Here is a 57,671-nt window from a genome sequence, read left to right on the forward strand (position 1 = left end):
GAACACTTAATTTGCCACTTTCAAAAACAGAAACAATCTCTCGTTTAAAATCTTCTGAATAATGCCGTACTTTTCGAACATTCTTTAAATTTGCTTTCATATAAATTGACTTTTGTGGTCAACCTATATCAGGGACGTACAAAAATCTAAAATCAAGAATCGTTAATCTTCAGTCTAAAATCTCTTAACTTAATGACATTTCACGCCCCAATTATGCTTTTTCTTTTTCGAAACGGTCTATGACTTCTTGGTAATAGGCCAAGGTGGTTTTGGCGATGGAGGCCCAACTGAATTGGTTGAGTACGCGTTGGCGACCGGCTTTTCCCATTTGGTTGGCCAAGGCTTCGTTGTCGAGCAAGAGATTGACTTTGGTAGCAAAATGCTGTTGGAAGTCCTGAGGATTGGCGGGGTTAAAATCGGTTCGGGAAACAGGGGCGAGGGGTATCAAAAATCCGGTTTGTCCTTCGACGATGATTTCGGGTATGCCTCCTACGGCGCTTCCTACCACGGGTGTTTCGCAGGACATTGCCTCGAGATTGATGATACCAAAGGGTTCGTAGAGCGAGGGGCAGGCGAAAACGCGGGCGTGGCTGTAGAGCACTTTTACTTTTTCTCTTGGGAGCATTTCGGAGATGAGGATGACGCCTTCTCGGGTGGCTTTTAACTCGGCGATGAGTTGTTTGGTTTCGGCGGCGATTTCGGGTGTGTCGGGGGCGCCTGCACACAATACGATTTGGCAATTGGCATTGAAATGTTGTGCCGCAGCGATGAGTTGCGAGATACCTTTTTGGCGTGTGATGCGTCCCACAAAGAGCACAAACGGTATGTTAGGGTCGATGCCTAATTCGGTCAACAAGGCATCATCAAAAGTGGGTTGGTAGAAATCAGGGTCGATGCCGTTGTGAATCACCGTGACTTTTTCGGGCGCTACGCCATAGGCTTCGATGACATCGGTTTTCATTTGTTCGCTTACGGCAATCACACCATCGGCAGAGGCGTAGGCGTGTTGCTCTAACCAGCGCGATAGGAAATAACCGTTGCCGAGTTGCTCGACCTTCCAAGGGCGGTGGGTTTCGAGACTGTGCGTGGTCAAAATCAGCGGTACTTGCAGCAGTTCGCGTGTAAATACGCCCGCCAAATGGGTGTACCAAGTGTGGCAGTGTACAATGTCGGCCTCAGGAGTGGCTTGTGCCATCTCGACATTTTTGCTCAGGTTATGAAACATTTTGAGGTGTGCATTGCTTGGGTCTTCCATTTTGGTCAAGCTGGAGGTGATGCCTTGCACGTGCATATTTTGGGAGGTTTCGGATTGTGCCCCAAAACAGCGGACTTCTACTTGGGCGAGTTTGGCCAGTTCTTGGCTTAAAAAATCGATATGTACTCCCGCACCACCATAAATGTGCGGAGGAAATTCATTACTGTAAAGGGCTATTTTCATAAGACATTTTTAGAGAAGTAAAAAAAGCTTTGTTTTTTGTCTTTATAAAACTATAAAATTTAAGTGAGAAAGTAGCCGTGAATTTGATGATAATTTGAAACGAATCGACTTAATTTGTAGTATTTATGATCCGTTGGGAGAAAATGTTTTTTTTATGACAATTTGATAGCTGAGTGCGGGTTAAAACTATAGTACTTAAATCAGCCCTAAAATTTGATTGGAAGAATTTTGATAAAAAAAATTAACCACATAGAATCATAGATTAAAATAAATCAAAATAGAAAAAACAGAAATAGCACTATTTTTCACATAGCTCATCTATGTGAATAGTAAAACGTCTATTTCTGTCTATTTAAAATCTACAAATTCTATGTTTCTATGTGGTAAAAAATAATTTTGCTTAGTGTTTTTTGTAATAATTCAATAGGGATGGGCTTTAGCCCATTCTTTGCAATGAGTTTAGTAGTAGGCTTTAGCCAAAATAGTACCCTAGTTTCGGCTAAAGCCTTTATATCTTTTATGATTATGTCATCCCGCTAAAGCGGGATGCAATTAATTTTGTGCAATTCATTAACAAGCTTGTTGTGTTTTTTTTGGATGCTCTTTTTAGGAATAAAAAAAGCCGCTTCTTTTCAGAAACGGCTTGCATCGTAAAGAGTGCTTTATTTTTTATCCTCAATCACTATGGCAGGAATCTGCTTTTGTTGGATAAAGGCATTGAATTCGGGTTGTTTTGTTTTTTTTACAAAAGTCACAAAAAAGCGTTTTTCTATTTTGCTTCAAATTGTATACATTTATAAAAAATATTGAATCATGCGTTTTGTACTTCTATTTTCTTTTTTTCTGCTTTTTTCATCTATTTATTTCAAAGTATATAGCCAAACTTCCGAACGGCAATTAGCTACTAAAAATAAATTAATGTTATCAATTTCAGACACTACCTTTGTGAATTTGAAAGACTATAGCGAGGATTTTGTATACGACATGAAGTATGCAACTACCGATAATTTTTTGAAGTCAAAGGTGTATGATTGTGCTGCATGTTTTTTGAGATGGAAAACGGTAAAAGCCTTGATTAAGGCTAATGATACCTTTATGCAAAAAGGATTTAAAATAAAACTTTTTGATTGTTACCGACCTTTAGACATACAGAAAAAGATGTGGAAAATAGTATCTAATCCAGAATATGTTGCCGATCCTGCGAAAGGTTCGATCCATAATAGAGGAGGGGCTGTAGACCTAACGCTTGTAACTTTGGAGGGTAAAGAATTAAACATGGGAACAGCATTTGATTTCTTTGGAAAAGAAGCAAGTCACGGGTATCTATTTCCTGATAAAAAAGTAATGGATAACCGTAAAATGCTAAAAAAAATTATGCTTCAAAATGGATTCAAAGCATTTGATTCAGAGTGGTGGCATTATAACTTAGCCTCAGGGCTGACCGACAAAGTCTCCAATACAAAGTGGGAATGTGATTAATTTTCTATGCAAGGAAGATTTTTGATGAAATAATTTTCAGGTTGATACACTTTGTTGTCTAATTCAGAAGTAAATTCCTTTTTTATGACGTAATCTTCTAAATCGGTCAAATATTTTATTCGCATCAGTGATAGAGGAGAGTTTTTTAACTTTTCAAAACTATCTTTCAAAAAATAAAATTCGCCTGTAGTGACTCTGTTATCAAATCCTTTGTCATCTCGCAACAATGTTCCGCAATTTTCTTGATCTTTATGTACCAAAGAAATAATACTTCCATCATTTAATTGAAGAAACAATTTTGAGTTTTTATCAAAGCAGTTGGCTTTTATAAAGCCTTTACTTTTTTGTATCAATTGAATGTTTAAAGTAGGTACACCATCTGTTAGCGCTAGAGAAAAGAAAATATAGCTAGCAGTACCAGCGAAGTTTTTTTCGCTTATCATGTATTCTTTTGTGACTTTATAACTACCTATAGAATCTACCACATTGGTGCTGTAGTCGCATGGTTTTTGGGCTAATAAAGAAAAACTTGAAAGGATAAGAATGGTAAATACGAGTTGCTTCATGTTGGATTAAATTTTGCTGCAAATTAAAACTATTTTGTCGTTATTCATATCAGTGGTGAAAAAACAATATGTATTTCCTCCTTCTTTTATTTTCCATTTTTTTCTAATGTTTTCTACAGTATCCGGAAAATTTCTAGTAGTAATATTTGTTTTTTGATTGACTAAGTGTTTTTTTATCTCTAATTTATTGTAGTTCAGTTGTTTGTTGATTTTGAATCGCCTGCCTGGAAAGTCAATCAATTCAGTATTGGTATATAAATGCGAATGGGTATGTAATTTATTCAGTTTAAAAACGGAACTAATTGCATCAAAACCACCAGATTTCATAATTGCACTATTGGGCTCGTAAAGGTAATCCTTTGGTAAACCATAACTCGGTGGATTATCATTTTCGGGTAAATCAAATGTTTCTTCTTTATCTTTAAGGAGGTTTACCGTTTTTATGGAAACACTACCGGAATAGTCTTTATGAAGTTCCCATAAAAGTTCTTTTACTTCATTGTTTAGGGCAATAATGTGAATGGTTTTGACATTTTTTAATTCTGATAAGCCTGCGGTTAAATCAAGCAAAGGCGCTGTTTTTATTAGAATTGATTTGGATTTAGAAAAATACAAACCTATATTTTCTGGCACATTGGGAAGGCAATCTTTTAGCATAAAAACTTTGCCTTTGCTTTCGTTTCTTCTGGAAGGATCGATATACATCCAATCCCAAGTTTGGTCAATAGAATTAATTATATCTTGGCTGTCTCCCGTTTTGCATTCAATGTTTAGAGCTCTTAATTGTTTAAAATTATGAGCGGTAATTGCGGAAAGTTCAGGATTAATTTCGCAATGCACCACTTTTTTGAATTGTTTAGCAAAGTAAAAATCGTCTACTCCAAATCCCCCCGTTAAATCTATCAGACTTGTTCCGGAAATTAACTTAGATTTATACAAAGCAGTAGTCTCAGAAGAGGTTTGCTCAATGGAAATTTTTGGCGGATATAGAATATTTTTTGTAGAAAACCAACTAGGTAGTTTTTCCTTGGCTTTGGCTTTACTCTCTATTTGCTCTAAAATTTTCATCCATTCAAGGGTTGGAAATGGATTTTTTTGTAAAGCAAGTTTTGTTATGTTTTGGGATAATTGAGCGTTAATGAAATGCTGAACGTCAATATGTAATAGGTCAAAATTCAAGGTTAAATGTCTTTGGTTAACAACTGAATGATTTTGTTTTCGGGAAAAAATTCTTTTCCAATTACCTTTAAAATCGTATATAATGGTACGGCAATCACCATCCCTAAAATTCCAAATAGAAAACCAGCGGTTAGAATAACTAAAAAGATTTCTAAAGGATGTGAACTGACACTTTTTGAAAAAATAATGGGTTGTGATAAATTATTGTCAATAAGTTGTACTATCCAAAAGCCAATTAGAACATAAATAGTTGTGGGCAGAATTTCGGATTGAAAATCGCTGCCAAGATGGCTAATCATAGAAAGAATTGCGGCTAAAACGGAAGCTATTAAGGGTCCGATATATGGAATGATATTTAGTACAGCACACAAAAATGCAATGATAATAGCATTTGGAATCCCAAAAATTAAGAGTACCACTAGGTAAAGTAAGAAAACGATAAACAGTTGAAGGAGCAACCCAATAAAATATCGTGAAAGAAGATGATTGATTTTTTCAATGGAGTTTAAAATTGGCTCTTCATGTGTATCAGGAATTAATTTTTCGGCACCAACAATGAATAAAACACGGTCTTTCAGAAAAAAAAAGGTTATAAAAAGTACAGAACCTAATCCCATGCCAAAACTACTAATGGTTCCCAAAATAGAATTTAAAAAATTGGGAATGAGACCAAAATTTATGTTTGAGGTTAGGGTATTGAAGTTAAGGAATTTTTTGGAATTGATATGATGACTCTCTAGAAACGCATTCAATTGATTGATTAGAGCAATTGCATTTTTTTCAATTTCTTTGGTGTTTAATAAAGATAAATTTTCACTTTGTGCAATGATTAATGGCACAAAAAGGGTAATGATGCCAAAAATTAAAATCACAAACAAAGTCAGTGTTGTAATAGTGGCAATAGTGTGTGGGAATTTTAATTTTTTCTTGAAAAAATCTACTATAGGATTGCCAATTAAAGTTAAAATTAAGGCAACAACGAGATAGATTAAAACGGATTGTATTTGATAAAAAAAATAGGCTCCAGCTGAAATGGCTAAAATTGTTGCTACAGCTCTAATAATTCCATTCGAAATCATTTTTGATGTTATCATAAGTTAATTCTTTATGGGATAAATATAAAAAAAACTCGCTAGGTCTAGCGAGTTTTAAGAGTAATTATTTTTTTTGAGGTTTAGATTCCAAAACCAGCTCTAGCGCCACCACTTACAAATAGTGCTGCCATTCTTGCTTTTTGTCCGTTGGTAAACATATACATTCCTCTATCATCGGTATAATCCATGTAATTCATGGTCATTTCTACTGGAGTACCCGTACATGTGCTTAAATGTGGATAGGTGGGTACACCGTAATTAGCGGAATCATGAGTAGGAGTGTCTGCTACTAAATCACTTCCGCAATTAGCATCACCCCAAATGTGTCTTAAGTTCATCCAGTGTCCTACTTCGTGGCTAGCCGTTCTTCCCAAATTGTAAGGATAGCTTGTTCCAGAATTACTGGTTACTCCAATATATTTAGAATCGATAACAACCCCGTCTGTAGCTGCTGCTCCGCCTGGGAATTGGGCATATCCTAATATACCTCCACCGATGGTGCAAGCCCATAAGTTTAACGTATTGGAGGGGGAAGTTGGTGCTATACCACCTTGATTAGTTTTTTTCATAGCATCTCTAGTTCCCCAAGAGGTTTTTGTAGTAGACTTACGATTGATTTTAACTAATTCAAAAGTAATACCCACATTGGCAGCTACACCTGCAAATAAAGCGGGTGTACTAGAAAAATCAGTGTTAGTTGCTGTAAAATCCTTGTTCAAAACAGCAATTTGTGACTGGATTAAGGCGTCAGAAATGTTTTCTGCTGCGGTGCGGTATAGAACGTTTACAACCACGGGAATGACTACTTTTCCATTTACTAATTTACCTGTTAATCTAGCTTTTTGAGTAAATTCTTCGATTTGGTTCATTCGAATTGCTAACGATGGATCAGCAGCCAATTGTGCTTGGAAAACTTCGTTTGTAGCACAGCCTCTTTTGGCTACGGCTTGACCATCTAAGTTCGTGTTTAAGGTTTCTTCATTTTGACATGAAAAAAGCATTAATAAAAGCCCTGCACTCAATAAAATTTTTTTCATAATTTGGTTTTGTTAAATTGTTATAAAAAAGGTAATTTGGTTAATTGTTTAACAATTTTATAACATTTTTTTTGAACTACCAATTTTTTTAATAAAAATTTTACGACTATTTTGTTGGAAAAGAGGATTTTAGTATTGTTTTATTTTTCTTGTTAACTCGTAGAGTGCAATTCCAGTGGCTTGAACGACATTCATGCTACTGTTTTTTCCAAACATTTCAATATGAGTGATTTGGTGTGATTTTTTTAAAAAGTATTCTGAAACGCCCTCAATTTCATTTCCAATGAGCAGAGCAATTTTTTTGTTTTTTGGAATTACGACTTCGACTAACGGTTTGCTATCTGATGTTATTTCTAATGCAATGATTTCAAAATCATTTTCGATCAAATAAGATGCAACTTCTTCTTTAGTTTCAAATAATTCATAAGCTACATGGCGATGCGTATTTCGTGAAGTTTTGTTGATTTTTCTCGGATTCATTTGATTTCCTATACCTAGAAAGAAAATTTTCTCAACACCAAACGCTTCACTTATTCTAAAGAGCGAACCTATGTTGGGTTGAAAAAGTATGGAATCACAAACTAATACGATCGGAAATTGTTGGTGTTGAAAAGGGACCGATTCATGATGTAATTGCATTAAAAACAGTTTTTAATTAGTAAAAATATAATTGATGATGTTTGCGCCCATTTTGAGTGCTTTTTGACGAACTTCAATGGGGTCGTTATTGACTTCAGCATCTTCCCAGCCGTCTCCTAAGTCACATTCGTAAGTGTATAGTAAGGCCAAACGATTGGCAATAAAAATCCCATATGCTTGCGGTCTTTTGCCATCATGCTCATGTATTTTGGGTAATCCGGAAGAAAAAAGAAAGGGTTTTTGAAAAATAGCATGATTTGCAGGAATTTCTACTAAATCATTGTTGGGAAAAAGTTTTTTGATCTCTTTTCGGATGTATTGATCCATCCCGTAATTGTCATCAATGTGAAGAAAACCGCCAGCTTCAAGATATTTTTTTAAGTTTTCAGCCTCCGAATCATTAAAAACCACGTTTCCATGTCCAGTCATATGAACAAATGGATAGGAAAATAAGTCGGGACTGCTGGGTTCAACCGTACTTGGTTTTGCTTTTATTTTGGTGTTTATAGTTGAATTACAAAAACGGATCAAATTAGGTAAAGAAGTGGGATTGGCATACCAATCGCCTCCACCATTGTATTTTAATAATGCAATTTCTTGTGCATTGCTTCCAAAGGAAACCAAAAAAATAAGTACTAAAAGAGGTTTTGCCATTATTGAAACTATTTGAAGAGTATATACGGAGTATTGTTATTCATTAAAAAAAACTACACTATGACAGGCTACAACCGCTGCCGTTTCTGTTCTTAATCGTGTATTGCCAAGTGTTACTGGAACATAATCATTAGCTAAGGCCAATTGAATTTCTTTTTCAGTAAAATCTCCTTCTGGACCAATTAGAATGGTGGTTTTGGTATGCTTTTCAAGAACCGATTTCAATGATTTTTTATCAGTTTCTTCACAATGTGCAAGGAACAAATTGCCTTCTTGTTTTTGTTTCAAGAAATCCTTTAAAGCAATCGGATCATTGAGTTTGGGCAAGTAGCATTGATTACATTGTTTCATTGCTGTCAAAATTATCTTTTCAAATCGTTCTTTATTGATTACTTTTCTTTCGGAACGATCGCAAATGATAGGGGTAATTTCTTGTACACCAATTTCGGTAGCTTTTTCTAAAAACCATTCGTAACGGTCATTCATTTTGGTAGGAGCAACCACCAAGTGTAATGGATGAAGCGATGTTGACATCTTTTCAAAGGACAAAATACTAACACTACATTTGCTGTCAGAAGCCAAAGTAATCGCTGTTTTGAACAAATAGCCAAGCCCATTAGTTACAAAGAGAATGTCGCCGTCTTTTTTTCGAAGGACTTTAATGATATGTTTGCTTTCTTCTTTGTCAAATACAAAAGAAGTACTGCTTTCGTTTATAGCGGAATTATAAAATAATTGCATGATTAAAATGGGATTCTTGCTTTTGAAACTACAGATGAAGCTTCAAAATGTTGAGATAAATATTTTTGATACCCTACAATTCCAATCATGGCGGCATTATCTGTAGTGTATTCGAATTTAGGGATAAATGTTTTCCAGCCGTATTTTTGCTCAGCTTCTTTTAACGTACTTCTAATTCCTGAATTTGCCGAAACACCACCACCAATTGCCACTTGTTTAATTCCTGTTTCCTTGACCGCTTGTTTTAGCTTATCCATTAAAATTGCAATAATAGTGTGCTGAATAGAGGCACAAATGTCATTTTTATTTTCTTCGATAAAATGAGGGTTTTCTTTTTGATTTTTTTGGATAAAATACAAAATGGCAGTTTTTAATCCAGAGAAACTAAAATCCAATCCGGGTACTTTGGGTTTGGTAAATGAAAATGCTTTTGGGTTACCTAATTGCGCTAATTGATCCACCAAAGGGCCACCAGGATAAGGTAATCCAAGTATTTTGGCACTTTTATCAAAAGCCTCTCCAACAGCATCATCTGTAGTCTCACCAATAATAGTCATATCAAAAAAGCCATCTACACGAACAATTTGCGTGTGACCGCCACTTATTGTCAAAGCTAAAAAGGGGAATTCAGGTTTTTCAAAACCTTCTTCATCAATAAAATGAGCCAAAATATGAGCATGCATATGGTTTACCGCTATCAAAGGAATAGAAAGCGCAGCGGCCATAGATTTAGCAAAGGAACTGCCTACAAGCAACGATCCCATTAAACCAGGGCCTTGCGTAAAGGCAATGGCAGAAAGTTGTTCTTTCGTAATATTGGCTTTCTTTAATGCGGCATCGATAACGGGAACAATGTTTTGTTGATGCGCTCTCGAGGCTAATTCTGGAACAACGCCACCGTATTGGTTATGAATAAGCTGATTAGCGATAACATTTGATAAAACTTGGTTGTTATTTAGAACCGCAGCGGCGGTATCGTCACAAGAGCTTTCAATAGCAAGAATAAAAACGTCTTGATTTTGCATAAAAAGGGACAATTTTTAAATATTATTTGATAAATGGCTGCGAAATTCTTTATTTTTACAGCCTGGTCAAAATTAGCTATTTTTTATGAAATGGCGGTTGGAGTCATCAGATTTATAGTATTATTAAGTAATACGCTTCTTTAAATATTTCTGACGGCACGATGTTTGTCTATTGAATACTTAAAATTTCTACTATCAAAAAAATAAAAAAAATACTATTTCGATCCATTTTAGCACTTCTACTACTTTTATTAGTGGTAGGTATTGCTCTTTCATTGCCTGCCGTTCAAACTCGAATTGCAAAAAAATTGATGGATGATATCAATACTACTTACGGAACTTCAATGGTGGTAGATGAAGTGGCAATTTCTATTTTTGGAGGCGTAAAATTGAAAAAAGTTCTGATTTTAGACCATCACAAAGACACGTTGATTTATGCTAATAGGATAAAAACTAACCTTATTGGACTAAAGAAAGTAATTGACGGCGATTTAATTTTCAATGATATTAGGTTGGACGGGTTACTTTTTAATTTGAAAACCTATAAAAAAGAAAAACTCACCAATTTAGATGTTTTTATTGAGGCTTTTGAGACAGGAAAGCCTTCTACTAAGCCTTTTTTGATGACTGCTAGAGAGGCTTTTATTTCCAATGGACGTTTTATTTTGACCGATGAAAATAGAGCAGTTCCTAAGGATGTTGACTTTACGAAATTGAATGCTCAAATTAGTAATTTTAAAATCCTTGGTCCAGAAGTGCAAACCAATATCAATTTTTTGTCATTCAAAGATCATCGAGGGGTATTCGTGAAAAGATTAAGTTCGGCTTTTAGTTATAATAAAAAACGCATTCGATTAGAAGATTTAGATTTAGCGACAAAAGAGTCTAGCTTAAAAGCTGATGTGCAATTAAATTACAAGATCGAGGATTTTGCCGACTTCAACAACAAAGTAAAATTTGATGTCAAACTAAAATCGTCTTCTATTGCCTCAAATGATATTCGCTATTTTTATAACGAGCTTGGTCGCAATCTGTTTTTTAATGCCCGTTCCAGAATTGAAGGAACACTGAATGATTTGCGACTAACCGATCTTTCGCTGAGGGATAGGAAAGGTTCAAAGATTGTTGGAACTTTAAACTTCAAAAATTTATTTCCATCAAAATCACAACAATTTTACATGAAAGGTAAGTTCAAATCACTTGCCACAAGTTATGATAATTTGGTCACCATTTTGCCCAATGTTTTAGGGAAAAGATTGCCTGAAATCTTGAAAAGACTCGGAAACGTAGACTTAGTAGGAAGCACAGCATTAACTACTGAAAACATTGAAGCCGATTTTGTAATGAAAACCGCTATTGGAACTTTAACTTCTGATTTGGTTATTGTAAACATGAATAAATCCGATATCGCTAAGTATGTTGGTAATGTTAAAATGACTGATTTTGATTTAGGTGTTCTTTTGGATAGAAAAGATGTTGGTCTAACTAGTTTAAATTTGAAAGTAGATGGAATTGGTTTTACTGAAAAAAGTTTAAATACTGTAGTTAAAGGCGAAGTTTCAAAAGCTATGTATAATAAGTATAGCTACAGTAATGTGACTTTAGATGGTCATTTTAAAATGCCATTCTATAAAGGTAAAGCCTCCATTAAAGACCCGAATTTAGTTTTGAATTTCGATGGTTTAGTAGATTTAAGCGGAAAACAAAATAAATACGATTTTCATATTGTCATTGACAAAGCGAATTTGCATCAATTGCATTTCGACAAAGAATTAGTTTCCAATTTCAAAGGGGATATTGTGGTTGAAGCCACCGGTAATTCGATGGATAATGTCTTTGGAAACATTTACGTAAAAAACACCACTTTTCAGAATGCTAAAAAGACCTATGCTTTTGATGACGTGCATATTTCTTCTGTATTTGATGCGAATAATGTTAGAACATTGACCATAAATTCTACAGATGTAGGTCAAGGACAAGTAATTGGTAAATTTAAATTTAATCAATTAGAAGCTTTAGTTCAAAATTCGCTCGGAAGTCTTTATGGGAACTACAAACTAATACTCGTAGCTAAAGGGCAATTTCTAAAATTTGATTTTACCATTTATAATAAAATAATTGAAGTTTTATATCCGGAAGTAGTTTTGGCAACAGATGCTCGAGTTAAGGGCGTGATAAATTCGGACAGCAAGGAATTTAAATTGAATGTAAATTCGGAGAAGATTATAGCTGCAGGAACCACTTTGGATAATGTAAGACTTGCCATCGATAATAAAAATCCATTGTTCAATACTTTTATAGAATTGGATAGCATAAAAACAGGAATATATAAAATCAGAGATTTTAGCTTGATCAATGTAACCATGAAAGATTCCTTAAAAGTGAGAACCGAGTTCAAAGGTGGAGAAAATGGGGAAGATCTTTATAATCTGAATTTGTATCATACTATTGATAAAAACAAAAACAATGTAATTGGTTTTAGTAAATCCGACATAAAATTTAAAAACTATGTCTGGAATTTGAACGAAGTGGACACGAAGAGCAACCAAATTATTTTTGATAAAAACCTAAAAAATTTCGCAATAAATGATATTGTTTTGACTCATGAAGATCAAGAAATTGACCTGAGAGGATTGATTAAAGGGAATAATTATAAGGAATTGCATCTTAATTTTAAAGGGGTTGATTTAAAGAAAATCACACCTTACAATAATCAATTTGCTTTTAATGGAAATATTAGTGGAGAGGTCAACTTCGATCAAGATGGATTAGTTTATAAACCAACAGCCTCTATAGTGGTGGACCGTTTAAAAATAAATGATGTTTTTTTTGGAAACCTTAATTTTGATATTCAAGGAGATCAAAGTTTTAAAAAATTTACTATTCAGTCCAATTTAGAGAATGATGGTTTTGAATCGTTCAGTACAAACGGACATTTTGAAATTGTAAATAAAGAAACGATTCTTGATTTAGATATTAAATTAGATAAATTTAATTTGGCTTTCTTGAGTCCAGTTGGTGGAGAAGTTATTAAAAATATTAGAGGATTAGCTTCAGGAAATACCAAAGTACAAGGAACCCTTGCAAAACCCGATATAAATGGTCGTTTGTATTTAGAAGGAGCAGGCATGATTATTCCTTATTTGAAGGTTGATTATGAATTGGCAGATAGAACAATAGTTGATTTAACTAATGAAAAGTTTTTGTTCAGAAACAATTCTATTTTTGATACTAAATACAAAACCAAGGGGATTTTGAATGGGGTGGTAGAACATAATCAATTTTCGGATTGGAAATTAGATTTGGCCATCAATTCTAAACGATTTTTGGCTTTAGACACAAAAGATTCTGAAGATGCTGCTTATTTTGGAACTGCTTTTATTGATGGGACTGCATCAATAAAAGGGCCTGTTGATGGTTTATTTGTAAAAGTGGTTGCCAAATCAGAAAAAGGAACCTCGGTTAAAATACCTATTAACAATACTGAAAGTGTTAGCGAAAATGGATTGATTCATTTTGTTACAGCAAAAGAGAAAAGCAATAGCAAAAACGGAATTACTGAGCGTATAAAGGATTATAATGGTCTTGAATTAGAATTTGATTTTGATATTAATCCCAATGCTGAGGTAGAAGTAATTCTGGATAGAAACACGGGACATGGTATGAAAGGGAAAGGCTATGGGTCTTTGCTGTTCAAAATAAATACCTTAGGAAAGTTCAATATGTGGGGCGATTTTCAAGCTTATGAGGGGACTTATAATTTTAAATATGGTGGTTTAATCGATAAAAAATTTGCCGTTAAAAAAGGAGGTTCAATTATTTGGGAGGGTAATCCAATGAAAGCACAACTAAATCTTGAGGCGGTCTATAAAACATCGGCCAATCCGTCTGTTTTACTAGAAAACTCTTCTTTTAATACTAAGGTGCCAGTGGAGGTAGTGGTTGGAATTAGAGGGGATTTAGCTCGTCCAGAACCTGATTTTACTATTGTATTTCCAACAGTTAGTTCTGTTTTAGAATCAGAAATACAATATAAATTAAACGATAAAGATACAAGACAAACACAGGCGCTTTATCTATTGTCCTCCGGAAGTTTTTTGAGCCCACAAGGGATAAATCAATCGGATTTTTCAACGAGTCTTGTCGAAACAGCATCCAGTCTTTTAGGTGATATTATTCAATCGGATAATGATAAGTTTAAAATTGGGATGAATGTAATTACAGCTGATAGAAGAGCAGGTCGAGAAACTGATGGGCGCTTTGTGGCAACTGTTTCTTCCCAATTAAATGAAAGAATCACCATAAATGGTAAAGTGGGTGTACCTTTTGGAGGGGTTAATGAATCGGCAATTGTAGGCGACGTCGAAATCTTATATAGGGTAAATGAAGCCGGTAATTTTAATTTGAGATTATTCAACAAAGAGAACGATATCAATTATATTGGGCAAGGAGTTGGTTATACTCAAGGTGTGGGTATTTCCTATGATGTAGATTTTGATACTTTTAAAGAATTTGTTCAACAAATATTCAAAAAGCATAAATTGGTTATTCCTACCAAAACGACGCATATTGATGACGATTCCTCATTGTCACCGGATTATATTAACTTCAATAAATCGAAAAAGCCAGTTCCTGAAAAACCTAAGAAAAATCAAGAAGGTCTTATTCCTGAAGAAGAAGATTGATATATCTTAATAGGGTTACTTAATTTGTGATGCTTTTTTTACGAAGGAAACGGTACTATCAACTACCTCTTTATCTCCCAGGATTTTGCGATGCCCAAGATTATGGGTCAAAAATAATGTTCCTTTTTGGCAGTGCTCATGTATATGAATGCCTGCTGAAACAGGAACTTCGGTATCATTGTAGTCATGAATGACCAAGATTGGAATAGTAATTTCGGCCGCAGCTTTATAAGCAGAAAAATCATCCATAGTAATGTTGTGTTTTTTTTCAAAATACGCTCTGAGATGATTACCAATCTTTGGATCAACTTTTAATTTCAATACAAAATCATCAACAATATCTTGAACCACATCGCCGCTTCCAATAACGGTTGCATTTTTTACGTTTAAGCCTCTTTTAATAGCATTAAGGGTGGACATTCCGCCTAGAGAATGACCAATTATGGCTTCAAAGGGACCAAACTGTTTGTCTATTTCTAAAATAGATTCGATAAAATCCGTCATTACGCTGGTTGAACCAGGTGATTTTCCATGGGCAGGCGCATCAAAACTAATGGTCGAATAGCCATTTTTTAGTAATTCTTCAGCAATCTTAAATAATTGTGTCCCTCTGCCAGACCATCCATGTACTAAAAGTATTTTTAGATTGGATTCTCCAAAATGATAGGTCATTATTTTTTTGTCAATTGCTTTGATATCAAGGATTTGTTTAGCACATTTTGAGTCCATATCATATTCCCTTTTCGGGGTCTTGTGTTTGATAGGAGTCACGAAAAGTTTTGCAGCAAAACGAGTAACTAATTTTGTCGAAATAAAAGCGAATAGTTTAGCAGTTAGTATGATTATTTTTGGAATTCGCAAATTTTTTGCTGCATTAGTCTTTCTTTTAGGCATTTTACTAATTTTTTTTTAAAAGTTGTAGTGACGTTCTTTTTTACTAAATTTAAGAAACATAAAAGTACTATAAAATCTGATTTTTAAACCAATATTTTGAGTATTGTGAGAATTTTTAGTGATTATTTTAAGTTTTATGTGAGAGTATAAGTTGTAATAAAAAAAAGTAGGGTTTAATATTATTAACTAAAAAAAAAATGAAGCAACAAAAAAAGAATATTATTGCAATTATTTTAGGTGGAGGGCAAGGTTCTAGACTGTATCCACTGACTGAGTTTCGATCTAAACCAGCAGTACCTATCGGAGGTAAATATCGATTAGTAGATATCCCTATTTCAAATTGTATGAATTCGGATATTTTTAGAATGTTTGTTTTAACGCAATTCAATTCTAAATCCTTGAATGCTCATATCAAAAACACTTATAATTTTAGCATTTTTAGTCATGCTTTTGTAGACATTTTAGCTGCAGAACAAACACCTGATAACCCTACATGGTTTCAAGGAACTTCGGATGCTGTTCGACAATGTATGCCTCACTTTTTGAATCATGATTTTGAGTATGCTTTGATTTTGTCAGGTGATCAATTGTATCAAATGGATTTTAATGAAATGTTGGAAGCGCATATTGCCAATGATGCCGATATTTCTATAGCTACACTCCCCGTAAACGCTAAAGACGCACCAGAATTTGGAATTTTAAAAACAAATGATGCTAGTTTTATTGAGGCGTTTATCGAGAAACCAGCCGCCGAGCTTTTGCCTGATTGGGAATCGGATGTGAGTGATGAAATGAAACAACAAGGCAAGCATTATTTGGCTTCAATGGGGATTTATATTTTTAATAAAAAATTATTGGTGGAGTTAATGAAAAATCCTGACACTAAGGATTTTGGTAAAGAAATTATCCCTCAGGCGGTTGGGAAGCAAAAAATACTCAGCTATCAATATGAAGGATATTGGACTGATATTGGAAATATTGAATCTTTTTTTGATGCTAATATTGGTTTGACGAATGATGTTCCAGATTTTAATTTATTCGATAATGATAACAAAATCTACACCAGACCCCGATTATTACCTCCTTCAAAGTTTAAAAGTACGCAAGTGGATCATTCTTTGATATCCGAAGGCTGTATTATTAATGCCAAAGGCATCATAAAATCGGTAATCGGTAACCGATCTCGAATTGGTGAAGGAACCGTAATTGAAAACTCTTATATTATGGGTAATGATTTTTATCAAAGTCTTTGTGACATGCAAGATGATATTGAAAATGAAAATCAACTAATTGGAATTGGAGAACGCTGCTATATCAATCATGCCCTGGTTGACAAGAATTGCAGAATAGGCAATGACGTTTATATCAATGGAGGTAAACACCTTGTAAATAGATCCGAGGAATTGTATTGTATCAAAGACGGTATTGTAGTGATTAAAAAAGGGAAAACTTTACCTGATAATTTTAGAATAGAATAGATTATTACGCTAAATGATTTACAAGATAATGAATATACTATCAATTTCTAGGGTTTAGAAAGTGATTTAATTTTTTTAATATTATGCAAAAGCAAACTCGAATTGTTATCGAAAATGTGATGCCTCAATTAGATGCAGGCGCTCATTTTATAAAAAGAATAGTAGGACAAACGGTCGCTCTTACAGCAGATGTCTTTGGCGACGGACATGATGTAATTGAATGTTGTATTAAATTCAAACATGAATCCGAGAAACAATGGCAAGAAGTACGAATGTGGCCTAGTTATAATGATGAATGGGAGGGAAGTTTTAAAGTAGAACAACAAGGTTTTTACAGCTATTTTGTAGAAGGTTGGGTGGATTATGCACTGAATTGGCAACACGGAACCGAGCGTAAAATTCAAGACCATCAGTATGTAAAATCAGAATTATTAGAAGGAGCGGAGTACATAGAAGCCATTGTGAAGAAGGTCGATGCTTCTGAGAAGGAATATCTCAAAAAATTGATGCATCTTTTCAAATCCGAAGCGGATTACGATGAAGCAGTAAAAGAGGCTACTTCCTATGAACTAAAAAGTATTTTTAAAAAATATCCCGTTCGTTATATCGAAAATAAATCGTTGGAATTAAAGGTTTATGTGGATAGAAAAAAAGCCTTGTTTAGTACTTGGTACGAATTTTTTCCAAGATCTTCATCCGAAGAGCAAGGAAAACACGGTACTTTTAAAGACTGCGAAAGACTATTGCCTAGAGTAGCAGCCATGGGTTTTGATACCTTGTATTTTCCGCCCATTCATCCCATTGGAGAAATCAATCGAAAAGGAAAAAACAACGCGACTAATGCACAAGAGGGCGATGTTGGTTCTCCATGGGGAATTGGTTCTCAATATGGTGGACATAAATCGACCCATCCCGAGTTAGGTTCTATAGAAGATTTTAAATCTTTGGTCAAAAAAGCGCACGATTTAGGTATTGAGGTGGCAATGGATTATGCTTTGCAAGCGGCTCCCGATCATCCTTATGTTAAAGATTTTCCTCAATGGTTTAAGTGGAGACCTGATGGTACCGTGCAATATGCTGAAAATCCACCCAAGAAATACCAAGACATTCAACCTATATATTTTGAAAGCAAAGATTGGAAAAACCTATGGAAAGAGCTGTTGGATGTGGCCTTGTTTTGGATTGAAGAATGTAATATCAAAGTCTATCGTGTAGATAATCCGCATACCAAACCATTTTATTTTTGGGGATGGTTGATTGGTGAAATCAAGAAAAAACATCCTGATGTATTGTTTTTAGCCGAAGCTTTTACCCGTCCCAAAATAATGAATGAGTTGGCCAAACAAGGATTTAGCCAATCGTATACTTATTTTACTTGGAGAAATACCAAAGCCGAGTTAATAGAGTATGTTACGGAGCTAACGCAGTCTTCTCAAAAAGAGTTTTATAGACCTAACTTTTGGCCTAATACGCCAGATATAAATCCTTTTGCCTTGCAAGGAGGTAATGAATCGATTCATTTACAAAAGTACTTTTTGGCGGCTACTTTAAGTTCTAATGTGGGGATTTACGGACCTGTTTTTGAATATAGGATTAGTGCTCCAATGGCTCCAGGAAAAGAAGAGTATTTAGATTCTGAAAAATACGAGTTTGTAAAGTGGGATTGGAGTATTCAAAACAATTTGATCCGAAGAATAACCCAAATTAATGCAATTAGAAAAGAACAAAATTCGTTGCAACAAACCAATAACATTGTTTTTTGTGAGACCAATAACGATCAAGTTATTGCTTACTATAAATATGATGATAACAAACAAAATGAAACCTTAATGGTGGTTAGTTTAAACGATCAGCAGGTGGTTCAGGCGATGGTGCGATTGCCTTATCCGCAGTTTGGAAATCAGCCCATTCGCGTACACGATTTAATTACAGATGCCACTTACAATTGGGAAAACGAATGGAATTTTATAGAATTAGGGCCTAACGTACCTTTTCATTTATTTAAAATAATCAAGTAATGGTTGATAAAATTAACGAAGACGAATTCCAAAATCCGTTTGTTTTCAATATTGAATGGAAAAATGCTTTTGCTGAAGAAACTTTTGTAAAAATATTTTCTTCGGATATACTCGAAAATTACATTATCAATAAGCGATGGTATGGCGGAAAAGCCAGTACGCTAAAGTATATTGAAATTGTAGAATCGTTTCAAATTTCCTCAAAAAAACACACTTATTATGGGGTTTTGTTTGAAGTTAATTTTAAAGAAGCTTTCTACCAACATTATTTTATGCCTATTTCATTCATGTCTGAAGTCGATTTAGAAACCAATACGGTAATCGCTCCAGTAATAATGAATGGCGTTCAAGGCTATTTGGTCGATGCCCTTCATCAGGAAGATTTTCGTAAATTATTGTTTGATAACATCGTTCATCCCAACGCGAAAGTTAATGAAAAATTGAGTTTTCATTGTGGTTCCAAATTAACACAAAAGACCTATCAAAGCTCGAAATTCATGGGTGTGGAGCAAAGCAATACGTCTATAATTTACAATGATACCTTGGTTTTAAAGATTTTTAGAAGGATTTATATCAATATGAATCCAGATTATGAGATAAGCCGTTTTTTGACGGAGCGCATGCATTTTGAAAATTCACCAGCCTACACAGGAAGTATCAGCGTTATTTTGACTGAAGGAAATATCACCTTGGGATTAATGCAAGAGCTAGTTCCGAATCAAGGCGATGCATGGAAATTTATGTTAGAAGAGGTAGACCGCATTTTCGAAAACTTGAGCTATCGCAAAATAAAAATTGACAAATTACCAGACGTTGAATTGTTCTCGAGATTACGATTGAATGATATTCCACACGAAATTATCGATTGGGCAGGGTTGAAGATTTTTTTACGCATCAGAACCTTAGCGACGCGAACTGCCGAAATGCACATTGCCTTAGGGAGCGATATTCATGAAACCGCTTTTACGCCAATTACTTACAATGGAGATTATTCGGTTTGGTTAAAGAACCGATTGACGTATCAATTTCAAAACCGATTGAATATTCTAGAAAATAACTTGCACAAACTGGATGGCTTGGCTCTGGAATTGGCCAATCAGTTTTTAGATCAAAAAAAGAACATTCGTAAAGTTTTCTTAGATTTTGATTGGACCAAAATGAAATCTGAGCGTATTCGAATACACGGTGATTATCATCTTGGTCAAGTATTAGTTAACGGAGAAGATTTTTTCATTCTAGATTTCGAAGGAGAACCAGAAAGCACCATTCGCGATCGAAAAGTAAAACAGCCCCCATTGAAAGATGTTGCTGGAATATTTCGTTCCTTTCATTATGCCATCTATGCGACCATTTTCAATAATAAAGACAAGTACAATTATGAGCAATCTGAATTGTTTATAGCGGGAGAGTTGTTGTACAAATACTTTGTTGGAATATTTTTGCAAACCTACACTGAAGTAGCTCAGGCAGGTAATCTTAATATTGGTTACAAAAATGAAATTGACTTTTTACTCAAATATTGTTTGCTAGAAAAAGCAGTTTATGAATTAGGGTATGAGTTGAATTCAAGACCTCGTTGGTCTGTAATTCCACTGACAGGAATTGCGAGTATAATGAATTTTAAAACAAAATAACTTACAGTACTGAGCAATCAGTTTAAAAAATAAAAAATGAATAAAGTACAAGTACATTCTCTTTTCACTGAATTTGATATCGATTTATTTAAAGCTGGGAAGCATTTTCGTCTCTATGAAAAATTAGGCGCACATCCAATTGAAGTGGATGGCGTGAAAGGAGTATATTTTGCCGTTTGGGCACCCTCTGCGCAGTCCGTTTCTGTGGTTGGAGATTTTAATTATTGGATAGCAGGCAATCATGAGTTGTATGTGCGTTGGGATGCTTCGGGTATTTGGGAAGGTTTTATTCCAAATATCACTAAAGGCACAACTTATAAATATAAAATTCAGTCATCCAACACCGGAATAGTTACTGAGAAAGCGGATCCTTTTGCTTTTTATTGCGAAAAACCGCCACACACCGCCTCTGTAATTTGGGATTTGGATTATAAATGGGAGGATGACAAATGGATGAAGTCTCGAAAAGAGCATAATGCGCTAGATAAACCCTACTCAGTTTATGAAGTACATCTGGGATCTTGGAAACGCCATGCTGAGGACAATAGTTTCTTAAGTTATACTGAAATGGCCGAAGACCTTGTGGGGTATGTCAAAGAAACAGGATTTACACACGTAGAGTTTATGCCTGTAATGGAATATCCCTACGATCCTTCTTGGGGGTATCAGTTGGTCGGGTATTTTGCACCAACTTCTCGTTTTGGAACCCCTCAAGAGTTTATGTATCTCGTAGATCGTTTGCACGATGCAGGAATTGGGGTGATTTTGGATTGGGTTCCGTCACATTTTCCTGATGATGCGCACGGACTAGGATTTTTTGATGGCTCTAACTTGTTTGAACATCCTGACCGCAGAAAAGGTTATCATCCCGATTGGACAAGTTTGGTTTTCAATTATGGTCGTAACGAGGTGCGTTCTTTCTTGATAAGTAATGCTTTGTTTTGGTTGCACCATTATCATGTGGATGGACTGCGAGTTGATGCTGTTGCCTCAATGTTGTATTTAGATTATTCCAGAGAAGATGGGGAATGGGAACCAAACATTTTTGGTGGACGCGAAAACCTAGACACGATAAGTTTCCTTAAAGATTTTAACGAAGCGGTTTATGCGAATTACGAAGGCGTACAAACCATAGCCGAGGAAAGCACCTCATTTCCTATGGTTTCTCGACCAACTTATGCTGGTGGATTAGGCTTTGGAATGAAATGGATGATGGGTTGGATGCACGATACCTTGCATTATTTTCAAAAAGAAACGGTTTATAGAAAATACCATCAAAATGAGTTGACTTTTTCTATGACGTATGCTTTTTCAGAGAATTTTATGTTGCCACTTTCTCACGATGAAGTGGTGTATGGAAAACATTCCATCGCAGGAAGAATGCCAGGCGATGAATGGCAAAAGTATGCAAATCTAAGGTTGTTATACGGGTACATGTTCACACATCCAGGAACAAAACTGTTGTTTATGGGTAGCGAATTTGGGCAAAGCGCTGAGTGGAATTTTGAAGCGAGTCTCGATTGGCATTTGCTACAATATCCTTTTCATCAAGGAATCAAAGCCGTGATTACTGCCTTGAATTCTTTGTATAAGTCTGAGCCTGCCTTGTACGAAAAGCAATTTAGTCCCGATGGATTCGAATGGATTAACTATTCTGACCACGACAACGCTGTAATGACTTATACCCGAAAAGGGAATGATGCAAAGAACGATTTGATTGTAATTTGCAATTTCACCCCAGTAGTTCGAGAAAACTATCGCATTGGGATACCTAGAAAAGGAGAATTAACCGAAATATTCAACAGCGATGCCAAGTCATTTGGCGGTAGTGGCGTGCAACAAAGCGGAAAATTAAAAGTCGAAGCCACGCCTTATGACGGCAGAGATTATTCCATTGCCCTAACGTTACCTCCTTTGGCGATTTCCGTGTTCAAATTGAAATAGCCTTGTGCATTCAAAATAAAATTGTTTATAAGACAGAAGTTTTGTAAACGATTTTTTATTTGGGCGTGCCCTCCTCTAGCCAGAAAAAGGCTAGAGGAGGTCGTGCTGTACGTTCCCGCTTCCCGATAGAAAAAATCGGGAGAGCTCCACTGCCATCACTCACGCAAGCGTTTTCATAAGTACTATTCTGGAATCAAAGAAATTTTGCTTTCAATTCAGGAGTAGGCATCCAGCAATGTTCTTTTTGACCGTACCATTTGTACCTATTTTTGGCGACATAATCGTAAAGGGAATTCAAAAGGGGAGCAGGAAGGATTTTAAAAACAATAGCCAAACTAAAAATTCCGCCAAGCTCCTTTGCAATGTCCAAAACCGCCTCCGATTTATAAGAATACGAAATCCCAGGCGAATAAAAAACAAGACTGTCTATTTTGCGAGTATCAATCCCAATATGTTTTTGTATGGCTATACCCATTTCACTTTGCAAAGCCACATATCGGAACACGTCTTTTTTATCATGCTTTATAATGGTTTGCACCGCAGTATTACACAAATTACAAACACCATCAAAAAGAATGATTTTCTTATGTTCAGGAAGTGATAAGGAATGTTGCATTTGTTTATTGGTCTTGATTTAGGTTTGAGAATAGGTGTAATTACCGCAAATCCGCAAATTAATTTGAGGCTTATGCAATAAAAATTTGCGAATTTGCGGTCATTTTTTTTATTTCTTAACCGCTTCAACTAATTCCAATTCGTCTAAACTTACTTTCGAAGTAAAAATACCATAATTAACAGTAGCTTTATTTTTCTCAATACTATCAATCGTTCCCACCGCTTTTCCATCAGCCATGCGCACTCTATCGCCTAATTTTAGAATAGGTTTTGGTTTTTCAACAATGGGTTTCAGTTTCTTTTCTTTTTTTATAGTTCTGATTTCCTCGACCTTAACTTCAACCTCTTTGATAATCTCTTTTTTCTTCTCTATGATGACTTTGGCTTCTTTGGCTGAAATCTTTTTACGCTTGGAGTTTTCTATTTCAATAATTTTCAAAAACTCACCAATGAGTTCTTTTTTGTTTTTATTGTTGAAGTATTTCTCCGAAATATCCTCTATTTTTTGACCAATGTAAATCGTTTTTTGGTTACTATCATACAATTCCTGATAGCTTTCCAGTTTTTGCTTGATTTTCACATTGATGTTTTCCATTTTTTTGCTTTCCTCTCTGGCTTTCGATTCTTCTTCTTTTAGTACTTGAGAGGTTTTTTCTAGTTTAGAACGTTCTTTTTGTAACGTGGCAATGGTCTTGTCAAAACGTACTTTTCCGGTTTCGATTTTCTTCTTGGCACGATTGATTAAGCCAAACGGAATACCATTTTTCTGAGCTACTTCAAAAGTAAAAGAACTACCAGCTTGACCCAAAACGAGTTTATACAACGGCTCTAATGTTTTCTCGTTAAAAAGCATATTGGCATTTTGTGCACAAGGCAATTCATTAGCCAAAATCTTTAAATTTGAGTAGTGGGTCGTAATGATTCCAAAAGCTTCACGATGGTAAAATTCTTCCAAGAAAATTTCGGCAAGTGCCCCACCCAAATCTGGGTCAGAACCTGTACCAAATTCATCAATCAAAAACATGGTTTTTCTATTGCACTTTTTTAGAAAATAATTCATGTTTTTTAAGCGATAACTGTAGGTACTCAAATGATTTTCTATGGATTGATTGTCGCCAATATCCGTTAAAATTCGGTCAAACAAAAAGGTTTCACTGCGTTCGTGTACCGGAATCAACATACCCGATTGCAACATTAATTGCAATAAGCCAACGGTCTTTAAGGAAATGGTTTTTCCACCCGCATTGGGTCCAGAAATAACGATGATTCGGTTATCTTGGTTCAGTTCTATAGTTTGTGGATGGGTAACTTCGTTCTTTTGTTTGTTGTTCAAATACAAAATTGGATGGTAAGCATCTCTTAGAAATAACCTTCTTTCTTCACTGATTTGAGGTAAAATAGCATTGATTTTGTTGGCATATTTGGCTTTCGCAGCAATAACATCAATATCACTCAAAAACTCTTGGTATTCGATAAGCAAAGGCAAATACGGACGAATAGCGTTTGATAATTGCTTTAAAATTCGGGTGATTTCTTCTTTTTCTTCATATTCTAGATTGCTTAATTCACGCGAATATCTCAAAGTAGCTTCTGGTTCGATGTAAGCAATACTGCCTGTTTTCGAACTTCCTAAAATGGTGCCTTTGACTTTTCTGCGGTACATCGCCAAAACAGCTAAAACTCTACGATTTTGAACAAAACTTTCTTTGATATCATCCAAATATCCCAAGCCATTATATTGAGATAAGGCCACACCGAAACTTTGGTTTACCTTACCACGAACCACGTTCATATTTCTTCGAATGTTGAGTAAATCTGGAGAAGCATTGTCTTTGATTTCGCCATATTTGTCTACGACTTCATCAATTAGCGTAATGATATTTTTGGTGTATTCTACTCTAGCGGCTCTAGCATTCAAATTAGGATAATAGTCTTCGAATTTTTTTAGGAAATTCAATAAGAAATTACTTGTGCTGGAGAGCGTAGCAATTTTTCTAAAACTTCCTACTTCAAGAAAGCTGTCTTCAATTCCAAGAAATTTGATTTCATGAGTAATGGCGTCAAATCCGTGATTCGGAATGGCATTGTTATTTTGAAAAGAAGAAACATACTCTGAAGTTTGTAACAAAGCTTCCATCAACGTTTCTTTCTCTCTGAAAGGCGTTATTTTTAATGCTTTCTCTTTGCCAATATCGGTATTGCAAATATCCGATAGGGTTTCGAGTACAGTGGGGAATTGTAAATCTTGTAATGTTTTTTCGGTGATAGCAATCATTGAATTTTGTATTGTGAAAAGGACAAAGTTACAAACTTGTTAAGTTGTATTAATCTAAAACAATTAATATTTATATTTGTTACGAATCAAACCCGTTATAGATTTTATCAGAAATGAATAAAGACGAAATTATAAAAACTTTAAAAGCCGATAAACAGTATCTGACTGAGAATTTTGGAGTAGCATCTATCGCTTTATTTGGTTCTTATGCTAAAGGGCTGGAAAATAAGTATAGTGATATTGATTTTATGGTAGAATTTTCTGAACCTTCTTATAGTTTATTGATGGGATTGTATGCTTATTTGGAGCATAAATTACAATCTAAAATTGAAATAATAAGAAAGGGACCTCATTTGTCTGAGCGATTCATAAATAGTATACAAAATGATTTAATTTATGTTTAATGAAGTGTATCAGTATTCTTTAGAAACTATTTTAGAGCATATTAAAGTTTGTAATAAGAGATTTTCAGAAATAAAGGAGCCTTCAGACTTTATTTCGACTGAGTATGGTCAGATTTTGTTAGATGCCATAGTTACTAGGTTCCAAGCAGTAGGCGAAAATTTGAAGAATATATTTAGAAAGCACACTATTTTAGAGGAAAAGTATCCCGAAATAGAATGGAATAAAATAATTAGATTCAGAGATTTTATTTCACACCATTATGAAATGCTAGATTATGAAATTGTTTTTGAAATAGGTAAAAATTATTTGCCAAAGCTTCAATCTGTAATCGAAGAAGAATTAAAAAGATGTAGTAATGTATAATAAGCTTACTCCTTCTTGGCAAACTTTTTTATCCGAAGAACTTGAAAAAGATTATTTCTTGAATTTAATGCAAGCTGTTACTGAAGAATATCAAAATCATACCTGTTTTCCGCCCAAAGAATTGATTTTTTCAGCTTTTAATCATTGTACATTAGAAGAAGTAAAAGTAGTTATCATTGGTCAAGACCCTTATCATGGAGAAGGTGAGGCTAATGGTTTGAGCTTTTCGGTGAATGATGGTGTTAAAATTCCACCATCTTTGCGCAATATTTATAGAGAATTAACAGAGGATTTAGGTGCTATTTTTATGCCAACTTCGGGAAATTTAGAAGCGTGGGCAAAGCAAGGGGTTTTGTTGTTGAATGCTACTTTGAGTGTTCGAAAAGACAGTCCCAATAGCCACAAACATTTGGCTTGGAGTCAGTTTACAGATGCCGTTATCGAAAAATTAGCTTCTGAAAAACAAGAGCTTGTTTTTTTACTTTGGGGAAGTTTTGCACAAAAAAAAGGCAACAAAATCAACAGAAACCAACATTTGGTTTTACAATCGGGTCATCCATCGCCTATGAGTGCTAATCAAGGAAAATGGTTTGGAAATAAACATTTTTCACAAACCAATGCCTATTTAACTTCTAAGGGGTTGCAACCTATTGATTGGTTGTAATTATCTCTTGATAATATCTCTTAAAACTGCTTTGTCTGAGTAATTAATTACTTCTACACTGATTTCTTGATTTTTTGCTGTTTTTCCGTAAATGGTGTAGAGCTTTCCTTTTTCTACGCTAATATTACTTTTGTCAAAATCTACATCGCCAAATTTTAAGGTGTTTTTAATATCTGCGGTGTCGACCCATTTTTCGTTTAGAATTTGAGAAGCTTTAGCTGAATAAACAAAAGGCTTATTTCTTAAATCGTTCAACACACGAGCGTTTGGAAAATAATTACAGCGGGTGTCTTTGCCAGAAAATATAGCGGCTACCACAAATAATCCCATCAATAAACCAATCAAATAATAAGCGAAACGATATGTAAACTTCATGAAGTATTTTTTTTGCAAAGGTAATCGAAACTTAGCTTAAAAAACAAGTAAATTAATATCGCTGTCTTGAATATCAAACCATTCTCCTATTGCTTTGTTAGTAAGGATACCGTGGTACAAATACACTCCGTTTTTAAGTCCTTTGTTGCAACGTATAGCACTTTCTAAACCACCATCTTCGGCAATTTGAAGTAGATATGGCGTGATGATGTTACTAATAGATAGAGAAGCTGTTTTAGAATAACGAGAGGGTATATTGGGAACGCAATAATGCAAAACATTACTCTTGATAAAGGTGGGTTTCTCGTGAGTAGTTACCTCGGAGGTTTCGAAACACCCTCCTGTATCAATGCTTACATCTACGATGACTGCGCCTTTTTTCATGTTTTCCACCATGGTTTCTGTTACTACAATTGGGCAGCGTTCTTTGCCCCTCATAGCTCCAATGGCTACGTCACATCTTCTTAAGGCTTTTAATAAAGCTTTGGGCTGAATGGTAGAAGTGAAGATGCGTTGGTTCAAATGATTTTGTAAGCGTCTTAATTTGGTAATCGAATTATCAAAAACTTTTACATTAGCACCAAGTCCAATGGCTGTTTTAGCTGCAAATTCTCCTACGGTTCCTGCGCCAAGAATAACAACTTCAGTCGGAGGGACTCCTGTAATATTGCCAAATAATAAGCCTTTACCAAACTCGGTGGTAATCATTAATTCGGCAGCAACTAAAATGGAAGCCGTTCCTGCAATTTCGCTCAAAGACTTAACCGCAGGATAAGAACCATCTTCGTCTTTAATATATTCAAAGGCTAAAGCTGTTATTTTTTTTCTTGCTAAAGCTTCAAAATATGCTTTTTGTCTGGTTTTTAATTGAATGGCAGAAAGGACGATTGCTTTATTGTTGAGCATTTCTATTTCTGCTAGAGTAGGTGGTTCTACTTTTAAAATCATGGGACAACTAAAAACCTTTGCGGTATCTTTAGTTACTTCGGCACCTGCATCACTATATTCTTTGTCAGTGTAGCTTGAACTTTCTCCTGCCCCTGATTCAATCATTACGCGATGTCCTTGAATTGTGAGCGAATTAACAGCATCTGGAGTTAAGCAAATTCGTTTTTCTTGAAAGCTTGTTTCTTTAGGAATCCCAATGAAAAGTTCACTTTTATGTCTGGCTACTTCCAATTTTTCTTCTTGAGGTAGTAATTGTTGTTTGGTAAATGGGCTAATCGACATAATTGTTTAAAAATTTAAGCGTACAATTTACAAAAAGTATTTGTTTTTTTTGATGTAGAAAGGAGGAACTCATAATGGTTTAAGGCAGAAGTAGTTCCATCTTGATATCGGCTCTTTCGTACACCCCAGATTCTACAGGGATTTCTTTAAAACCAAAAGATTCATACAGGTGTAGTGCTGGTTTTAATTGCCTACTGGAATATAAAATTAGTTTTTGAATCCCCATTTTTTTGGCTTCTTCTATACAAAAGGCAATTAGTTGTCTTCCGATGCCTAATCCTTGCACATTTTCAGTAATTGCCATTTTTGATAATTCAAAAGTAGTTGCGTTCATTTTTATTAAGGATACGGTTCCTATAATTTCTTTGTCATAGCGAGCATAATATATTTTGCCGCCTTTATTAATGATTTCCTCGACAGGGTTGCTTAGTACCAATTCGTCTTTGGGTTCTACCTTGAAGTATTTTTGTAACCATTCTAAATTTAATGTTTTAATGGCTTCTTTATGTTCAATAGAGAAAGGAATGATTTCAACTGTGGCATTTGGATTTTTCATATATGTAAAAGTTATTTGTTAGCGGCCATATATGGTATCGGCTCTTGTTTATAGGTGTTTGTTTGCAACAAACCTGTTATTAATGGCGATTTCATAGCAAGAAATAGTTGTTATGTTAAAACTAGTGTTCTATTGCCATCAGGTAATATTTCTATGGTAATGATTGAATGTTCTTCTGGAATAAGAGTAGCAATTTTTTCAGCCCATTCTATAAAACACCAATGTCCCGAATATAAGTATTCATCAATTCCCATATCCAAAGCTTCGATTTCTGATTTTAATCGATAACAATCAAAATGATAAATGTATTGATTGTTAGTAGTATAGTATTCATTAACTAAAGAAAAGGTTGGGCTGCTTGTGGGTTCGTTAACTCCTAAATGCTTGCATAATTTTTTTATTAAGGTGGTTTTTCCTGCGCCCATTTCGCCATTGAATAATAGTACTTTATTTGGGTTTTGTTCTAGTATTTGTTGAGCAACCTGATCTAGCTGTTCTATTGAAAATGTTATTGTCATTCTTATAAAAGTTTATCGGCTATTCTTAATAATTTTTAGCTTGTTTTTTACCTTCAATGATTTAATGTAAACTATTACATACGAATTACTTTGGATGGAATACCAAAAAGGGAATAATCATTTCTTCTAATGAAATTCCACCATGTTGATAAGTGTTTTTGTAGTAACTTACGTAATGGTTGTAGTTATTGACATAGGCCAGAAACAAATCATTTTTTGCAAAAATATACGAACTGGTCATATTTATGGTAGGTAAACCGATTTCTTTTGGTTCTTTTACGGCATACACATCTTTTTGCTCATAGGTCAAACTTCTGCCCGTTTTGTATCTTAAATTCAAACTTGTGTTTTTATCGCCCACTACTTTAGATGGGTTTTTGACATTAATAGTTCCATGGTCTGTCGTCAAAATCAATTTGAAACCTAATTTTTGCGCTTGTTGAATGATTTCGAGCAAAGGAGAATTTTTGAACCAACTTAAGGTTAATGAGCGATAAGCCTTATCATCTGCGGCTAATTCTTTGACCACATCCATTTCGGTTTTGGCATGAGAAAGCATATCTACAAAGTTGTAGACAATCGTAACTAAGTCGTTATTTTTTAAGGCTTTAAAATTTTCGACTAATTTTTTCCCTCCTGCTAAATTGGTGATTTTGAAATAATCTTCTTTAATCGTTATGCCTAATCGTTTCAATTGAGCGGTTAAGAATTCAGCTTCATAGAGATTTTTGCCGCCTTCTTCGGGATCATTTTTCCAGTATTTTGGAAATTTTTTCTCCATGTCAAGCGGAGTTAATCCTGAAAAAATAGCATTTCGGGCATATTGCGTAGCTGTGGGCAGAATCGAATAATAAGGGACTTCTTTTTCAAGTTTGTAATAGTTGGCGACTACATTTTCAAAAGCTTTCCATTGGTCGTACCTTAAATTATCAATCACAACAAAAAGTACGGGTTTGTCTTTCTTTAGGATTTCTGGGACAACCAATTCTTTGAATAAGGTATGGGATTGAATGGGTTTGTCGCTTTTAGGAGCAAACCAATCTTCGTAATTGCGTTCTATGAATTTACCAAACTGAGAATTCGCTTCTACTTTTTGCGATTCAAGAATTTCGATCATGCTTTGGTCATCGATATTTTCTAATTCTAATTCCCAAAAAATCAATTTTTTATAAAGTTCAATCCAATCTTCATAAGTGTTGACCATAGCCATCTCTAAGGTGATTTTTCTGAATTCCTTTTGATAATCCAAGGTTGTTTTTTGAGAAATTAATCGAGAATGATCTAAGTTCTTTTTTAGACTTAGAAGAATTTGATTAGGATTGACGGGTTTGATTAAATAATCGGCTATTTTTGAACCAATAGCTTCTTCCATGATGTATTCTTCCTCACTTTTGGTAATCATAATCATGGGGATGGCCGATTTTTTTTCTTTCATTTCTGAAAGGGTTTCTAATCCGCTCATTCCTGGCATGTTTTCGTCCAAAAACACTATGTCGAAATTATTTTCTTCAAAAATAGCGATTGCGTCAAGTCCATTATTACAAGTGGTTATGCTATAATTTTTCTTTTCTAAGAAAAGAATATGAGGTTTGAGCAAGTCGATTTCATCATCTACCCAAAGTATTTTTATTGTATCCATATTTGGTGGTCAAGCATTCAAAATTAGTAAAACATTTAGCCAAATTAATTAAATATATTAGGCTTTGATGTGGTATTGTGATTTTTTTAGCTATTTATATGGTTTTTAACTATCGAAATAGCAACTTTTGTATTGGTTTACAGCGTGCTCGGAACGATTTACTTTCTCGAAGTAAAGGGCGTAACATCTAAATTGCTTATATTTGTCGTCCTAAAAAAAATAACAAGAAGTGAGTCAAATCAACAAACTTAAAATATTTAATGATCCCATTTATGGTTTTATTACCGTCCCCAATGCGCTTATTTACGATTTAATTCAACATCCATATTTTCAACGCCTCCGCCGGATTTCTCAAATGGGTTTGTCTTATTTGGTATATCCTGGCGCTAATCATACGCGTTTTCATCACGCATTAGGATGTATGCATATTATGCAAAAAGCCGTTGAATCGCTTCGTTTTAAAGGCGTTTCAATCTCGGTTGAGGAGGAAAATGCATTGTATATTGCCATTTTGTTGCACGATATTGGTCATGGTCCTTTTTCTCATGCCATGGAAAGTAGTATTGTAGAAGATGTGCACCATGAAGCAATTTCTTTGTTGTTTATGCAACAATTAAATAAGGAATTTGAGGGTAAATTAAGTTTAGCAATTCAAGTTTTTAAAGGCGAATACCATCGCAAATTTATGTTGCAATTGATTTCGAGTCAGTTGGATATGGATCGAATGGATTATTTAAAAAGAGATAGTTTTTACTCGGGCGTGTCTGAGGGAAATGTTAATTCTGAGCGAATTATACAGATGATGAATGTGGTGGATGATGTTTTGGTAATCGAAGAAAAAGGAATTTATTCGGTAGAAAAATTTTTAATGTCTCGTCGCTTAATGTATTGGCAAGTGTATCTTCATAAAACGAGTTTGGTTGCCGAATCTATTTTGACCAAAATACTAAAACGAGCAAAAGAACTTACATTAAAAGGAGAGGAGTTGAAAGCCAGTTCGCCTTTATCCTTTTTTATGCATCACAAGGTAACAATGGAGACTTTTGATGCAGAAACTTTGAATTTGTTTTCCAAATTAGATGATTTTGACATTATTAGTGCCTTAAAATCTTGGCAAGATCACCCCGATTTTGTTCTCTCATCCTTGAGTAAAATGATTATTAATCGTGATTTGTTGAAAATAAAACTAAGCAGTGAAAAAATTTCTTCAGAAGATTTATTGCCATTAAAGGAAAGAGTTGTTTCAGAATATGGGATTTCTTTAACAGAAGCGAATTATTTTATTTTTAGAGGAAAAATCAAAAATCAGGCGTACAGTAAAGAAGCAGAGCCTATTAGGATTTTGAAAAAAGATAAAACCATAGAGGATATTGTTGACGCCTCAGATCAATTGAATTTTAAATCAGTATCTAAGTTTGTAACGAAGTATTACATCTGTTTTCCAAAACAACTGTTGTAATTTATAACAATTAAAACCTATTTTTTATATTTTTGTCGCGATGAAACGAACGAGTAAGTTATTTTTGAAAATAAACAATACATTCTCTAGTGAGTTACATCTTATTCCAATGAATAATACAATCCAATAAGATGAAATTTACAGCAGAACAAATAGCAGGTATTTTAGAAGGTGAAGTAGTGGGTAATCCAAGTGCTTCAGTATCTAGATTATCAAAAATTGAAGAAGGTACAGAAGGCTCCTTGACTTTTCTGTCCAATCCGAAGTACTTGAATTATATATATTCTACTCAGGCCTCCATTACTATTGTTAATGACACTTTTGAGCCTGAATCTCCAATAACCACCACCTTGATTAAAGTAAAAGATGCGTATGCTTCTTTCACTAAGCTTTTAGAATTTTACAATGAAGTCAAAAGAAATAAATCTGGCATAGAACAACCTTCCGTTATTTCTGATGCTGTAAAATATGGAGCTAATTTGTATTTAGGAAGTTTTAGTTACATTGGTCAAAATGTAGTTATAGGCGATAACGTCAAAATTTACCCCAATTGTTTTATTGGTGATAATGTTGTCATTGGTAATAATGTTACTATTTTTGCCGGCGTTAATATTTACTCAGAGACCGTGATTGGAAATGATTGCGTCATTCATTCTGGGGTGGTTTTAGGATCGGATGGATTTGGGTTTGTACCAAAACCAGATGGTACTTTTGATAAAATTCCACAAATAGGAAATGTAGTTTTAGAAGACGGAGTAGAAGTTGGCGCAAACACTACTATCGATAGAGCTACATTAGGTTCAACAATCATCAGACGTGGCGTGAAATTAGACAATCAGATACAGATTGCCCACAATGTAGAGATTGGCGAAAACACAGTGATAGCAGCACAAACGGGTATAGCTGGCTCATCAAAAGTAGGTAAGAATGCTATGCTAGGCGGTCAAGTGGGGGTCGTTGGACATTTAACCATTGGTGACAATGTTCGCATTCAAGCACAATCAGGAGTGACCAGAAACATCAAAGATGACGAAACCATTCAAGGTACACCGGCATTTACTTATAACGATTTTAATAAGTCATATATTTATTTTAAAAAGTTGCCACAATTGGTAGCCGAACTAGAAGAATTAAAGAAAATAATAAATCAAAAACATGGAAATAATGGTTAAACAGAAAACCATCAAGACGGAAATATCATTAACTGGTGTTGGATTACATACAGGGAAAGAAGTGACAATGACTTTTAAACCTGCGCCAGTAAATAACGGTTTTACATTTGTAAGAGTTGATTTAGAAGGGCAGCCAATTATTGAAGCTGACGCTAATTATGTTGTAAATACACAAAGAGGAACTAACTTAGAAAAATTAGGAGTTAAAATTCAAACTCCTGAGCATGTTTTGGCAGCTTTAGAAGGTTGCGATTTAGATAACGTTATTATCGAATTGAATGCTTCAGAGTTACCTATTATGGATGGTTCTTCAAAATACTTTGTTGAAGCTATTGAGAAGGTAGGTGTTGAAGAGCAAAATGCTAATCGAAATGTATATGTTGTCAAAGAAATCATCTCATTTGTAGATGAAACTACAGGTAGTGAGATTTTGGTTATGCCTAATGATCATTATTCTGTAACTACAATGGTTGATTTTGGAACAAAAATCCTTGGAACTCAAAATGCAACTTTGAAAAGCATTGCCGATTTCAAAACTGAAATTAGTGATTCGAGAACGTTTAGTTTTTTACATGAGTTAGAATCCCTTTTGGATAATGGATTAATCAAAGGCGGTGACCTTAATAATGCAATTGTATATGTAGATAAAGAAATATCTGCAACTACCATGGAAAATCTTAAAACGGCTTTTGGTAAAGACACCATTTCAGTTACCCCAAACGGAATTTTAGATAACTTGACGTTACATTATCCAAACGAGGCCGCTAGACATAAATTACTTGATGTTGTGGGTGATTTAGCATTAATTGGAACAAAAATCCAAGGTAAAGTTATTGCAAATAAACCGGGACATTTTGTAAACACCCAATTTGCAAAAAAAATGGCAAAATTGATTAAAATTGAACAGCGTAATTATGTTCCTGTTTATGATTTGAATCAAGAACCTTTGATGGATATTCATAAAATCATGTCGGTTTTACCGCACAGACCTCCATTTTTATTGATAGATCGCATCATTGAAATGTCGGATACTCATGTTGTAGGAATGAAAAATGTCACCATGAATGAAAATTTCTTCGTTGGGCATTTTCCTGATGCACCAGTAATGCCAGGGGTTTTAATTGTAGAAGCTATGGCTCAAACGGGGGGAATTTTAGTATTAAGTACCGTTCCAGATCCAGAAAACTATCTGACTTTCTTTATGAAAATTGATAAAGTTAAGTTCAAGCACAAAGTACTTCCAGGGGATACTTTAATCTTTAAATGTGATTTGATTACACCTATCAGAAGAGGAATTTGTCATATGCAAGCCAATGCTTATGCTAATGGAAAATTAGTAGCAGAAGCAGAATTAATGGCGCAAATTGCTAGAAAACAATAATTTTTTTGTTGAGTTGCTTAATCTTTTTAAGGGTTAATCAATTAAACAGCTTAACGACTAAACTCAAAAAATGAATCAACCATTAGCATATGTACATCCAGGGGCAAAAATTGCCAAAAATGTAGTAATAGAGCCTTTTACTACCATTCATAATAATGTAGTTATCGGTGATGGAACTTGGATAGGTTCTAATGTAACCATCATGGAAGGGGCTAGAATTGGTAAAAATTGTAATATTTTTCCTGGTGCAGTAATTTCTGCAGTTCCTCAAGATTTAAAATTTGGAGGTGAAGAGTCTTTGGCTATCATTGGTGATAATTGTACTATTAGAGAGTGCGTGACGATCAATAGAGGGACTATTGCTTCTGGACAAACTACTTTAGGTAATAATTGTTTAGTAATGGCTACAGCTCATATTGCTCACGATTGTCATATTGGTGACAATGCAATTATCGTAAATGGCGTTGCTTTGGCGGGTCATGTAATTGTTGGAAAACATGCGGTAATCGGAGGGTTAGCAGCTATCCATCAATTTATTCATATTGGAGATCATGCTATGGTTTCTGGTGGATCTTTGGTTAGAAAAGATGTGCCACCCTTTACTAAAGCAGCAAAAGAACCTTTGTCTTATGTAGGGATTAACTCAGTAGGATTAAGAAGAAGAGGTTTTACCACCGAAAAAATCAAAGAGATTCAAGATATTTACAGAATTTTATATCAAAAAAATTACAACACGACTCAAGCTTTAGGGATAATTGAGGCCGAAATGGAAGCAACACCAGAGCGTGATGAGATCATCGACTTTATTCGTAACTCTTCAAGAGGAGTTATGAAAGGCTACTCAGGAAATTATTAAAAAACAAATAAATTATTAAATAAAAAAAAATGGCATCTACTTCAGATATTAAAAACGGACTTTGTATAAAACACAATCACGATATTTATAAAATTATTGAATTTCTTCACGTTAAACCAGGAAAAGGGCCAGCTTTTGTTAGAACAAAGCTAAAGTCTGTAACTAATGGTAAAGTGTTGGATAATACTTTTTCTGCTGGACATAAGATTGATGTAGTGCGTGTTGAGACGCATACGTTTCAATTTTTGTATCCTGAAGGAGATCAGTTTCATTTTATGAATGCTGAAACTTTTGAACAAATTACTCTAAATAGAAATGTTTTGGACGCTCCAGATTTGTTGAAAGAAGGTGAAAATGTAATGATTCAAATCAATACTGAGACGGATTTGCCGCTTTCTGTTGATATGGCGCCATCTGTAGTTTTGGAAGTTACATACACTGAGCCAGGTGTAAAAGGCAACACAGCAACTAATGCTACAAAACCAGCTACTGTTGAGACAGGGGCAACAATCAATGTGCCTTTGTTTATTAATGAAGGGGATAAAATTAAAATTGATACGGCTACAAGTTCTTATATGGAACGTGTAAAAGAATAATTTTTAAAAGCTTAGGTTTTCAGTCTTAGTTTGCAATTCGGATATAGAATTGTGACTAAGATTGAAAACTTTTTTTTTAAACTAATGATATTATGAAATCGCCTTAATAGATTTTCTCGAAGGCTATTAAAATTTGGCGATACCATATGTGATCATCAAACAAAAAATACACATATGAAATTCCATAAACAATATTCCTTACAAGACATTGCTACATTAATTGACTGCACATTTGTAGGGGATCCTCTATTTCCTGTTTTAGGAATGAATGAAATACATGTCGTAGAACCAGGCGATATTGTATTTGTAGATCATCCTAAGTACTACGACAAAGCATTACAATCAGCAGCTACTATCATTTTGATTAACAAAGAAGTGGTTTGTCCAGAAGGGAAAGCACTATTGATTTCTGATGATCCTTTCAGGGATTTCAATGCTTTGACCAGACATTTTAAACCGTTTGTTGGTTCAAATGTGACGATAAGTCCAACCGCAAAAATTGGAGAGAATACGGTAATACAACCTAATGTTTTTATTGGAAATGAAGTCGTTATTGGGGATAATTGCTTGATACATTCCAATGTAGCAATCTATGATCAAACCGTTATTGGTAATAACGTAATAATTCATGCAGGAACGGTTTTGGGAGCGGATGCCTTTTATTACAAAAAGAGGATGACTGGCTTTGATCAATTGCTTTCTGGAGGAAGGGTAGTAATCGAGGACAATGTAGGGATAGGCGCGCTTTGTACTATTGATAAAGGGGTTACAGGCGATACAACTATTGGAGAAGGAACTAAACTTGACAATCAAGTACACGTAGGACACGATACTGTAATTGGTAAAAAATGCTTAATTGCTTCTCAAACTGGCATTGCGGGTTGTGTTATCATTGAAGATGAGGTTACTTTGTGGGGACAAGTAGGAACAACAAGCGGAATAACCATTGGTTCAAAAGCTGTAGTAATGGGACAAACAGGTGTTACTAAGTCTGTTGAAGGAGGGAAATCTTATTTTGGAACACCTATCCAAGAATCACGTGAAAAATTAAAGCAATTAGCAAATATTAAAAAAATCCCAGAAATTTTAAATAAATTAAAATAATATGTCTGCAAAAGATTTTGTCAAAGCATTTTACAAGTCGGATGCTTTAATTGACAGCACAATTTTAAAGGATTTTATTCATCCTGAAATTAGTATTGATTGGAATTCCACAGAAGGATTTGTTCAGTTAAATTATCAGGGCTTGATTAATTTAGCAGATCAATTGCATAAAGCCTATGTAAGATCAAAAGTAAGAATTAGCCATATTGTAGAGGAGAATGAAATGATTGCTGTGCGCTATTCTCATTTTGTGAAAACGATTGAAAACCCAAGGGAAGAGATCCTTTTGGCACATTTTATGACAATTTGGGAAATTAAAGACAATAAATTATTCAGAGGCTATCAAATGAGTCAACTATCTTAAATAATTTGACACTAAATGGGGTTAAAATAATTTCAAAAACCTTACTTTTGCAACACAATTTTAAAAACTACATAAAAAATATATCATGAGTGTTTTAGTTAATAAAGATTCTAAAATTATTGTTCAAGGATTCACAGGTAGCGAAGGAACTTTCCACGCTTCTCAAATGATTGAATACGGAACAAATGTTGTGGGTGGTGTAACTCCTGGAAAAGGTGGCTCTACACACTTGGATTTACCAGTTTTTAATACAGTTAAAGATGCTGTAGATCAAGCTGGAGCAGATACTACAATTATTTTTGTTCCACCCGCTTTTGCTGCTGATGCAATTATGGAAGCGGCTGATGCTGGTATTAAAGTGATTATTGCTATTACAGAAGGTATTCCAGTAGCAGACATGATTAAAGCTAATGCTTATGTTAAAGAAAGAAACGCTAGATTAATCGGACCAAACTGTCCAGGTGTGATTACACCAGGTGAGGCAAAAGTGGGAATTATGCCAGGTTTTGTTTTCAAAAAAGGAACGGTTGGAATCGTTTCTAAATCTGGAACGTTGACGTATGAAGCTGCTGACCAAGTAGTAAAACAAGGTTTAGGAATCACTACAGCCATTGGAATTGGTGGAGATCCAATTATAGGAACTACGACTAAAGAAGCTGTAGAATTATTAATGAACGATCCTGAGACTGAACTTATCATTATGATTGGTGAAATTGGTGGTCAATTAGAAGCTGATGCTGCTAAATGGATTAAAGCTGATGGTAACCGTAAACCAGTTGTTGGTTTTATTGCGGGAGAAACTGCACCTGCCGGTAGAACAATGGGGCATGCTGGAGCAATTGTTGGAGGATCTGATGATACTGCTGCTGCCAAAAAGCAAATTATGAGAGATAATGGTATTCACGTAGTTGATTCTCCAGCCGAAATAGGTAAAAAAGTAAAAGAAGTTTTAGGATAATTTCCGGATTTTAAAATTATAAATCTCAAAATGCCTCACGATTTGGTGAGGCATTTTGTTTAAATAAAAAGATATGTATAAAGAATTAGAAAAGTTTAAAGTAACCAACAGTTTTGTGTTTACCCCAGAAGATAGTCTAGAACAAGTTTGTAATGCTTCTGAAGGATGTGGTGTGTTTTTGGTATATGATTTGACTTCAGATAGAGAACTAATTATGGTGGGTTCTACAGGTACAGTACAAAACAACGGAACTCTTAAAATTAAAAATGGAGGTTTAGCATATAAAATTGTAGAAGGACATCAATTTGCTAAAACAGGTAGAAAATATTCTTGGCCTACACAAATGAAATTGGAAGGTATTACATCGCTTGAAGTGGTTTGGTACGAAACCTTTAATAATGGGGTGAAAGCCATTCCAACAAGTGTGGAAGGGCAAGTTTTACAAAGTTTTTTAGATAAAAATGGAACATTACCTAGATGGAATGTTGCTTTTTAATTCTTTAGAATTTAATAGAAATAGCTGATCTTAGCTATATTACAATCTCATAGTTTTTCGTAAAGCTATGAGATTTTTTTTGTTTTGGGTTGTAAACAGTAGGAGTAGGCTTTTTACAATAAAATCAAAAAATAAAGTTGTATATCACGGCTTAATACTTGTAAATAGCCTAAATAATGCATTAATTTTGTGTGCTACAAAAAATAAAAATTATGAAAAAATATACTTCTTTACTTCCAATTCTTGTATTGTTGATGGGGAGCTCTTGTGCCACTAATCCGATGACAGGAAAAAAAACATTGAATCTGGTTTCGAATAGCGAATTGTTTCCAGCTTCATTTCAACAATATGGTCAATTTCTGAAAGAAAACAAAGTAGTCCAAGGAACAGCTGATGCTAAACGAGTGGAAACCATTGGAATAAAAATAAAAGATGCTGCAGAAAAATATTTAGCTTCAATCGGTCAGAATCAATATTTAAAAGAGTATCGTTGGGAATATAAATTGGTAGAAAGTAAAGATGTAAATGCATGGTGTTTGCCAGGTGGAAAGATTGTTGTTTATACTGGTATTTTATCTGTAACTAAAGATGATGCAGGATTAGCCACCGTTATGGCTCATGAAGTATCTCATGCGTTAGCTAATCATGGAGCGCAACGTATGAGTGCCGCAAAATTGCAAGGTGTTGGTGCGGTAGGAGTAGCCGCTCTTACGGGAGGTCAATCAGCGGAAAGTCAAAGCATGTGGCGACAATTATATGGAGTAGGCTCACAAGTAGGTATAATGTTGCCTTTTAGTCGCGGACATGAGAGTGAAGCTGATAAAATTGGATTAACATTAATGGCGATTGCAGGATATAATCCACAAGAAGCCATAGCATTTTGGAAGCGAATGGCAGCACAATCGGGAGGGAACTCACAACCTGAATTCATGAGTACACATCCATCTGACGCCACGAGAGTAGCTAATTTACAAAACCTTATCCCTGAAGCAAAAGCTATTGCAGCTAAATTTGGAAAAATATACTAAACCAAAATTTAATTAGGTTATCGCATAATGCCCAGCATTGACTTGGCTTTTTTTTGCAATTATTTAAAGTGAATTTATTTTTTGAATTCAAGAAAAAAGATACATTTACACAACTAAAATATGAACCTATAATTTATGGCAAACTTACCTAAAGGAGATAAAAAATTACTAAATGCTTGGGCATTCTATGATTGGGCAAATTCGGTATATACCTTAACCATAGTATCAGCAGTTTTTCCAATATTTTATGAGGCGTTGTTTACCGACAAGAGTCATTATATCGACGTTTTTGGAATGCATTTAAAAAACTCAGCTTTGATAAGTTTTATCACAGCTTTAGCTTTTTTAGTAGTGGCTTTTATCTCTCCTTTGTTATCTGGAATTGCAGATTATGTTGGGAATAAAAAAAGCTTTATGAAGTTTTTTTGCTATTTAGGAGCTTTGTCTTGTATGGGATTGTATTGGTTTGATTTAGATTCAATTTATAGTGGGTTGTTATTCTATTTTCTTGGGTTATTGGGTTATTGGGGTAGTCTAGTTTTTTATAATTCCTATCTACCAGATATTGCTTTTACTGAACAACAAGATGCGATTAGTGCCAAAGGTTATTCTTTGGGGTATATAGGTAGTGTGATTTTATTGATTATCAATTTGGCGATGATCATGAAGCCAAAATGGTTTGGAATTTCTGGAACCGAAGGAGTAGCGGCAATGAAAGCCATGCGTTATTCATTTGTAATGGTAGGAGTTTGGTGGATTTTATTCAGTCAGTATACCTATTATTTTTTACCCAAAGGATCAAAAAAAACAGCTGAGGAGACTATTAAGACAAATCTTATTTTCAATGGATTTAAAGAATTAAAAATAGTATGGCATATACTGAGAGAAAACCTTCCATTAAAACGCTATTTATATGGTTTTTTTGTTTCAAGTATGGCGGTTCAAACGGTGATGCTAATTGCTACTTATTTTGGAGCCCAAGAAATCGAATGGAAAGCAAAAGAAGATAGCACTACAGGATTGATTATATGTATCTTGTTGATTCAATTGGTAGCTGTGCTAGGCGCTTTTTTGACCTCAAAAGCCTCTGAAAAATTCGGAAATATAAAAACGTTAATCGTTATTAACAGTATTTGGTTAGTCCTCTGTATAGGTGCTTTTATAATAACAGCGCCTATTCAATTTTATATAATGGCGGTTTTTGTTGGTTTAGTAATGGGAGGCATACAAGCTTTATCTCGTTCTACTTATTCTAAATTTTTGCCAGAAACCACAGACACTGCTTCGTTTTTTAGTTTTTATGATGTGGCTGAAAAAGTAGGTATCGTTATCGGTATGTGTGTGTATGGTATAATCGACCAAGTGACTGGAAGTCCAAGATTTGCTATTGTTTTCTTGGCTTTATTCTTTTTCATCGCGGTTCTTTTATTAAAACGTGTACCATCAAAAAAAGCGTCTTAAATAAAGACGCTTTTAGTGACTAAAAAACAAAAATAATTAACCTTTAGAAATCTCACCTGAGCCATTCACTTTAGTGTCTTTTTTGGTTGGATTTCCATAATACACAATATCTCCTGAACCAGAAACTCTTGCGTATAGACTCTCGGAACAACTTACTTTCGTATCGCCAGAACCTGAAATGCTGATTGAGGCTGTTTTTGATTTTAAATTCGAGGCATTGATGTCTCCTGAACCTGAAATACTGCTAGAGAAGTCATCGGCAGTTCCGCTTAAAACGATGTCTCCAGAACCGCTCAAACTCATATTGAACTTTTGAGCATCTACTGCCAATTTTAAATCACCAGAACCCGAAAGTTTGGCATCAAAAGCATCCGTTTTGATAACATCTTTACTAATAATATCGCCTGAGCCGCTTAATACTAAACCATTAATCGATTCAAAAGGGATAGTAATATGAACTGATTTTCCTGGGGATAATTTAAAATTGTATCCTTTCTCGGTTCCAATTTTTAAGACATTGTCTACCACTTCCACATCAATATAATCCAAAATGTTTTGTTCTCCTTTGATAGTGATACTACCTTCTTTTCCTGATACTAAATCCACATCAAAAAAGCCCGAAACTTTTATGGATTCATAACTTGTAGTAGTTCGGGTTTCTGTAATCACATTCCCGTTCCCTTTAATTTGTTTCCCCATATTCCATTGCCCGTAGGATAGGAAAGAGCTAAAAGACAGCAATAAAACACTCGCAATAGATAGATTTTTCATAAGTATTGTTTTTTTATAGTTATAGTTATAGTTATAGTTATAGTTTTTTAGTTAAGGCAACATTCCCGTAATCTGATGTAATTATTACACTATTTACTCCTTTTTTCTTGTAGTAACCATTAAAGTTTTTGGTGTAATTGGTTTCGGCTTTATTTAAAAATTCAAAATCACTATCGTATTTAAAATCAGCATATCGAAGCGTTACGTCAAAATCGAAAGCATAATTGGGGCTAAAACCTACTTTTACTCCAGTATATCCAGCATTGATTGCAATCGAATTGGCTTTGGCTTGAACTAATCCAACATCTACACTGCTGTATTTGGTTTGTAATTTGATTTGGTTGTTTAATGTTCCTACTTTTATGGTCAAATAGTTCCCAATTCCATCAAGCGAATTCACTTCTTTGATTTTCACAGTACCGTATTTACTGGTGTATTTTACATCGCCTGCATCACCAATTGTGGTGTCTGTGTAGTCAGAAATTAAATCTATTTTCGAGAGGGCATCAATACTAAGTCCAGAATAACGACCTGTTATATTTCCATTTTTTAAATAAGAAATGCTGGAGTTGGAGCAGTATTCTATAGTGATGTTGTTTTTGTTACTATTCAATCTTCCCATTGTAATTTTTCCATATTTACAAAGAATATTGGTAGGCGCATTCAAATCGGTAGTGGAGATATTCCCGTATTTGTTATCTATCGTTACCCCGCCATTTTTTGGAATCTTAATAACATAATTAATCTCAAAACTGTTATTTCTTCCTTTTGAGCGATAATTGTTGTTTTCGATTTGCGTTTTTGCAGTAACTAGTGATTTTAGTCCAATAATGTCAACTGTTATGTCGTTTAAGCGCTGATTCACCCAGTTTTCGCTATCACCACTTACTTTTATTAAAATATCAAGTTCAATTTTGTCTTCATTCCAAGTGGTTACAAATACCGTCCCATATGAATTGGTGATGTTAATACCAGCATCAGCGTTTACAATAAATGCTTTTTTGATGTTTTTTTGCTTTGAAATTATAGCATCATCATTCGCAAAACCAAGTATCGGAAATAGCAAAAAGATAATGATAGTTTTATAGAGTTTTTTCATCATTTTGAGTATTAAGTTGTTCAGTTGTTTCAATTTGGTTTAATACATTTTGTAGAAATGAAATTCGAGTTTGCAAATTGCTAATCATCGCATAAATAATTTGCTTGTTTTCTCCATTTCTAGCAATCTCTTTAATGATTTTTTGATAATCATTGTCCAAAACCTTCATTTGCTGTAGGGCATCAGCAATAATTTTTTGATTCTGAGGAGATTCTTTTTCCTTGAGTTTGTTCAGTTCATTTTTAATAAGAACATTAAAAATAGAATCTGTTTGTTTGGTTTCTTTTGAAGCAAAAGTGAGCTTGTTCGTTTTTGCCTCAGGTTTGAAAAAGAAAGACAAACTAAACATCACTACCAAAGTCGCTGCAATAGCAATCGTTGTGTATAAATTTCGTTTTCTATTCTTGATAGATTTTGTATTCAGTTTGTCAATAAACCGATTTTCGTGATTTTTGGGTAATTCAACAACATCCCAATCTGAATCGAATTTTGCAAATAATTGGTCTAATTTTTCCTCTTCATTTCTCATATTTCGCATAATTTATTTCTTAAACTTTCTTTGGCTCTACTCAAAGTTGTTCTACAATTCGCGTAGCTTATTTTTAGGATTTCGCTTATTTCTTCTTGGTCGTAACCTTCAATATAAAACAAAGTCAAAACCGTACTGTAACTACTTTTCAACGACTGAATAGCATTCAAAACTTCTTTTACTTTTATTTCATCAAAGTTGATAACTTCAGTGAATTCAGCTTCTTTATCTTCAATTTTGTAAAGATTTTTCTCGAAATCATCTGACTTTAATTTGTTGTTTTTTTTACAAAAATCAATGCTATAATTAATAACGATTCGTTTTAACCAAGCACCAAAAGCCACTTCTTTTTTGTAAGAATCTATTTTTGTAAACGCTTTCAAAAAACTTTCTTGCATCACATCTTCAGCAAAATGTTCATCCTTCACAATTCGAAAAGCCACATTATACATTGCTTTACAATACCTATTGTAGACTTCAAATTGAGCCTTTTGGTTTTGTTGTTGGCAAAGTGTTACCAATTCTTCGATATGTAATTGTTGATAGGACAAGTAGCTAGTAATCGTTTTAATGAAAGACGTTCCTTTTTTTGCAGTGTTACAGTTTTTGAAAAAAAATATAGTTAAAGGTATCAAAATAAAGATATTTAAGACGAAAAGCTTTATTTTCAATTTCGTTCTTTTCTTTTGGAGCAGAAAGTTTTGGCTTTTTTGTAAGCAAAGTCCCGCTGTTCGTTATATCTTTGCTTTTATAAAGAAAAAAAGCAAAGGATGCCACTACCATCGGGGCTAGCAGTTAGTATTGTTTTTCTTTTGCTGGCAAACTGTAAAATATACCTTTACCTTTTTCGTTTTAAAAGCTCTGGCACAAAGATTGTCTTTGCTAGTGTGAATAATACAACGCCAAACGGCATAAGTATTGAATTCCAGATAAATAAAAAGTATAAATCATTAACTTTGCATTGAATGACTTTTCATTTAATGACAAAATGACTTAATAACGATATGTCAAATCACAAAATACTTACAATTGACAACTTGTCACTTCAAGAATTTGATTCCGAATCAGATTTAATTCCACTTTTAACTCCCGAGGATGAAGAGGAAATGAACAACGAAATATTGCCAGAGACACTACCAATTTTGCCTTTGCGCAACACCGTTTTGTTTCCTGGGGTAGTGATTCCTATTTCTGCAGGAAGAGATAAATCCATCAAATTAATCAATGATGCCAATGCATCAGGAAAAGTGATTGGAGTTGTGGCTCAAATCAACGAAGCCGACGAAGACCCTTCGAAAAACGATATCAACAAAATTGGTACTGTTGCCAAAATTTTACGTGTTTTAAAAATGCCTGACGGTAATGTTACCGTAATTCTGCAAGGTAAAAAGCGTTTCGAAATCGACGAAGTAGTAGCTGAAGAACCTTATCTAACAGCAACTATCAAAGAAGTTTCAGAAAAAAGACCTCGAAAAAACGATACTGAATTCTCGGCAATTATTGATTCTATCAAAGAATTGGCGATTAAGATTATTCAAGAAAGTCCAAATATTCCAACCGAAGCTACTTTTGCGATTAAAAACATCGAAAGCCAGTCTTTTTTGGTGAATTTCGTGTCTTCCAATATGAATCTTTCTGTCAAAGAAAAACAAGATTTATTAGCTATTAATGGTTTAAAGGAGCGCGCATTAGAAACTTTGCGTTTTATGAATGTAGAATTGCAAAAGTTAGAATTAAAAAATGACATTCAATCCAAAGTTCGTTTTGACCTTGACCAGCAACAAAGAGAATATTTCTTGCACCAGCAAATGAAAACCATTCAAGAAGAATTGGGAGGTGTTTCGCAGGAGGAAGAAATGGACGAAATGAGTCAAAAAGCCAAAACCAAAAAATGGGACGAAAAAACGAAACAGCACTTCGAAAAAGAGTTGTCTAAAATGCGTAGAATGAATCCTCAAGCTCCAGATTTTGGTATTCAAAGGAACTATTTAGAAATGTTTTTAGACCTTCCTTGGGGAGAGTTTTCAAAAGACAATTTTGATTTAAAACACGCTCAAAAAGTTTTAGACAAAGACCATTTTGGATTAGAGGAAGTAAAAAAACGAATGATAGAGCATTTGGCAGTTCTTAAACTAAGAAATGATATGAAATCTCCAATTATTTGTTTAACAGGGCCTCCGGGTGTTGGGAAAACTTCAATTGGTCGCTCGGTTGCAGAAGCTTTAGGAAGAGAATATGTTCGTATTTCGTTGGGTGGTTTGCGTGACGAAGCAGAAATTCGTGGTCACAGAAAAACCTACATTGGGGCAATGCCTGGACGAATCATTCAAAGTTTGAAAAAAGCAGGTACATCCAATCCAGTTTTTGTTTTAGATGAAATCGATAAATTGTCAAGTAGTCATAACGGAGATCCTTCTTCGGCTTTGTTAGAGGTTTTGGATCCTGAACAAAACAATGCTTTTTATGATAATTTCCTAGAAATGGGGTATGATTTGTCTAAAGTAATGTTTATTGCTACTTCAAATACGATGTCGACTATACAGCCAGCCTTAAAAGATCGTATGGAAGTAATCAAGATGTCGGGCTATACTATTGAGGAAAAGGTTGAAATTGCCAAAAAACATTTATTTGCCAAACAACTTGAAGCTCACGGTTTGACTGCTAAAGATTTGACTATTGGAAAAAAACAACTAGAAAAAATCATTGAAGGTTATACTAGAGAATCTGGTGTGCGTGGTTTGGAGAATAAAATTGCTCAAATTGTTCGAAATGCCGCGAAATCTGTTGCGATGGAGGAGGAGTACAACAAAAAAGTAACCGACGAAGACATCGTAAAAGTATTAGGCGTTCCAAGATTAGAGCGCGATAAATATGAAAGCAATGATGTAGCAGGAGTAGTTACTGGTTTGGCTTGGACAAGTGTTGGCGGTGATATTTTATTTATAGAATCATTGATTTCTCCAGGTAAAGGAAGTATGACGATTACTGGGAATTTAGGTAATGTGATGAAAGAATCGGCTACGATTGCTTTAGAATACATCAAAGCTAACGCTGAGTTGTTGGGCTTGAATCCTGAAATTATTTCTAAATACAACATTCACTTACACGTTCCTGAAGGAGCTACGCCAAAAGACGGTCCAAGTGCGGGTATTGCAATGTTGACTTCTTTGGTATCCTTGTTTACACAAAAGCGAGTGAAGAAAAACTTAGCGATGACTGGCGAAATTACTTTACGTGGAAAAGTATTGCCAGTAGGTGGAATCAAAGAAAAAATATTAGCTGCTAAAAGAGCGAATATCAAAGAAATCATCCTTTGTCACGAAAATCAAAGTGATATTGATGAAATTAAATCGGAGTATTTAGAAGGACTTACGTTTCATTATGTGAAAGAAATGAGTGAAGTTTTAGCTATCGCTATTACAAATCAAAAAGTGAAAAATGCCAAAGATTTAAAATAAAACAAAGGTTTATTGTTATTCCAAATTCCAGCTGTTTATCAAGTTTGGAATTTGGAATTTCTTTTTTTATAAGGGAAACCATGTTTTTATTGGATATAATTTTATCTTCGTTTTATCGTTCTAGTTAATCAAAAAAAACACCGTCTTGAGGGTATTCAAAAAGTTTTTAGTTGTACTCATAATTTTACTTTGTTTGCCAGTTTTTGGGCAAATAGGAGGAAGGTACACCTATCAGTTTTTGAATTTGGTTACTTCTCCTCGTCAAGCTGCTTTGGGTGGAAAAATAGTAACGATATATGATGAAGATGTCAATCAAGCGCATTTTAATCCAGCTTCGATTAATCCAGAAATGCATAATCAATTGGCGCTGAATTACGGAAGTTATTTCGGAGAAGTGAGTTATGGGACTGCCTCTTATGCCTATACTTACGACCAGCATTTACAAACGTTTCAAGCAGGCATCAATTACATCAATTACGGAAAATTTGATGGCTATGACGAAAATGGACAAGCAACCAATTCTTTTACCGGTAGCGAAGTAGCGGTTTCTTTGGGGTACGCTTATAATATCCCTTTTACAAGTTTACATATTGGCGCCAATGCCAAAGTAATCTCATCTGTTTTAGAAAACTATAATTCATTAGGTGGTGCGCTGGATATAGGGGCGGTTTATAGAGATGAACGCAACGATGTGAATTGGGCTTTGGTGATTCGAAATATTGGAACACAATTCACTACTTATTCAGGGGTTCGTGAAAAATTACCCTTAGAAGTAATGATTGGTGTTTCTCAAGAATTAGACAATGTTCCCATTCGTTGGCATTTGACCTTAGAGAATTTGCAACAATGGAATATTGCTTTTTCTAATCCCGTGCGTGGAGAAACAGCCATTGATGGAAGCCAAACCGAAGAGAAGGTTTCTTTTGTAAATAATGCGTTGCGCCACGTTATTTTTGGCGTAGAATTGTTCCCGAAAAGGGCATTTAACGTAAGACTTGGCTATAATTTTCGACGTGGAGAAGAATTACGTGTAGTAGATAAACGTCATTTTTCTGGAATTTCTGTCGGTTTTGGCTTAAAAATGAACAGATTGAAATTCAATTATTCCTACTCTCGATATACCTTGGCGGCAAACACAAGTTTGTTTGGTTTGACGTTGAACTTGCAATAAGAGTTTGTTAACTTTGTCCATTATTAAAAATCAGCAATTTTTTCATTGGGAAGATTGCAAAAAATCGCCTTCATTTTGAATACTAAAATCACTATCGCTATTGACGGATTCTCGTCTACAGGTAAAAGCACTTTAGCCAAACAATTAGCTAAACATTTAGGATATATTTATGTAGATACAGGAGCAATGTACCGAGCTGTTGCATATTTTGCTATGCAAAAAGGATTTATTACTTCATCAACTTTTGATAAATCGGCGTTGATAGCAGCGCTTCCTACTATTCAATTGTCTTTTGAATTCAATGAAACTTTAGGCTTTGCCGAAATGTATTTGAACAATGAAAATGTAGAAACTCAAATCAGAACGATTGAAGTGTCTAATTATGTGAGTAAAGTAGCCGAGGTTTCAGCAGTGAGAGCAAAATTGGTTGAGCAACAACAAGAAATGGGAAAAAACAAAGGAATTGTGATGGACGGTCGGGATATCGGAACCGTAGTTTTTCCTGAAGCGGAACTTAAAATTTTTATGACTGCAAGCGCTGCCACTCGTGCCCAAAGACGTTTTGCTGAGTTGCAACAAAAAGGAGATGAAGTAAGCTATGAAGAAGTGCTTAAAAATGTTGAAGAACGCGATTATATTGACACACATAGAGCCGATTCGCCCTTGATTATAGCTAACGATGCCATAGAAATAGACAATTCTGATTTAAGTAAAGAAGAACAATTTAAAATTGTTTTGGATTTGGTTGACGAAGTGATTAATGCCAAGTAAGTTTTGTAAATCTCTTTTTAATATAGTAGATTTACCGCTTACTTTTTTTTAAAATTCAATTCGACTGTATGGGAATTAAAATTAGATTGATCATAATGAGTTTTCTTCAATTTTTTGTTTGGGGAGCTTGGCTCATTACTATTGCCAATTTTTGGTTTGGCACAAAAAGCTGGGACGGAACACAATTTGGATTAGTCTTTAGTACCATGGGAATTGCCTCATTGTTTATGCCTACCCTTACAGGAATTATAGCCGACAGATGGATTAATGCTGAAAAGCTTTATGGAGTTTTGCATATTTTGTATGCTTTGGTTTTGTTTTATTTGCCACAAATTACTACTCCTGATAACTTTATTTATGTGATGCTTTTGGCGATGTGTTGTTATATGCCAACGATTGCTTTGAGTAATTCTATTTCCTATACTGCCTTAAAATTGAATAATTGTGATGTAGTTAAAGATTTTCCACCGATTCGTGTTTTTGGAACCATTGGTTTTATTGTAGCCATGTGGATTACCAATTTAACTGGTAACAAAGCGTCTGCCTACCAGTTTTATATTGCTGGAATTGCTGCGATTGGATTAGGATTGTATTCTTTTTCGTTGCCAAAGTGTAAACCACAAAATTTAATCAAAGAAAACGCTTCGTTTATGGAGCTGATGGGATTAGAGTCATTTAAATTGTTTGCCAATTATAAAATGGCCTTGTTTTTTATCTTCTCTATGTTTTTGGGTGCCGCCTTACAGCTAACCAATGCTTATGGGGATGTGTTTTTAGATGAATTCAAGCATTTTCCAAAATATGCCGATTCTTTTGTGGTAAAATATTCTACCATTATTATGTCGATTTCTCAAATATCTGAAACCTTGTTTATTTTAGCTATTCCATTCTTTTTAAAGCGTTTTGGAATCAAACAAGTAATGTTGATTAGTATGTTGGCTTGGGTATTGCGATTTGGTTTGTTTGCTTTTGGAGACCCAGTGAATGGATTGTGGATGATTATTTTATCGTGTGTGGTTTACGGAATGGCTTTTGACTTCTTTAATATTTCAGGTTCATTATTTGTAGAAACCAATACGGATGCAAAAAATCGTTCTTCGGCTCAGGGCTTGTTTATGATGATGACAAATGGGATTGGGGCTGTTTTAGGAAGTTTTACTTCGGGTTGGGCTATTGATCAGTTTTTTACTAAGTCGTTCAAGACAACAACTGAATTAGCTGGTTTTTTACAGACTGAAATTACAAATCCTAAAATGATGGAATTTATTGGGTCTCAAGGAAAAAAAGTTGCTGTTGATGGCACATTAGATTCGGTTTTATTAATGAAAGATTGGCATCACATCTGGTTGGCTTTTGCTGTCTATGCTTTGATCATAGCTATTGCTTTTGCTTTGTTGTTCAAACATGAGCATCGTCCTTTGGATGTAGAAAACGCGCGCCATTAAATAATATATCAATATGATAAATCCGAGGGCAAAGAATTGTTCTCGGATTTTTTATAATTTCAAATTAATTATTTGTTTAAGGAGTCCTTAAAACATTGAATATTATACTCACTTTCAAAATCTATAATAGTTAGTACTTGTGCTAATGTTAAGACATTTCTTTTAATTAATGTTTTCAAGAATGGATATATTGTCTCATGTTGCGCCTCAAATTCTTTTCTGAAAAAGATTTTATTATTGACACCATTTTTTAAGCAATATTCAATCCAATTATTTGTTCCGTTTGAAGCGACTCCATTTAAATTAGGACTACGATAATTATATCTATAAAGTTCTCCCATAAAATCCCTAACCGATAGTTCAATGGTTTGAATTTCAGACATATAAATTCTGGTATTATTTACTACAAGGCTTTCTTTTTCAAAAATAATTAATCCTTCTAATTTTCCTTTGATTGGTTTAGTTCTAAATGTTCTTGTAGCAACCAAATAAATGTAAATTATTGCAAAAATTATCAATATAAAATTAATAATACTATGATATGGTTCTAATCGTAAATTTAAAAACAAGATGATAAATACTGCCAAAAGTGGATAGTATACCAAGTTAATGGAAAGTGTAAATTTTTTGTCATCTGGGATAAAAATTTGAAACGAATTGTACATAAACTTTTTTTTCTTACAAATATATGTAATTGGTAAGAAATTGTGCAGATAAAGCTGTATGCCTCTAAGTGTGCAAATAGAGGTATTCTTCACAGCAAAAATGCCAATTCTTTCGCTTCTAAATGCTTTTATTTATTCTTATGATTTTAGTTGACAACATCTAGGGGTAAATATTTTGTCATATTGATTAAATGTTTTACTTTTGCGCACCTTTTGGTGGATAAGAGTTTCCTTTAGGTGTCAACTATTTATGTAAAACAACTTCTGTTTTTTCTCTCGCTTTAAGAAACTCAAGAAAAACAGAATACAAATTTTTTATCAGCATGTCTGAACAATTAAAATCACAAGAAGAGTTTTTAGCAAATTTTAACTGGCATAACTTCGAAGAAGGGATCGATGCAGTAGATGAGAAAAACTTATTAGAATTCGAAGAACTAGTATCAAAAACTTTCATCGCTACAGATCAAGAAGAAGTTGTTGAAGGAGTAGTTGTTAGAATTACAGATAGAGACGTTATCGTTGATATCAACGCTAAATCGGAAGGTGTTATTTCATTAAATGAATTCCGTTACAACCCAAATTTAAAAGTTGGAGACAAAGTAGAAGTATTAATTGACATCCGTGAGGACAAAACTGGTCAATTGGTATTATCTCACAGAAAAGCTCGTACTATTAAATCATGGGATAGAGTTATTGCTGCAAACGAAACAGGTGAAATCGTAACTGGTTTTGTAAAATGCAGAACTAAAGGTGGTATGATCGTTGATGTTTTCGGAATTGAAGCATTCTTACCAGGATCTCAAATTGATGTTAAACCAATTAGAGATTACGATGTATACGTAAACAAAAACATGGAATTCAAAGTGGTAAAAATCAACCACGAATTCAAAAACGTTGTAGTATCTCACAAAGCGCTTATCGAAGCGGATATTGAAGTACAGAAAAAAGAAATCATCGGTCAATTACAAAAAGGACAAGTATTAGAAGGTGTTGTTAAAAACATTACTTCTTATGGTGTGTTCATTGACTTAGGTGGTGTTGATGGATTAATTCACATTACTGACCTTTCTTGGAGTAGAATCAACCACCCAAGTGAAGTGCTTGAATTAGACCAAAAATTAAACGTAGTAATCCTTGATTTCGATGATGAGAAAACAAGAATTCAATTAGGATTGAAACAATTAAACGCTCACCCATGGGATGCTTTAGATGCTAACTTAGCTGTTGGTGACAAAGTGAAAGGTAAAGTAGTAGTTATCGCTGACTACGGTGCTTTCATTGAAGTAGCTGAAGGTGTTGAAGGTTTAATCCACGTTTCTGAAATGTCATGGTCTACTCACTTACGTTCTGCTCAAGATTTCGTAAAAGTAGGAGATATCGTTGAAGGAGTTATTTTAACTTTGGATAGAGATGACCGTAAAATGTCATTAGGTATCAAACAATTGACTCAAGATCCTTGGACTGACATTACTTCTAAATACCCTGTAGGTTCTAAACATACAGGTATCGTTAGAAACTTTACAAACTTTGGTATTTTCGTAGAATTAGAAGAAGGAATTGATGGATTAATCTATATTTCTGACTTATCTTGGACTAAGAAAATCAAACACCCATCTGAATTTGTAAATGTTGGTGAAAAATTAGACGTAGTGGTATTAGAATTAGATGTTGATGGACGTAAATTATCTTTAGGTCACAAACAAACTACTGCTAATCCTTGGGATCAATACGAAGATTCTTTCGCTGTAGGAACGATCCACAATGGTGAAATTTCTGAAATCGTTGACAAAGGAGCTACTGTAGAATTTGGAGATGATATCGTTGCATTCATTCCTACGCGTCACCTTGAAAAAGAAGACGGTAAGAAATTGAAAAAAGGCGAATCTGCAGATTTCAAAGTAATTGAATTCAATAAAGAATTTAAAAGAGTAGTGGCTTCTCACACCGCTATCTTCCGTGAAGAAGAAGAGAAAAACGTGAAAGCTGCAACTGAAAATACTTCATCTGCTTCTACTAATGCACCTGCAGCAACTTTAGGAGATAACAATGATGTATTAGCTGCATTGAAAGCTAAAATGGAAAAATCAGAGAAAAAATAATTTTTTTGATTTAATGATAGTAATCCTGTCTTGTTGTAAACAAGGCAGGATTTTTTTTATGTATGCATTTCAAAGTTTTTTGTTTTTTATTAATAATCAACTAATTGTTTGTTTTTTGTATGAAAATGTTTATATTTGATAAATAAAAAAAATAATCGTATGATAAAAAAACTACTTTTTTCTCCGTCTTTTCGGAGTGTTTACTTTTTTTTAGGCTTATTTTTCTTTTTTCTATCGTCTACTAATGCTAGAGCACAATGTGCAGGTAGTGATAATGCTGTAGAAATTTGTAACATAACCGATCCCAGTAGTGCCTCGATTAATCTTTTCAGTTTACTTGGCGGTAGTCCTACAGCTGGTGGTGTTTGGAAGGATGTTGATAAATCAGGTGGCTTTGATAAAACTACAGGGGTTTTAAACGCACAACAAATAAAGAAAAGTGGTATTTATCATTTTACCTATACCGTAACGAATGTTACAGGTTGCGTAGATAACACAGCAGAGCTAACGGTAACAATTGGGGGTTATGCCGGAGTCCCTGCCCCAAATTCTTCAATTTGCAATACAGAACTTGCTTTTAATTTATTTCAAGTATTTGATGGTAATTTTTTATCGCCTCAAACCGGGGGTATTTGGAAAGGGAATACAACTAATTTAGGATTGAATGATAATTTATTGGATGCTTCGGTATTAAACCCAGGGAGTACTTATTCATATACTTATACAGTTCCAACTGTTGGTAATTGTCCAGTGCCGCCTCCAGTGACAGTTTTTGTAACCATATATCGTTCACCAATTTCTGGAGTACCTACAAATATCAGTTTATGTTCGAATGAATTAAGTACCAATACCAATTTTAATTTAAACAATCTATTAGTTGGTGAAGATAGTGATGGTACTTGGACAGAATTTGGAACCTCAGAGATAAGTGATGATGAGGATAATCAAGTGAATTTACTAGCTATTTATAACAAGTTTGGCCCTGGAGTTTATCGTTTTGCTTATACGGTGTTATCTAAAAGTAATGTTTGCGCTGATCAGAAATCAGAAGTAGAAATTACAATTGAAAAGCAACGTGATTATACTGGTGCTACTTTGCTTGTGAATTCAGATATATGTGAAAATGAAATTACTACAGCTACTTATACTGCAACTTTATCACAAGGAAATAATCTAATTCCGGATGGTAATTATGAGATTACCTATAGTGTTTCGGGTAATCTGCCTATAAAAACCATACAACCTTTTGTTGGGGGAAAATTAGTCTTTCCAATTGAACGTACTAATTTTCAAAATGTTAATGACTACACTGTTAAAATTGAAGAGATTAAGCAAGTGACAAGCACAAACATTTGTAAGGCTAATATTGGTACGGTTGAAGATATTTTGCATGTTTATGCGATACCAAATATAAATAGTGCTACTCTCAAAATTGATCCTATCTGCCAAGGCGAGAATGCCACAGTAGTACTCTCTGGGATTTCTAATCTTACCAACGGTACTTATACAATTTTATATAATTTAAGTGGTTTGAATGGAGCAGCTGCTATTTCAGCCGACATCAATGTAGTAGGTGGGATTTCAAGTTTTGTTATTCCTTCTAACTTGATTCCAGTTGCTGGCACTACCACTATCACTATTACTAAAATTTTGAATAAAATTTCTAATTGTGCCAATAGTACAACCATAAAAAAAGAATTTATTGTAAATGCTTTACCAATACTGACTAATTTGATTATGACGGTAAATGATGTTTGTCAAGGTTCGCCCACAAGTGTAAAACTAACGGGATTAGAAAACTTGTCAGCAACTACCATTAGCTATACCATATCAGGAGCTAATACAGTTGCAACAAAAACGATTTCAATAAACGTGATAGCTGGTGCTGTAAGTTTTACTATTCCCTCCTCCGAAATACCAAATATAGGAACAACAACCATAACCATTGCTAATGTTACAAACGCTTCGACTGGTTGTTCAATTGTAGCGTCATTTTCTAAGACGTTTAGCATCAATTCAATTCCATCTGTACCAATAGCGCCAAATAATCAGCCTTTTTGTGCTAATGATAATGCAACCTTGGGGAATTTAATTCCAAAAGGAAATCAATACATATGGTATGATTCTCCTAGCGGCACACAACCCTTAGCTGCAAACACAAAATTGATTACGGGGAAGTACTATGTAAGAGAAAGAAATGTTTCCGGTTGTGAGTCCAATGCAGCATTGGTCAATGTAATCATTACTAATGTCCCAATTCCAGTTTTAGCTGCTAATGGCCAAAATTTTTGTGGCGTAGATCAACCAACTATTTTGAGTTTATCTAATAAGACAAGTTTTACAGGAACCATTCAATGGTATGATGCATTAAATAATGGAAATGTATTAGAGAATTCTAAATTACTTGCGGAAGGTGCTACTTATTATGGTTTTGATTTTGATAGTGCTACAAATTGTACTTCAAGCCCATTGATCGTAACGGTTTCACTAAAAGATTGTACCGCAACACCGGATAATTTCTTTATCCCAGATGGGTTTTCCCCCAACGGAGACGGAATAAATGACTTCTTTCAAATTCAAAATATTGAATTTGTGTATCCTAATTATACGATAGAAATTTTTAATCGCTATGGCAATGTAGTATTCAAAGGAGATGTAAATAAACCTGCTTGGGACGGAAAAAATGAAAATTCCAATTTTATAAGTGGCGAATCCGCAACCGGAGTTTATTTTTATAGTATTCATTATAATAAAGACAATTTGCCTCCTAAACAAGGACAACTTTATTTAAATCGATAATTTATACTTTACCATTAAACCAAATTCAATGAAAAAAATAATACGTTTTGTGTTTTTTTTATTTTTTATAACAAAAGCCTCTGCGCAGCAAGATCCCCATTTTACTCAATATATGACTAATATGAGCGTGATTAATCCAGCTTATACAACAGGAAATGCTTCTGTACTCAATTTAGGAAGTTTGTACCGCTATCAATGGTCAGGAATTAAAGGAGCCCCAAGAACGATAACTTTATTTGCACATATGCCTTTCTACGAAAAACTAGAAGGTGGATTTTCTTTGATTTCAGATGATATAGGAGATGGTGCTAAGAAGGAAACTAATTTTTTTGCTGATTTTGCATATAATTTTCAACTAAATGAGAGGCAACGCATAGCGTTTGGCGTTAAAGCGGGAGTCAGCGCTATTACTACAAATTTTAATGGATTCCGATTAAATAGTGGTAATAGCACTACTGATAATGCATTTGCTGAAAATATAAATGAAACGGTTCCTAATATTGGAGTTGGTGCTTATTTTTTTGGGGATAAATATTATGTTGGGCTCTCGATTCCCAACTTGCTTTCTGCGGAACATATCAAGTTTAGACCCACTATAAATTCCTTTGGCCCACAAGAAATCCATACTTTTTTTACGGGAGGATATGTACTTGATATTAATGAAGCATTTAAACTTAAGCCTGCTTTTATGACTGTTTTTGTAAAAGGAGCCCCAGTATCTGTAGATTTAACAGCAAATGTTTTGTACAACGAAAAGTTTGAATTAGGAGCGGCCTACCGCTTTAATGATTCGGTTAGTCTTTTGATGAATGTTAATGTAACGCCTAGCCTTAGAATTGGTTAT

The 57,671-nt window shown here is 34.4% G+C and carries 49 protein-coding genes (1 of these 49 running past the window's edge); 27 read left to right on the plus strand and 22 right to left on the minus strand.

Features of this window, described 5'->3' with window-relative positions:
- Positions 1-211: 211 nt before the first annotated feature.
- Positions 212-1,438 carry a glycogen synthase gene (gene glgA / locus O9307_RS03620; RefSeq protein ID WP_298295437.1) on the minus strand — a complete coding sequence of 409 codons (1,227 nt, stop codon included), beginning with the start codon at positions 1,436-1,438 and terminating at the stop codon, positions 212-214.
- An 813-nt stretch (positions 1,439-2,251) separates the two neighbouring features.
- On the opposite strand from glgA, the gene O9307_RS03625 reads away from it, so the two are divergent.
- On the plus strand, positions 2,252-2,917 hold the full coding sequence (locus O9307_RS03625; protein WP_298295439.1) for a M15 family metallopeptidase: 666 nt from the start codon (positions 2,252-2,254) through the stop codon (positions 2,915-2,917).
- Here O9307_RS03625 and O9307_RS03630 read toward each other — a convergent pair.
- The 8 genes from O9307_RS03630 to tsaD all read right to left on the minus strand — a co-directional run bounded on the left by O9307_RS03630 (position 2,914) and on the right by tsaD (position 9,852).
- Positions 2,914-3,483, minus strand: coding sequence for a hypothetical protein (locus tag O9307_RS03630; protein WP_298295442.1), 570 nt, complete (start codon positions 3,481-3,483; stop codon positions 2,914-2,916). The two genes, O9307_RS03625 and O9307_RS03630, sit on opposite strands and share 4 nt — an antisense overlap.
- Positions 3,484-3,489: 6 nt before the next feature.
- The gene (locus tag O9307_RS03635) at positions 3,490-4,662 is read right to left on the minus strand and encodes a class I SAM-dependent methyltransferase (protein WP_298295444.1); all 1,173 of its coding nucleotides are present in this window, start codon (positions 4,660-4,662) and stop codon (positions 3,490-3,492) included.
- Between the two features lie 2 nt (positions 4,663-4,664).
- Positions 4,665-5,756, minus strand: coding sequence for an AI-2E family transporter (locus tag O9307_RS03640; protein ID WP_298295446.1), 1,092 nt, complete (start codon positions 5,754-5,756; stop codon positions 4,665-4,667).
- A gap of 80 nt (positions 5,757-5,836) precedes the next feature.
- Positions 5,837-6,793: a zinc metalloprotease gene (locus O9307_RS03645; protein WP_298295448.1), complete on the minus strand. Its 957-nt coding sequence runs from the start codon at positions 6,791-6,793 to the stop codon at positions 5,837-5,839.
- Between the two features lie 129 nt (positions 6,794-6,922).
- The gene (locus O9307_RS03650) at positions 6,923-7,432 is read right to left on the minus strand and encodes a TrmH family RNA methyltransferase (RefSeq protein ID WP_298295450.1); all 510 of its coding nucleotides are present in this window, start codon (positions 7,430-7,432) and stop codon (positions 6,923-6,925) included.
- 12 nt (positions 7,433-7,444) lie between these two features.
- Positions 7,445-8,086, minus strand: a complete 642-nt coding sequence (locus O9307_RS03655) for a DUF4159 domain-containing protein (RefSeq protein WP_298295452.1) — start codon at positions 8,084-8,086, stop codon at positions 7,445-7,447.
- A 36-nt stretch (positions 8,087-8,122) separates the two neighbouring features.
- Positions 8,123-8,827 (minus strand): 16S rRNA (uracil(1498)-N(3))-methyltransferase, encoded by a 705-nt coding sequence (locus O9307_RS03660; RefSeq protein WP_298295454.1) that lies wholly within the window; start codon positions 8,825-8,827, stop codon positions 8,123-8,125.
- Positions 8,828-8,829: 2 nt separating this feature from the next.
- A complete protein-coding gene (tsaD, locus tag O9307_RS03665) occupies positions 8,830-9,852 on the minus strand; it encodes a tRNA (adenosine(37)-N6)-threonylcarbamoyltransferase complex transferase subunit TsaD (protein ID WP_298295456.1) in 1,023 nt (340 codons plus the stop codon).
- A 311-nt stretch (positions 9,853-10,163) separates the two neighbouring features.
- Between tsaD and O9307_RS03670 the strand changes: the two genes are divergently transcribed.
- Positions 10,164-14,537: a translocation/assembly module TamB domain-containing protein gene (locus O9307_RS03670; RefSeq protein WP_298295458.1), complete on the plus strand. Its 4,374-nt coding sequence runs from the start codon at positions 10,164-10,166 to the stop codon at positions 14,535-14,537.
- 15 nt (positions 14,538-14,552) lie between these two features.
- Here O9307_RS03670 and O9307_RS03675 read toward each other — a convergent pair whose 3' ends face one another.
- The gene (locus O9307_RS03675) at positions 14,553-15,431 is read right to left on the minus strand and encodes an alpha/beta hydrolase (RefSeq protein WP_298295460.1); all 879 of its coding nucleotides are present in this window, start codon (positions 15,429-15,431) and stop codon (positions 14,553-14,555) included.
- 197 nt (positions 15,432-15,628) lie between these two features.
- Here O9307_RS03675 and O9307_RS03680 point away from each other — a divergent pair, with 197 nt between their 5' ends.
- The 4 genes from O9307_RS03680 to glgB all read left to right on the plus strand — a co-directional run bounded on the left by O9307_RS03680 (position 15,629) and on the right by glgB (position 22,505).
- On the plus strand, positions 15,629-16,909 hold the full coding sequence (locus O9307_RS03680) for a glucose-1-phosphate adenylyltransferase (RefSeq protein WP_298295462.1): 1,281 nt from the start codon (positions 15,629-15,631) through the stop codon (positions 16,907-16,909).
- 83 nt (positions 16,910-16,992) lie between these two features.
- Positions 16,993-18,927, plus strand: coding sequence for an alpha-1,4-glucan--maltose-1-phosphate maltosyltransferase (locus O9307_RS03685; protein ID WP_298295464.1), 1,935 nt, complete (start codon positions 16,993-16,995; stop codon positions 18,925-18,927).
- A complete protein-coding gene (locus O9307_RS03690; protein ID WP_298295466.1) occupies positions 18,927-20,561 on the plus strand; it encodes a trehalose synthase in 1,635 nt (544 codons plus the stop codon). The genes O9307_RS03685 and O9307_RS03690 overlap by 1 nt, the downstream gene beginning before the upstream one ends.
- A gap of 36 nt (positions 20,562-20,597) precedes the next feature.
- On the plus strand, positions 20,598-22,505 hold the full coding sequence (gene glgB, locus O9307_RS03695; protein ID WP_298295468.1) for a 1,4-alpha-glucan branching protein GlgB: 1,908 nt from the start codon (positions 20,598-20,600) through the stop codon (positions 22,503-22,505).
- A 193-nt stretch (positions 22,506-22,698) separates the two neighbouring features.
- On the opposite strand, the gene O9307_RS03700 is transcribed toward glgB, so the two are convergent.
- The gene (locus O9307_RS03700) at positions 22,699-23,121 is read right to left on the minus strand and encodes a DCC1-like thiol-disulfide oxidoreductase family protein (protein ID WP_298295470.1); all 423 of its coding nucleotides are present in this window, start codon (positions 23,119-23,121) and stop codon (positions 22,699-22,701) included.
- Positions 23,122-23,229: 108 nt separating this feature from the next.
- Complete coding sequence (locus tag O9307_RS03705; RefSeq protein WP_298295472.1) at positions 23,230-25,395, minus strand: DNA mismatch repair protein MutS; 2,166 nt, start codon at positions 25,393-25,395, stop codon at positions 23,230-23,232.
- Between the two features lie 113 nt (positions 25,396-25,508).
- Between O9307_RS03705 and O9307_RS03710 the strand changes: the two genes are divergently transcribed.
- From O9307_RS03710 to ung, 3 genes are read left to right on the plus strand one after another with little or no spacing between them, the layout of a single operon-like run.
- The gene (locus O9307_RS03710; RefSeq protein WP_298295473.1) at positions 25,509-25,799 is read left to right on the plus strand and encodes a nucleotidyltransferase domain-containing protein; all 291 of its coding nucleotides are present in this window, start codon (positions 25,509-25,511) and stop codon (positions 25,797-25,799) included.
- A complete protein-coding gene (locus O9307_RS03715; protein WP_298295475.1) occupies positions 25,792-26,163 on the plus strand; it encodes a HepT-like ribonuclease domain-containing protein in 372 nt (123 codons plus the stop codon). The genes O9307_RS03710 and O9307_RS03715 overlap by 8 nt, the downstream gene beginning before the upstream one ends.
- A complete protein-coding gene (gene ung / locus O9307_RS03720) occupies positions 26,156-26,827 on the plus strand; it encodes a uracil-DNA glycosylase (protein WP_298295478.1) in 672 nt (223 codons plus the stop codon). Before O9307_RS03715 ends, ung begins: the two co-directional genes overlap by 8 nt.
- On the opposite strand, the gene O9307_RS03725 is transcribed toward ung, so the two are convergent.
- From O9307_RS03725 to O9307_RS03745, 5 genes are all read right to left on the minus strand, one after another.
- The gene (locus tag O9307_RS03725; RefSeq protein ID WP_298295480.1) at positions 26,828-27,202 is read right to left on the minus strand and encodes a DUF4258 domain-containing protein; all 375 of its coding nucleotides are present in this window, start codon (positions 27,200-27,202) and stop codon (positions 26,828-26,830) included.
- Between the two features lie 36 nt (positions 27,203-27,238).
- Positions 27,239-28,432, minus strand: coding sequence for an alanine dehydrogenase (locus O9307_RS03730; protein WP_298295482.1), 1,194 nt, complete (start codon positions 28,430-28,432; stop codon positions 27,239-27,241).
- Positions 28,433-28,511: 79 nt separating this feature from the next.
- Positions 28,512-28,988, minus strand: a complete 477-nt coding sequence (locus tag O9307_RS03735) for a GNAT family N-acetyltransferase (protein WP_298295484.1) — start codon at positions 28,986-28,988, stop codon at positions 28,512-28,514.
- 110 nt (positions 28,989-29,098) lie between these two features.
- A complete protein-coding gene (gene tsaE / locus O9307_RS03740) occupies positions 29,099-29,506 on the minus strand; it encodes a tRNA (adenosine(37)-N6)-threonylcarbamoyltransferase complex ATPase subunit type 1 TsaE (RefSeq protein WP_298295486.1) in 408 nt (135 codons plus the stop codon).
- Positions 29,507-29,591: 85 nt separating this feature from the next.
- Complete coding sequence (locus O9307_RS03745) at positions 29,592-31,145, minus strand: bifunctional response regulator/alkaline phosphatase family protein (RefSeq protein ID WP_298295488.1); 1,554 nt, start codon at positions 31,143-31,145, stop codon at positions 29,592-29,594.
- A gap of 229 nt (positions 31,146-31,374) precedes the next feature.
- Here O9307_RS03745 and O9307_RS03750 point away from each other — a divergent pair, with 229 nt between their 5' ends.
- The 11 genes from O9307_RS03750 to O9307_RS03800 all read left to right on the plus strand — a co-directional run bounded on the left by O9307_RS03750 (position 31,375) and on the right by O9307_RS03800 (position 42,020).
- Positions 31,375-32,604, plus strand: coding sequence for an HD domain-containing protein (locus O9307_RS03750; RefSeq protein ID WP_298295489.1), 1,230 nt, complete (start codon positions 31,375-31,377; stop codon positions 32,602-32,604).
- Positions 32,605-32,735: 131 nt separating this feature from the next.
- Positions 32,736-33,776: a UDP-3-O-(3-hydroxymyristoyl)glucosamine N-acyltransferase gene (gene lpxD / locus O9307_RS03755; protein WP_298295490.1), complete on the plus strand. Its 1,041-nt coding sequence runs from the start codon at positions 32,736-32,738 to the stop codon at positions 33,774-33,776.
- Positions 33,769-35,157: a bifunctional UDP-3-O-[3-hydroxymyristoyl] N-acetylglucosamine deacetylase/3-hydroxyacyl-ACP dehydratase gene (locus O9307_RS03760; protein ID WP_298295491.1), complete on the plus strand. Its 1,389-nt coding sequence runs from the start codon at positions 33,769-33,771 to the stop codon at positions 35,155-35,157. Before lpxD ends, O9307_RS03760 begins: the two co-directional genes overlap by 8 nt.
- A 70-nt stretch (positions 35,158-35,227) precedes the next feature.
- Positions 35,228-36,013, plus strand: coding sequence for an acyl-ACP--UDP-N-acetylglucosamine O-acyltransferase (lpxA, locus tag O9307_RS03765; protein WP_064713965.1), 786 nt, complete (start codon positions 35,228-35,230; stop codon positions 36,011-36,013).
- Between the two features lie 29 nt (positions 36,014-36,042).
- On the plus strand, positions 36,043-36,609 hold the full coding sequence (gene efp / locus O9307_RS03770; protein WP_064713966.1) for an elongation factor P: 567 nt from the start codon (positions 36,043-36,045) through the stop codon (positions 36,607-36,609).
- Between the two features lie 174 nt (positions 36,610-36,783).
- Complete coding sequence (locus O9307_RS03775) at positions 36,784-37,713, plus strand: UDP-3-O-(3-hydroxymyristoyl)glucosamine N-acyltransferase (RefSeq protein ID WP_298295492.1); 930 nt, start codon at positions 36,784-36,786, stop codon at positions 37,711-37,713.
- 1 nt (position 37,714) lies between these two features.
- Positions 37,715-38,077 carry a nuclear transport factor 2 family protein gene (locus O9307_RS03780; protein WP_298295493.1) on the plus strand — a complete coding sequence of 121 codons (363 nt, stop codon included), beginning with the start codon at positions 37,715-37,717 and terminating at the stop codon, positions 38,075-38,077.
- A gap of 85 nt (positions 38,078-38,162) precedes the next feature.
- Entirely contained in the window at positions 38,163-39,035 is an 873-nt protein-coding gene (gene sucD / locus O9307_RS03785; protein ID WP_064713969.1) for a succinate--CoA ligase subunit alpha, read from the plus strand.
- 73 nt (positions 39,036-39,108) lie between these two features.
- Positions 39,109-39,531, plus strand: coding sequence for a hypothetical protein (locus O9307_RS03790; protein WP_298295494.1), 423 nt, complete (start codon positions 39,109-39,111; stop codon positions 39,529-39,531).
- 212 nt (positions 39,532-39,743) lie between these two features.
- Positions 39,744-40,559, plus strand: a complete 816-nt coding sequence (locus O9307_RS03795; RefSeq protein WP_298295496.1) for a M48 family metallopeptidase — start codon at positions 39,744-39,746, stop codon at positions 40,557-40,559.
- Positions 40,560-40,694: 135 nt separating this feature from the next.
- Positions 40,695-42,020 (plus strand): MFS transporter, encoded by a 1,326-nt coding sequence (locus tag O9307_RS03800; protein ID WP_298295498.1) that lies wholly within the window; start codon positions 40,695-40,697, stop codon positions 42,018-42,020.
- Between the two features lie 36 nt (positions 42,021-42,056).
- Here the strand turns inward: O9307_RS03800 and O9307_RS03805 are convergent, their stop codons facing one another.
- The 4 genes from O9307_RS03805 to O9307_RS03820 are packed head-to-tail and all read right to left on the minus strand — an operon-like array spanning position 42,057 to position 44,970.
- Entirely contained in the window at positions 42,057-42,791 is a 735-nt protein-coding gene (locus O9307_RS03805; RefSeq protein WP_298295500.1) for a head GIN domain-containing protein, read from the minus strand.
- A gap of 37 nt (positions 42,792-42,828) precedes the next feature.
- Positions 42,829-43,893: a hypothetical protein gene (locus O9307_RS03810; protein ID WP_298295502.1), complete on the minus strand. Its 1,065-nt coding sequence runs from the start codon at positions 43,891-43,893 to the stop codon at positions 42,829-42,831.
- Positions 43,874-44,419, minus strand: a complete 546-nt coding sequence (locus tag O9307_RS03815; protein ID WP_298295504.1) for an anti-sigma factor — start codon at positions 44,417-44,419, stop codon at positions 43,874-43,876. The genes O9307_RS03810 and O9307_RS03815 overlap by 20 nt, the downstream gene beginning before the upstream one ends.
- On the minus strand, positions 44,416-44,970 hold the full coding sequence (locus O9307_RS03820) for an RNA polymerase sigma factor (RefSeq protein ID WP_298295577.1): 555 nt from the start codon (positions 44,968-44,970) through the stop codon (positions 44,416-44,418). The genes O9307_RS03815 and O9307_RS03820 overlap by 4 nt, the downstream gene beginning before the upstream one ends.
- A gap of 453 nt (positions 44,971-45,423) precedes the next feature.
- Between O9307_RS03820 and lon the strand changes: the two genes are divergently transcribed.
- The 4 genes from lon (at position 45,424) to O9307_RS03840 (ending at position 51,264) form a co-directional block, all read left to right on the plus strand.
- Complete coding sequence (gene lon / locus O9307_RS03825) at positions 45,424-47,877, plus strand: endopeptidase La (protein WP_298295505.1); 2,454 nt, start codon at positions 45,424-45,426, stop codon at positions 47,875-47,877.
- Positions 47,878-48,022: 145 nt separating this feature from the next.
- Complete coding sequence (gene porQ, locus O9307_RS03830; protein ID WP_298295507.1) at positions 48,023-49,048, plus strand: type IX secretion system protein PorQ; 1,026 nt, start codon at positions 48,023-48,025, stop codon at positions 49,046-49,048.
- Positions 49,049-49,123: 75 nt separating this feature from the next.
- Entirely contained in the window at positions 49,124-49,819 is a 696-nt protein-coding gene (gene cmk, locus O9307_RS03835) for a (d)CMP kinase (protein WP_298295509.1), read from the plus strand.
- A 68-nt stretch (positions 49,820-49,887) separates the two neighbouring features.
- The gene (locus tag O9307_RS03840; RefSeq protein ID WP_298295511.1) at positions 49,888-51,264 is read left to right on the plus strand and encodes a nucleoside permease; all 1,377 of its coding nucleotides are present in this window, start codon (positions 49,888-49,890) and stop codon (positions 51,262-51,264) included.
- 68 nt (positions 51,265-51,332) lie between these two features.
- Here the strand turns inward: O9307_RS03840 and O9307_RS03845 are convergent, their stop codons facing one another.
- Positions 51,333-51,851 carry a hypothetical protein gene (locus tag O9307_RS03845; protein ID WP_298295513.1) on the minus strand — a complete coding sequence of 173 codons (519 nt, stop codon included), beginning with the start codon at positions 51,849-51,851 and terminating at the stop codon, positions 51,333-51,335.
- A gap of 401 nt (positions 51,852-52,252) precedes the next feature.
- Here O9307_RS03845 and rpsA point away from each other — a divergent pair, with 401 nt between their 5' ends.
- The 3 genes from rpsA to O9307_RS03860 all read left to right on the plus strand — a co-directional run.
- A complete protein-coding gene (rpsA, locus tag O9307_RS03850; RefSeq protein ID WP_298295515.1) occupies positions 52,253-54,028 on the plus strand; it encodes a 30S ribosomal protein S1 in 1,776 nt (591 codons plus the stop codon).
- 159 nt (positions 54,029-54,187) lie between these two features.
- Positions 54,188-56,827: a gliding motility-associated C-terminal domain-containing protein gene (locus tag O9307_RS03855; protein WP_298295518.1), complete on the plus strand. Its 2,640-nt coding sequence runs from the start codon at positions 54,188-54,190 to the stop codon at positions 56,825-56,827.
- A 28-nt stretch (positions 56,828-56,855) separates the two neighbouring features.
- Positions 56,856-57,671, plus strand: partial view of a type IX secretion system membrane protein PorP/SprF gene (locus O9307_RS03860; RefSeq protein WP_298295520.1) — the 5' portion only. It continues 120 nt past the right edge of the window; only the first 816 of its 936 coding nucleotides appear in the window; it begins with the start codon at positions 56,856-56,858; the stop codon falls past the right edge of the window.

Source organism: Flavobacterium sp. (assembly GCF_027531905.1).
In the GTDB taxonomy this organism is placed as follows: Bacteria; Bacteroidota; Bacteroidia; order Flavobacteriales; family Flavobacteriaceae; genus Flavobacterium.

Excerpts from the sequence above, each read along its gene's own strand:
- glgA (WP_298295437.1), bottom strand. The coding sequence starts at position 1,438 with ATGAAAATAGCCCTTTACAGTAATGAATTTCCTCCGCACATTTATGGT.
- O9307_RS03625 (WP_298295439.1), top strand. The coding sequence starts at position 2,252 with ATGCGTTTTGTACTTCTATTTTCTTTTTTTCTGCTTTTTTCATCTATT.
- O9307_RS03630 (WP_298295442.1), bottom strand. The coding sequence starts at position 3,483 with ATGAAGCAACTCGTATTTACCATTCTTATCCTTTCAAGTTTTTCTTTA.
- O9307_RS03640 (WP_298295446.1), bottom strand. The coding sequence starts at position 5,756 with ATGATAACATCAAAAATGATTTCGAATGGAATTATTAGAGCTGTAGCA.
- O9307_RS03645 (WP_298295448.1), bottom strand. The coding sequence starts at position 6,793 with ATGAAAAAAATTTTATTGAGTGCAGGGCTTTTATTAATGCTTTTTTCA.
- O9307_RS03650 (WP_298295450.1), bottom strand. The coding sequence starts at position 7,432 with ATGCAATTACATCATGAATCGGTCCCTTTTCAACACCAACAATTTCCG.
- O9307_RS03655 (WP_298295452.1), bottom strand. The coding sequence starts at position 8,086 with ATGGCAAAACCTCTTTTAGTACTTATTTTTTTGGTTTCCTTTGGAAGC.
- O9307_RS03660 (WP_298295454.1), bottom strand. The coding sequence starts at position 8,827 with ATGCAATTATTTTATAATTCCGCTATAAACGAAAGCAGTACTTCTTTT.
- tsaD (WP_298295456.1), bottom strand. The coding sequence starts at position 9,852 with ATGCAAAATCAAGACGTTTTTATTCTTGCTATTGAAAGCTCTTGTGAC.
- O9307_RS03670 (WP_298295458.1), top strand. The coding sequence starts at position 10,164 with ATGGATGATATCAATACTACTTACGGAACTTCAATGGTGGTAGATGAA.
- O9307_RS03675 (WP_298295460.1), bottom strand. The coding sequence starts at position 15,431 with ATGCCTAAAAGAAAGACTAATGCAGCAAAAAATTTGCGAATTCCAAAA.
- O9307_RS03680 (WP_298295462.1), top strand. The coding sequence starts at position 15,629 with ATGAAGCAACAAAAAAAGAATATTATTGCAATTATTTTAGGTGGAGGG.
- O9307_RS03685 (WP_298295464.1), top strand. The coding sequence starts at position 16,993 with ATGCAAAAGCAAACTCGAATTGTTATCGAAAATGTGATGCCTCAATTA.
- O9307_RS03690 (WP_298295466.1), top strand. The coding sequence starts at position 18,927 with ATGGTTGATAAAATTAACGAAGACGAATTCCAAAATCCGTTTGTTTTC.
- glgB (WP_298295468.1), top strand. The coding sequence starts at position 20,598 with ATGAATAAAGTACAAGTACATTCTCTTTTCACTGAATTTGATATCGAT.
- O9307_RS03700 (WP_298295470.1), bottom strand. The coding sequence starts at position 23,121 with ATGCAACATTCCTTATCACTTCCTGAACATAAGAAAATCATTCTTTTT.
- O9307_RS03705 (WP_298295472.1), bottom strand. The coding sequence starts at position 25,395 with ATGATTGCTATCACCGAAAAAACATTACAAGATTTACAATTCCCCACT.
- O9307_RS03710 (WP_298295473.1), top strand. The coding sequence starts at position 25,509 with ATGAATAAAGACGAAATTATAAAAACTTTAAAAGCCGATAAACAGTAT.
- O9307_RS03715 (WP_298295475.1), top strand. The coding sequence starts at position 25,792 with ATGTTTAATGAAGTGTATCAGTATTCTTTAGAAACTATTTTAGAGCAT.
- ung (WP_298295478.1), top strand. The coding sequence starts at position 26,156 with ATGTATAATAAGCTTACTCCTTCTTGGCAAACTTTTTTATCCGAAGAA.
- O9307_RS03725 (WP_298295480.1), bottom strand. The coding sequence starts at position 27,202 with ATGAAGTTTACATATCGTTTCGCTTATTATTTGATTGGTTTATTGATG.
- O9307_RS03730 (WP_298295482.1), bottom strand. The coding sequence starts at position 28,432 with ATGTCGATTAGCCCATTTACCAAACAACAATTACTACCTCAAGAAGAA.
- O9307_RS03735 (WP_298295484.1), bottom strand. The coding sequence starts at position 28,988 with ATGAAAAATCCAAATGCCACAGTTGAAATCATTCCTTTCTCTATTGAA.
- tsaE (WP_298295486.1), bottom strand. The coding sequence starts at position 29,506 with ATGACAATAACATTTTCAATAGAACAGCTAGATCAGGTTGCTCAACAA.
- O9307_RS03745 (WP_298295488.1), bottom strand. The coding sequence starts at position 31,145 with ATGGATACAATAAAAATACTTTGGGTAGATGATGAAATCGACTTGCTC.
- lpxD (WP_298295490.1), top strand. The coding sequence starts at position 32,736 with ATGAAATTTACAGCAGAACAAATAGCAGGTATTTTAGAAGGTGAAGTA.
- O9307_RS03760 (WP_298295491.1), top strand. The coding sequence starts at position 33,769 with ATGGTTAAACAGAAAACCATCAAGACGGAAATATCATTAACTGGTGTT.
- lpxA (WP_064713965.1), top strand. The coding sequence starts at position 35,228 with ATGAATCAACCATTAGCATATGTACATCCAGGGGCAAAAATTGCCAAA.
- efp (WP_064713966.1), top strand. The coding sequence starts at position 36,043 with ATGGCATCTACTTCAGATATTAAAAACGGACTTTGTATAAAACACAAT.
- O9307_RS03775 (WP_298295492.1), top strand. The coding sequence starts at position 36,784 with ATGAAATTCCATAAACAATATTCCTTACAAGACATTGCTACATTAATT.
- O9307_RS03780 (WP_298295493.1), top strand. The coding sequence starts at position 37,715 with ATGTCTGCAAAAGATTTTGTCAAAGCATTTTACAAGTCGGATGCTTTA.
- sucD (WP_064713969.1), top strand. The coding sequence starts at position 38,163 with ATGAGTGTTTTAGTTAATAAAGATTCTAAAATTATTGTTCAAGGATTC.
- O9307_RS03790 (WP_298295494.1), top strand. The coding sequence starts at position 39,109 with ATGTATAAAGAATTAGAAAAGTTTAAAGTAACCAACAGTTTTGTGTTT.
- O9307_RS03795 (WP_298295496.1), top strand. The coding sequence starts at position 39,744 with ATGAAAAAATATACTTCTTTACTTCCAATTCTTGTATTGTTGATGGGG.
- O9307_RS03800 (WP_298295498.1), top strand. The coding sequence starts at position 40,695 with ATGGCAAACTTACCTAAAGGAGATAAAAAATTACTAAATGCTTGGGCA.
- O9307_RS03805 (WP_298295500.1), bottom strand. The coding sequence starts at position 42,791 with ATGAAAAATCTATCTATTGCGAGTGTTTTATTGCTGTCTTTTAGCTCT.
- O9307_RS03810 (WP_298295502.1), bottom strand. The coding sequence starts at position 43,893 with ATGATGAAAAAACTCTATAAAACTATCATTATCTTTTTGCTATTTCCG.
- O9307_RS03815 (WP_298295504.1), bottom strand. The coding sequence starts at position 44,419 with ATGAGAAATGAAGAGGAAAAATTAGACCAATTATTTGCAAAATTCGAT.
- lon (WP_298295505.1), top strand. The coding sequence starts at position 45,424 with ATGTCAAATCACAAAATACTTACAATTGACAACTTGTCACTTCAAGAA.
- O9307_RS03840 (WP_298295511.1), top strand. The coding sequence starts at position 49,888 with ATGGGAATTAAAATTAGATTGATCATAATGAGTTTTCTTCAATTTTTT.
- rpsA (WP_298295515.1), top strand. The coding sequence starts at position 52,253 with ATGTCTGAACAATTAAAATCACAAGAAGAGTTTTTAGCAAATTTTAAC.
- O9307_RS03855 (WP_298295518.1), top strand. The coding sequence starts at position 54,188 with ATGATAAAAAAACTACTTTTTTCTCCGTCTTTTCGGAGTGTTTACTTT.